Here is a 57,671-nt window from a genome sequence, read left to right as displayed (position 1 = left end):
TGAAAACTCACTAATAAGAAGGCATTTATTTGCTTTCTTATTTTCATTTTTAGGTTTGACCTTATGGGAATATATTCAATTTTTTCTATGGGATTACCCTATAGATTATTTTGATAATATCATGACTGCTGTTGGTAATATATTTACCATATTCATCATCTTTTTATTGCGGTTAAAATAACAAGACAACCTCACCGAAATCACTCTTTAAAGTTCCAGCTCTAATTTACTAGTAGCTTTTTTATCAGAGAGTTAGAATATAAAAACTCTTTGTTTTCGATACAAATTGTACGCCTTAGAGTCGTAAAATTCACTCAACCTGACAGAGTTTTAGCATTATGAAATTCCGCTACCGCTATCTACTGTTTTATCCGGCGAAATAAATGCCAACTTACCGTCGGTATTTTCTGCCATTAAAATCATACCTTGTGAAAGGATACCTCGAATTTTTCTTGGTGCTAAGTTCGTCAATAAGGTTACTTGCGTACCAATTACTTTCTCAGGCTCATAATCTTTAGCGATGCCCGAAACCACCGTACGCTCTTCACTGCCTATGTCAATAGTCATCTTCAATAACTTATCTGTTTTCGGTACTCGCTCCGCTGTTTTAATAGTCCCTACACGCATATCAAGCTTCGTAAAGGTCTCAAAGTCAATCTCTTCTTTTATAGGAGCAAAAGATTGAGTTTGTTCTTCTTCATTATCCTGTTTTGTCTTTAAAAGCTTGTCAACTTGCTGTTGAACTGCCTCATTTTCTATTTTCTCAAATAATAAAGAGGGTTTACCTATCTGATGTCCTGCTTCTAGTTTGAACTCCTTAATATCTTGCCATTTGATGATATCAACCTGTAGCATTTTTCTTAGTTTCTTTGCAGAAAAAGGAATAAAAGGTTCTGTAATCATACTTAAAGCCCCTACTATCTGTAAAGAAAGATTCAGGATAGTCGCAACACGCTCAGGCTCAGTTTTCCACAATTTCCATGGCTCTGTTTCTGCTAAGTATTTGTTTCCTAACCGACCGATGCTCATCATCGCTTTCAAACCATCTCTAAAATGAAAGTTTTCTAACTTATTCGTCGTCTCATCAATTAGAACAGGTAATTCCGCTAACACTTCCTTGTCACGCTCTGTAAGTTCACCAAGCTCAGGTACTTTTCCATCAAAATACTTCTGCGTCAACACCAATGCTCTATTTACAAAGTTACCGAGAACAGCAACCAGTTCATTATTATTTCTCGCCTGAAAATCCTTCCACGTAAAATCATTATCTTTTGTTTCAGGAGCATTCGCCGTTAGTACATAGCGTAAAGTATCCTGTTGGTTTGGAAATTCCTTCAAATATTCGTGCAACCAAACTGCCCAATTTCGTGAAGTGGAAATTTTATCGCCTTCTAAATTTAAAAATTCATTGGACGGAACATTATCAGGCAAAATATAAGAGCCCTCAGCTTTCAGCATCGCAGGAAAGACGATACAATGAAATACAATATTATCTTTTCCAATAAAATGTATCAAGCGGGTATCTTCTTGCTTCCAATATTTCTCCCAATCAGGAGTCAGTTCTTTAGTTGCAGAAATGTAACCTATCGGTGCATCGAACCAGACGTAAAGCACTTTGCCCTCTCCTCCTTTTACTGGAACGGGTACTCCCCAGTCAAGGTCACGAGTCACCGCACGTGGATGCAAACCAGAATCTAACCAAGACTTACATTGTCCATAAACGTTGGCACGCCATTCTTTGTGTTCTTCTAAAATCCAATTTCTCAAATAATCTTCATATTTATCTAAAGGCAAATACCAATGTTTTGTTTCTTTCATCACTGGAGTATTTCCTGTAAGGGCAGACTTTGGATTCTTCAATTCCGTTGCATTCAGTGAAGAACCGCATTTTTCACATTGGTCGCCATAAGCTCCTTCACTATTACAAACAGGGCAAGTACCAACTACGTAGCGATCAGCCAAAAATTGGTCTGCCTCAGCATCATAAAGTTGTTGTCGAGTTTCCTCTTGGAATATTCCTTTATCATATAAAGTTTGAAAAAATTCTGAAGCTAGTTCATGATGAGTCTCGCTACTCGTGCGTGAATAAATATCAAAAGAGATTCCAAATTCCTCGAAAGAGTCTTTAATCAGATTATGATATCTATCTACTATATCTTGTGGTGTCACTCCCTCTTTTTGTGCACGAATCGTAATTGGCACTCCATGTTCATCAGACCCACCGATATGCAACACATCCTCACCACGCATTCGTAAGTAGCGCACATAAATATCAGCAGGTATGTAAACACCTGCTAAATGACCAATATGTACAGGTCCATTTGCATAGGGTAAAGCGGTTGTTACCAATGTTCTGTTGAATTGCTTCATAATTCTCTGTTTTTTTTTATAATTTTAATAAGTTAGACAAAGATAGTTATTTTTCAAAAGTTCTTTATCTATGTAGTCTTAGCATTAGCTGTATTTTTTAATGACGCAATGTAAGTTACTAGTATTCTTAAAAAAATAATCACAATCTAACTAATTGTGATTTTTCTGCTTTTTATTATCTTTATTCGCATTATCTTACGAATTAATATGCAAGCATTATATTACAGCATCGTTTTTATTTTAGTACTGGTGAGTTTACTCCCTTTCTTACACAGCAAACATTGGACTGTACGTATCTGTGATTTTTTAAAAGTGCACTTATTTTTCTGGTTACCGGCTTTTGCTGTTATTGGATTTTTTATCGTAAAAGAACAGCATACTCTTTTTTGGATAGTCATTTGGTTGCTTGTTATTCTTACTGTTTACCATGGAATTACGCTTTTGCGTTATACACCTCTTTTTAAATTAATAAGAAAGGACAAACGAGAAATTCCTAAAAACTCAAAGGAAATTAAATTATTATCTTTTAATGTTTACCAATACAGTAAAAAATACGATAAGTTATTAAAGCTAATTGACGAAATAAAACCTGATATTATTTTGACTATTGAAAGTAATTCTGAATGGCAAAATGCACTTAGACCAATAGAGAAAACCTATTTATTTAACGTGAAAGTACCCTTGGAAAATACTTATGGTATGCATCTGTATTCTAGATTGCCAATAGGCTCTTACAAAGTTCATTATCACGTTTCTGATGACCTGCCAAGTATAGAGGCAAAAATGCAATCTCCTGATGGACAAACTTTTACCTTTTATGGAGTGCATCCACCTCCTCCAAGTCCCACAGAAGAAGAAACATCTAAAGAACGTGATGGGGAATTGATGGCTATTGCTAACTCTCTAAAAAATAGAACTAAAGAATCCTTTTTAGTAGTTGGTGATTTTAACAATGTAGCTTGGGCACGTAGTTCTCGACTATTTCGTAAGGCTACAGGTTTAATAGACCCTCGTGAAGGTAGAGGATTGATTGCTTCGTTTCATGCAAAATATAGAATGATCCGTGTACCTATCGATTTACTATTTCATTCTAACACGATTTTCATCAAAACGCTAAAACGACTTCGAGAGATTGGCTCCGACCATTTCCCTATTTATTGTGAATTTTATGTGGAGAATGGAACTGCTAACAATGACAGGTATAAGCTTTCAAAATCAGAAAAACAAGAAATGAAAGAAGATATCATAGAGGGCAAACAAGAAGAAGGCAATCGGTAAAAAGTTATAGAACATCTTTACAAAAAGACAAATTACTATTATGAAACCTTTAAATATTATATCAATTATTCTATTAATTAGTCTATCAATTTCTTGTGGAACTTCAAGATTGACTCCTCAGGATAAGTCAAATATATTTTATGCAGATAAGGCAACAGTTACTGGTGCTATAGTTTCTGTACTTCATGCTCAGAATTATACAATAGACATGGTAGACAACTTGAGTGGTATAATCAATGCTTCAAAAAGTGAAAAGGTATCTGTAGGCAGTCAAATACTTAGTGGACTTGCAAATACTGAATCTGTAACTAATGAGGACATTCATAAAGTATATTTTATTGTAGAACCAGTAAACAAGACACAAACTGAAGTAAAATTGACAGTAAAATCTGGCTACGTTGATGAAGATTGGTCTAATGAAGGTTCTAGTCAGAAGAAATATAGAGAAAGTGTAAGCGAAAACAATGCATCTTACCAAAAATGGTTTTCACAAATAGCTCTTGAAGTTCAAAAGCGTTTGGAAAAACAATCTGAAATGGTCAATGAGTAAGTAAACCTCCTCGACTACTTTTCCTCGTCGAAGTAAATTTTGTAGAATTTGCCTTTGTAGTCTTCGCCGTGTTCTATTTTGGAACGGTCGCCGTGTACGTAGATATGAAAGTTCTTATCTAATTTTATCACACTTTTATAGACACGTTGTTGCTTTTTCACCGCACCTTCAGAGATATTAAAATCATCCGATAACATTAGATCGTGTTCGTTTTGATATTCAGTTCTGTAAGCATCAAAGCTATCAATCACTTCTGGTTGCTGGAGAATTTCTTGCGTAAAATCTTGCATCGTAAATTCTTCCTTGTTTTTGAAAAAATCCATCGTGCGGTTGAGCAAATCGGCTTGATCTACTCGGTTCATTTCAAACTCCTCAGGCAATTGCTTGGTTACATAGTCTTTGTACATTTCCAAAGTGTTAGCGGTCTGATAGTAGTTATCTTCTCGCACTTTGAGTTGCAAGAAATCATCAACCCAATACTGTGCCTCCATATTACGATTCGTATTATCTACTACGGCAACTCTGTATCCATTTTCACTTTCTGTATTGAAGATAAGGCAACCTTTATCCAACTTGTTGATATTGATTCCCTGTTGAGATTCTACTTCAAAATTATCACCTTGTGGATATATTTTCAAAAAGGTCTCTTTATTCTCAGATTTGAATAAACCAACAGCATCTACGCCTTTTTTGTCTATCACGCAATCTTTGAAATAAACTACATAAAACTCCCCTCCTTTTATCTTCGGATGGGTACATTGTTCGTAAAGAAAGGTTGCTAAGTGTTGCGACTGCTCTACTAAACTTTCCGGATTATCAAAAATCTCCGTCACATAGGTATATACTTCATTTAGCTCTAAATCAGAAGAATGCGTAAACTGAAATAACTCTTCCGATTTGAATTTTGACAGAAAGTAGGTTTTAAGCAATTCGCCCGTTTCCTCATCTAATTTCAATGGGAACTTACTATGACGCAGTGCATCTCCATTTTGTTTATTACCCACGTGATGCAAAACCACGCTATGAAAAGTTGCATTATTTAAAAAGTACATCGTTTGCTATTTTCACACAAAGATAGCAAGACAACTTTAGTATCAAATATAAGATGATTTTAAAACCTAACTTCGATAGTTTCTTTATAATTATCTTCCGGATAATTCAATTTCTTCTCATAAACCTGTGTATTATCATTATAAATATGCAATATGTAAGTCATTTTTCTGCTACCCCACTCTTCCTGCATATCCTTAAATCCATTTTCACTCTTAATCCAATAAGGGAAAAATTTAATGATACAGTTAAAATTTTTCTCTTCTGCTACTATCTTATCTAGTGATAAAATAATAGAATTACCTTCTAATTCATAAACTTCTTTCCCTATATCTATACTTAAAAAAGGCTCTATACTTTTATCTTCCTGACATTCAACAGTAACTTTAACAGCATCTTTTGTATTTAGTCTCTCAAAGGAACATCTAAAGTGTTGTAATACGAGTGGGATACTGTCCTCTTTACCATCACACCCAAACAAAAAAGAGGTTAATATTAATAATATTTTTTTATAATTTTATATTAATTTATGAAAACTGTAAAATATAACTCTCTTTATAGATAGACGGCAAAACATTCAAAAGGTTGCGTAAAAAATAGAAAGATTTTATTGTCCTTTCCATTTCTCCAAAAATTCTTCTTTATATTTTCGCCCGATAGGCAAAGCTGTTGCATTACAGTAGGCTTGGTTACCACTTATAAAAGTTATCTTCTCCAGATTTACGACATACGATTTATGAATTTGTAGAAAAGATATTCCGGGAAGTCTTTCGAGCACGCATTTCAAAGTTTCATTCGTGAGTAAAACCGTTTCATCGTAATAGATTTTCACATAATCGCCCAATGCCTCGATGTAAACAATAGAGGCAAAAGGAATTTTGTGTAATGATTTGTCGGACTTTACCCACAAAGCTTCTTGTTTTGTCTCCGTTTGGCGTTCTTTTATTTTATTCACGGCAGTTAAAAATCGCTCAAAAGCAATTGGCTTTAGCAAATAATCTACGGCATTGACCTCAAAGCCCTCTACGGCAAACTCCGGATGTGCCGTCGTGAAAATAACATCAGGTGGATTAGGCAAAGTTTTGTAAAAATCCAAGCCGGAAAGTTGGGGCATGTTAATATCCAAAAACAGTAAATCAACAGGCAATGTTTGAAGTATATCCATCGCCTCCATAGCATTTTTGCAAACTCCTTTTAATTCTAAAATTGGAACCTCCGCCACAAAGCGTTGCAAAATTTTCTGTGCCATAGGCTCATCATCTATGATAAGGCAACTTACTTTAGCCATTGAGATTGATGTTTAGTTTCACTTCAAAAATAACGCCTGTATCTTCCACCACCAAATGATGCTTTTCAGGATAGACAAGATGTAATGTTTCTTCGAGCATTTTCAGTCCTAAACCACCTCCCGATTTCTCTTTTTTTTCATACGAATTTCGGATAATGAAATTCAAAATACCCTCACGACCCCTTAAGTTGATGTGAATAAAATCGCTTTGGCTTTTTGCTCCGTATTTAAAGGCATTCTCTAGTAAAGGCAACAAAAGCATCGGACAAATTTGTTCCTCTTCATTATCTACTTTAATGTTAAAATCTACATCCTCTACAAAAGTTCGTTTTTGCTGAAAGGCAAGGTAATTTTCTAACAACAGAATTTCTTTCTGCAATGAAACTTTCGCTGTATTAGCATCATAAACCACATAACGTAAAATATCCGACAACTGTACGATAGCCTCGGTCGCTTTCTGATTATTTTCTAATGATAGACCATACACCAAATTGAGTGCATTGAATAAAAAGTGAGGATTTAATTGTGAACGTACCAAGGCTAATTCCATCTGTGCCTTCTCTTTCTCCATTTCCAATATTTGGTTTTCTCTTTTCTGCAAATAAAATCCCTCTTCAGCCAATTTCAACAAAGTAACAATGGAAAGAAAAACAGCAAATATAACCAAAAGATCAATCTCTGAATGGTAACTGATGAAAAAATAATTAGGCAATATCTTATCAATAAGAGATGAGAAAAACCATTCATTACATTTGGCAAAAACAACAATATTCAAAAGAAAAGCCAAGACAAACCACACGTATTTTCCCCGCTTCAACAACAAGGGCATTAGCACATATAGATTCAGCAACACAGGCGGAACAAGTGTCAACACAAAGAAAAGCGTATAAATATAATCAATGTCTCCAATGCTTTCAGCATCCTTCGTAAAAGCAAATAACAATACAACGAAAGACAGACACCATACAATGCCGTTAAATAACCAAGGTTGATGTCTGTCGGTTTTCATTATTTTATACGTTTTAAAGCTCGTTTTACTGAAGTTGTCCATTTTTCAGCATCAGGAGAGTCCATATATTTGGCAATAAATTTCTGCAAATCCTCCGAAGAGGCTGTCAATAAAATTTCATCATTTTCTATTCCTATCTTTTCGTGAGCAATACGAATTTTCTTTTGTTCAAATAATTCCTGAATTTTACTTTCAGACAACCAAGCTATTTCTAAATCATCTCCTTTTTTATCTAATTTTGCCAAAGTGTGTATGCCAACATAGTGCATTCCTGCAAAATCACTAAGACCATTTACGCCTTCAATATTAAAGGGGGTAAAATCTAAAAATAATTGACCTTTTATTTTAAACGGAACTGCTAAATAAAACTCTTTATCATTTTTGCCTTTAGTCATAAAGATATAGGCATTTTTATAAATTTCATTTTCTTCTTTACCATTTGAAGTATCTTTCCCTTTAGAAATTGTAACTTTACCATCAACAATAAGCACAGAATCAATTGAGTTACTGAAACCATTCTCAGATTTTTCATTATCACCAAAAATGGCAACTTTTTTACTTTTTACTATCATCTCGCCATTCTTATTGTTCTCTATTTTCTTTAATTTATTTTGGAACTCATCTACTTTTAGTTTTTCATCTGCCACGTCAAACTCCTGTGTTAACAAATTTAAACCTAAAGCTTTTTCCATTGACACAATCTCCCACTCTTGATTTTTATCATCTTTCCACCTTCCAATTAAAGAAGCATCATAGGCTAAAGTATCTTCAGTGTAAAATGGCTTTAAAGACTTCACCACACAACCTGTTAAAAGCACGCCAACAACTACTATCAATAAAAAATTCTTTCGTTTCATGATTTTCTTTTTTTAATGTTTACATAGCAAAAGAAAGCGACAGCTTAAAATTACACAAAACTATTCGATGAACGACATCCTATTCTCGGCAAACGACAGAGAAGACTTTCTATTCTATATTAGACAAAAAGAGCCACCTCTAAAAGAGGTAGCTCTCTAAAATTTACAACGTTTAAAATTATTACAATTGCTCTAAACCTTGTTTTAGGTCTGCAATAATATCATCAGCATCTTCCAATCCTACAGAAATTCTTACTAAGTCTTCAGCAATTCCAGATGCAACACGTTCTTCAGGAGTGTAAGGCGAATGCGTCATACTAGCTGGGTGTTGCACTAAGGTTTCAGTATCTCCAAGACTTACAGCTATGCTACAAAGGCGTAATGAATTTAAAAATTTCTTTCCTCCTTCAAGACCTCCCTTTACTAAGAATGAAATCATTGCTCCGGGTTGGCTCATTTGTTTATTTGCCAGTTCATATTGAGGGAAAGACTTTAAGCCTGGATACAATACCTCACTTACTGCAGAATGACTTTCTAAAAACTCCGCCACTTTTTGTGCATTTTTACAATGCTCATCCATACGGATTTTTAGGGTTTTCATTCCACGACTGATCAAGAAAGCATCAAAAGGACTCATGCTTGCACCCGTCATATCTTTAACACCGACTAAGCGAGCTTGATCAATAAATTCTTTACTACCCACTACAAATCCCGCAATCACGTCTCCGTGACCATTTAAGTATTTTGTTGCAGAATGAATAATCACATCTGCACCTAACTCTAACGGACGTTGTAAATAGGGTGTACTAAAAGTATTGTCAACGAAAACCAAACATTCTGGATTGTTTTTATGTGCCATGTCAGATAGCAACTGAATATCAGACACATACATATTAGGATTTGCTGGGGTTTCAAGATATAGCACTTTGGTGTTTGGACGAAGTGCTTTCTCCACCTCCTCTGGGTAACGAGTGTCTACAAAAGTAACCTCTACACCAAACCTAGTAATACCATGTGATAGGTAAGCAAATGTACATCCATAAAGGGTTTTGGCTGCAACAATATGATCACCAGCATTTACACTTACCCACATAGCAGAAGTAACGGCACCAATACCTGATGATGTTGCTACAGCTACCTCAGCACCTTCAAGCAGTGCTAATTTCTCTTCTACTTGGGTAACACTTGGATTACCTAAACGCGTATAAATATAACCTTCTTCTTCCAAAGCAAAGCGTTTTCCTCCTTGTTCAGCATTATCAAACACAAAGGTTGAGGTCTGGTAAATAGGAGTAGCTAAGGCACCATATTGGTTGCGTATATGTCCGCCATGGATGCTCTGCGAGGCAAACTTCATTTTCTCTAATTGTTCTCTGTTCATGTATAACTTGGGTTTTGGTTTTTGAATTTTTAAATTTGTTCCACACAAAATTAGAAAAGAAATTAATCTCATACGTAAATAATATCAATGCTTTAGAGCATGAAAAAAAATAGTTATCCAAAGCTAAAAGTATTTGTGTAATTTTGCATAAGTATTTAGCAGGATTTTTGTTAAAAAATCTTCTATCAATTCATCAAAAAAATGGTTAAAAAGTCAACTAAAACAAATAAGAAAGAAAAAAAGGGGCATGGCAAGTGGATACGTCGTTTTTGGATTGCATTCACAGTAATTATCCTTTTCGTTGTTGGACTCCTTATCGTTATCGACATGGGCTTATTAGGCTATATGCCCTCAGTTAAAGATCTTTCTGGAAATCAAAACGAATTTGCCTCTGAAGTATATACTGCCGATGGAAAAGCAATTGGTAGGTATGCGTATAAAAGAAATCGAGTCTATTCTGAATATAAAGATATTCCACAGCACTTAGTGGATGCACTCGTAGCCACAGAAGATGAGCGTTTTTACGAACATTCCGGTATTGACGGAAAAGGGGTACTTCGTGCAATAATAAAAATGGGTAAAGATGGTGGCGGAAGTACCATCACTCAACAATTGGCTAAAAACCTATTCCCCAGAGAAAAAAAATTTAGCAAACCCGAATTGGTTCTTCGAAAGCTTAGAGAATGGGTGATGGCGGTAAAATTAGAACGTAACTATACCAAAGAAGAAATTATCACAATGTATCTTAACACCTACGACTTTCTTTACCAAGCTGTAGGAATTAGAATGGCTGCAAAGGTTTACTTTAACAAATCACCAGAAGACCTCAATCTTAATGAGGTTGCTGTTTTAGTAGGAATGTGTAAAAATCCTGCTCTGTACAATCCAAGACTATACATGGATAATGCACTGAATCGAAGAAATGTAGTATTGAATCAAATGCTACGGAATGGGTACATTAATCGTGCTGTATATGACTTGACAAAAACACAACCAATTGTATTGAATTATCAAAAGGAAGATCATAAAAGTGGTACTGGGACTTACCTTAGAGAATATCTGCGAGGTGTCTTAACTGCAAAGAAGCCTGAAAAAGAAAATTACAGAGGTTGGCAACAACAACAATTCTATGAAGATTCTATCCAATGGGAGAATAATCCTCTTTACGGATGGTGTATTAAAAATACGAAACCTGATGGCTCTACTTACAATATCTACGAAGATGGTCTTAAAATCTACACCACTGTAGACTCTCGTATGCAACGCTATGCAGAGGAAGCTATGAGAGAACATATTGGGAAAAATCTACAGCCATTGTTCGATAAACTATCTAGGAATAACAAAACGAAACCCTTCACCGGTATTACACAAAAGGAAATAGATAAGATAATGGAGCGAGGCGTGAAGAATAGTGACCGCTACTATAATCTCCAAGCAGACGGCAAAACGAAAAAAGAAATATTGGACAGTTTTAATAAGGAACAATCCATGTCTATTTTTACATGGGAGGAGCTGAAAGACACTGTCCTTACTCCTTACGACTCTATCCGATACTACAAAGGCTTGCTTCGTGGCGGATTTATGGCAATGGAGCCTGGAACAGGGAAAGTAAAAGCGTATGTAGGCGGTGCAGATTACAGCCACTTTATGTACGATATGGTTACTAAAGGGAAGCGCCAAGTTGGATCAACGTTCAAACCTCTCCTTTATACTGTAGCATTACAAGAAGGCATGAGCCCTTGTGTAAAAACATTAAATGTCCCACAAACTTTTATTTTGCCTGATGGAAATACATGGACTCCTAAAAACTCAGGAAAAGCAAGAGAAGGTGAAATGGTAACACTCAAATGGGGTTTAACGAATTCTGTAAATAACATCACAGCTTGGGTACTAAAACAATTTACTCCTGAGGCAATTGTAAAAGTTGCTAGAAATATGGGAATTGTAAGTCCTTTAGATCCTGTTCCTGCACTTTCCTTAGGAATACCTGATGTTACTGTGAAAGAAATGGTAGGTGCCTACGGTACTTTTGCCAACAAGGGTGTCTATGCAGAGCCTATTTTTGTATCTAGAATTGAAAATAAAAACGGAGACGTTATTGCAGAATTTACAACCAATACACGGGAAGTGATGTCTGAAGAAACAGCCTATACGATGACCGAACTTTTACGTAACGTCGTTCAACAAGGAACAGGACAACGCTTAAGACACCGTTATAAGATTGATGCTCCTTGGGGCGGAAAAACAGGAACTACAGATAACCATTCTGACGGATGGTTTATGAGTCTAAATCCTTATTTGGTTACAGGAACTTGGGTAGGGGGCGAAGATCGCTCTGTTCATTTTCAACAAATAGCCTACGGACAAGGAGCAAACATGGCATTACCAATATTTGGATTATTTATTCAGAAAGTCTATGCTGACGAAACCATAAATATGCCCAGAGACTATTTTACTCCTCCTGTTAGATATAATGTAGATTTGAACTGCGATGATAATCCTGATGAAGAAAATCCAGAGACCATTGAAGAGGAAGAAGTTATTGATTTCGAAATTTAAGAATAGATGGTCACTCCAAAAAAGAAACTCGGACAACATTTTTTAACAGATGAGAATATTGCACAAAAAATCGTAAATGCTTTAGATTTTTCATCTGCTGAAGCGGTGCTAGAAATTGGTCCTGGCACTGGAGTTCTCACACAATGGTTAAAAGATAAAGAAGTTCCATTCTATCTTATCGAAGTAGATACTGAATCTATCGAATACCTAAATGCAACCTATCCCACACTCACCCAAAATCTATTAGAGCAGGATTTTTTGAAGCTTGATTTTGATACTCTTCCCATGAAGAGTTTTTCTATTATTGGAAATTTACCTTACAATATTTCATCGCAAATATTCTTCAAAATACTTGATGCTGTTGAGCGCATACCTCAAATAGTATGCATGATACAATATGAAGTGGCACAGCGTATTAGCTCCCCTCCCAATAACAAACAATATGGAATTTTGAGCGTACTGTTACAAGCATATTACGACATTGAGTTTTTGTTTAAGGTACCGCCTCAAGTTTTCAATCCACCTCCTAAAGTAGATTCTGGGGTCATACGTCTCACCCGGCGTAGTGATTATGAAACAAGCATTAATTGTGATAAACAATTATTTAAAAATGTGGTAAAAACTGGATTTAATCAACGCAGAAAGATGTTGAGTAATTCATTAAAACCTATTTTGGGAGATAAAAAAATTGATAATCACATTATGAACAAGCGTCCAGAGCAATTAGGTGTAGAAGATTTTGTATCTTTGACACGCCTAATCGAAAGTGTTTAACATAAAAACTCTGAACCTATGCAGTTTGTAAAAACCAAAGAATATATAGATCAACTTCAAGCTGCTATTTCTAATGATGATAAAACCGTCATCTTAGGACTTATCAATGATTTACACCCTGCTGATATTGCCGAGATCTTTGATGATTTAACGATTGAAGAGGCAAAGTATATTTTCCTGTTATTAGGTGACGATTTAGCTGCTGACACTCTTACAGAGATAGAGGAAGATAATTTATTACGTTTTATTGAAGTTTTGCCTCCGAAAGCTATTGCGAGTAAATTCATTAAAAGAATGGACTCCGATGATGCGGCTGACGTTCTCGGTCAAATGTCTAATGAGCAGAGAGAAGCGGTACTGGCACAGATTGATGACAGAGAACTCTTGGCAGATATTGTTGATCTTCTTAATTACGAAGAAGACACTGCGGGTGGATTGATGGCAAAGGAGATGGTCATCGTACGAGAGGATGATACTGTAATAGAATGTCTAAAAGAACTGACCAGACAAGCAGAAAATATTGATGAAATCTATTACATCTACGTAGTTAATAATTTTGGCATGTTGAAAGGTGTGCTTACCTTGAAAGATTTAATTCTAAATCGCACCTCCAAAAGTGTTAAAGATATTTACGACCCAAATGTTATTTATGTAAATACAAGTACTCATGAAAATGATGTTGCCAGCATGATGAGTAAGTATGATATGGTAGTACTCCCAGTTGTTGATACTTTAGGCAGACTGGTCGGTCGTATCACCGTTGATGATGTTATTGACATTGCTCGTGAGGAGGCTGATCGCGACTACCAAATGATGTCTGGTTTTGCAGAAGATGTAGAACCCTCAGATAAGCTTGGACGCCAAGTAAGAGCAAGATTACCCTGGCTAGTAATTGGTTTAATTGGTGGAATTTTAAGTTCCGTAATTATTAGCACCTACGAAGGACAGTTGGCTATCCATCCCTCTATGGCATTTTTCTTAACACTGATTGCCGCTATGGGAGGTAATGTGGGAGTACAGTCTTCTGCAATTATTGTTCAAGGGCTTGCTAACAATACTTTAGGAGTAAAAAGTACATTCTCAAGATTATTTAGAGAATTATTGAGTTCCCTAATCATGGGAGCTATATGTGCTTTAGCATTATTTGTTTTCAATTATTTCTTTGGGAGCTCCCAAGCTCTAACTTATGCCGCCTCAGTCGCCTTATTAGTAGTCATGGTATTTGCCTCTATTTTTGGGACGATAGTACCCTTAGCACTCAATAAAGTAAAGATAGACCCAGCCTTGGCAACAGGTCCATTTATTACTACTATAAATGATATCGTTGGATTATTTTGTTACCTTTCCATTGGTAAATTCTTTTTTGATTATTTCGCATTATAATCATTTTATATTGCCAAGTGCATTTATTACCTTTGCAAAACAATTATTTCTCTCTATTTTCTTCCAGAAACAGAGTGTGTATTTTAAAACTCTATAAAGTAAAAAGTTAATAAATGAAAGCTCTCATTAGTGTAAGCGATAAAACAGGAATTGTAGATTTTGCAAAATCTTTAATAAAACTAGGATATGAAATTATTTCCTCAGGAGGAACATGTAAACTCCTGAGAGAAAATGAAATTCCAGCAATAGAAGTTTCGGACTATACAAATTTCCCCGAATGCTTTGAAGGACGAATAAAAACATTACATCCTCGTATTGAAGGTGGTATCTTATTTAAAAGAAATGATAAAGCGCACCAAGAAAGTGCAAAAGATCTTGAAATTGAAGGAATTGATATTGTAGTCTGCAATTTGTATCCATTTAGAGAGACACTCAACGCGGGAGCTTCTCACGAAGATATTATCGAAAATATCGATATTGGGGGACCAACTATGCTACGAGCTGCTGCAAAAAATTATGAAGATGTTGCAGTTGTCATACATCCAGAGGATTATAATACGATTCTTGAAGAATTACAAACCTATAATTCCGTATCGCTAGAAACAAAGGAAAGGCTAGCAGCTAAAGTGTTTAATCATACTGCACATTACGATGCAATGATTGCCTCTTATTTTAATCAGAAACACAATATAAAGGCTCCAGAACAGCTCACACTTACTTTTGATAAAGTTCAAGACTTACGCTATGGAGAAAATCCACACCAATCTGCAGCATATTACAAGCAAATAAAATTAGAAAAGGGATTATTAACCAATGCTAAAAAATTGCACGGGAAAGAACTTTCCTACAATAACATTAGTGATACTAACGGAGGCTTAGAAACATTGAAAGAATTTTCTGAACCTACCATAGTAGCGGTTAAGCATGGAACGGCATGTGGTATTGGTTCTGCGGACACCATCGCAGAGGCATTCTGTAAAGCTTATGAAGCAGACCCAATTTCTATTTTTGGAGGTATTGTTCTTGCTAATAGAGAAATCGATGTCACAACAGCTGAACAAATGAGTAAAATTTTCCTAGAAGTTATTATTGCTCCCAATTACACTGATGATGCACTAAACATTCTTACAAAGAAGAAAAATGTCCGAATTCTTCAACTAGAAAATATAGAGAAAACAATACCAAACTCTACAGTAGCCAAAACAGTATTAGGAGGTTTACTTTTGCAAGATGCTGACCTTGAACTTTACAATGAAGGTTCTTTAGAGGTAGTTACAGAGAAACACCCTACAGATGAAGAAAAGAAAGATTTGCTTTTTGCGTGGAAGATGGTAAAACATACTAAATCAAATGGAATAGCTCTCGCTAAGAACAAACGATCTGTAGGAATCGGTTCGGGTCAAGTAAGCCGAATCGGTGCATTAGAAATAGCAGTAAGACAAGCGGGAGACAAATCAAAAGGAGCTGTTCTTGCTTCTGATGCCTTCTTCCCTTTCCCAGATTGTGTTGAATTGGCTGCTAAAGCTGGCATTACAGCTATCATTCAACCAGGCGGTTCTGTAAAGGATCAGGACTCTATAGATGCTGCAAATAAATTAGGGATAGCGATGATGTTTACTCACCAACGCCATTTTAAACATTAAAAAATGTAAAAAAAGCCTAGTTATATGTTCAATTTTTGTATTTTAGGCAATTCGAAATAAGATAAGATATGTTTTCATTTTTAACAGAAGAGGTTGCTATTGACTTAGGCACCGCAAATATAATAATCATCCTTAATGATAAAATTGTCATTAATGAACCTTCTATTGTTACTGTTGACCGTTCTACAAAGAAACTTGTAGCACTTGGCACAGAGGCACAAATGATGCTTGGACGTACTCACGATGATTTGGTAACTATCCGTCCACTACGTGATGGGGTTATTGCTGACTACAATGCTGCAGAGAAAATGCTTACGGGCTTCTTAAAGAAGATTACGAAGCGTTCAAGCATATTTCCACGTTCACTAAAGATGGTTGTTTGCGTTCCTTCTGGAGGTACTGAAGTAGAAATGCGTGCGGTGCGTGACTCTGCGCAGAATGCACAAGGTCGCGATGTTTATATGATTTATGAACCTGTTGCAGCGGCTATTGGTATGGGCATTGATGTTTCAGCGCCAGAAGGCAATATGATTGTGGATATAGGTGGAGGTACTACAGAAATTGCAGTGATTGCCCTAGGTGGTATTGTAACTAATAAATCCATACGAGTTGCGGGTGATGAATTTACTCAAGATATTACGGAATATATGCGTCATCAGCATAATATTAAAATTGGTGAACGAACTGCCGAGCAAATAAAAATACATGTCGGTGCAGCAACCTCAGAGCTTGAGGACCCACCAGGAGAATACAGCGTTTCTGGTCCAAATCAAATTACATCTTTACCTGTAAACGTACCTGTTGTTTATCAAGAGGTAGCTCATGCTATTGAGAAATCGATTAATAAAATAGAGTTTGCCATTTTGGACGCTTTAGAACAAACACCACCAGAACTTTACGCAGATATCGTAAGAAATGGCATTTATCTTGCGGGTGGCGGTGCATTATTACGTGGACTTGACAAAAGGCTTGAAAAGAAAATAGGTATTCCTTTCCATATTGCAGAAGATCCTTTGAAGGCTGTTGCTCGTGGTACTGGCATTGCTTTGAAACATAGCAAAAAATACCAAGCTGTTCTTTTTAGATAAAATAGAAAATAGTGAGAACCAATAACTATGGGAATTCTCTCCATTATTTGGAAGCGATTTAAAACTTTAATTGTTTTTATTTTTCTAGAGGCTATTGCCCTTTGGCTATTACTTTCATTAAATGTTTATCAAAATTCTTTTTTATTTCAAACGACTACAGCTATTCGCACCAACTTTCTTAATACATTTACTGTATGGGATAACTATCTTAATTTAGCTTCTGAAAATAGGAGCCTTATTAGCGAAAATGCTCGGTTAGCAGAAGAACTAAAAAACAAAAGTGTTTTGGTGAGCTCTCCTCCAAGAGAAATTGCTGGACAATATCATTATATACCTGCAAAAGTAGCTTACAATTCTATAGGAGCTCCTGACAACATTATTGTTGTAAATAAAGGATACAAAGATGGTATACGTTCTGATATGGCGGTAGTATCTTCCACAGGATTAGTGGGTGTAGTCTATGCTGTTACAGAAGATTATGCCTCCGTCATGCCCATGATTAACACCTCTTTTAGCTGTTTAGTATCTGTTGACGGCAACACTCTAAGTGCCAATACTTCATGGGACGGGACTGACTTTAGGTATATTGATGTAAAAGGAGTGCCTCTTCACCTTACCATCCAGCAGAATGATTCCGTTTTCACAAATAACAATTCTACAATTTATCCAAGTGGAGAATTAATAGGTTTAGTAGAATCTGTGGAGAAAGCAGATTTAGGGAAGTCGTTGTCATTACGAGTAAAGGTTTCTACCAATTTTTCAAAGCTTCAAAATGTTTACATTGTTGAAAATATTGACAAACCACAATTAGACAGTCTGGTAAATAATGAGTAATTTTATAAAAAATATAATTTGGTGGACAGGAGTATTGTTATTGCAAATGGCATTACTTCTTTACTTTAGACCTACCATGGTCTATACACCCTATATTTTTCTAATACTTCTATTTCGCATACTCTATACCATTCCCCGTACAATAGTGTTGCTTATTGCTTTTCTCACTGGATTGTTTATAGATGCTATGGTAAATTCCTGGGGAGTTCATGCATTTTCTGCTGTGTTTATTGTTTTTATTCAACCAGCAATAGTGAATGTTTTTTCACAACAAGCTTTAGGAGAAGAATCAAGCTTTTCATTTCAAACAATGGGGAAGCTTCGCTACACTCTAGCAATGTTTATTCTTCTTTTTATCTACCATGCATTGGCATTCATATTATGGAATTTTAATTTCAACTATTTTTTCTTCTTCCTTTACAAAGCTTTCGTTTCATCTGCTATAGCTACTTTCATTATCTTACTACTTTTTAGTATTTTCAAATCTAGAAAAGAGCTTAGCAATGAGTAGCTATTACAATCGCCAATTTATCATCAGAGCAGTCATCATTGTTGTTGGAGTCATTTTCATAAGTCAACTTGCTTATTTGCAATTGTTTGAAGATGAATATAGCAACAAGGGGTTAAGCATTTCGCATATTGAAGAAATAAAAACAGCCCCAAGAGGTTTAGTATATGACCGAAAAGGCACACTTTTAGTAAATAATACAAATAGCTTTGCCTTAAGTGTTATTCCACGTATTGCTAAAGAGAAAGGACTTGACACGACATTGCTTGCAACGCTATTAGAGATTCCAAGAGAAGACTTAATCGAAAGACTTGATAAAGCGTCAAAAGAAAGCAGGTACTATTTTAAATATGCAAAAGTATTCAATAACCTGACGCCAGTACTTCACGCTAGAATGAAAGAATACTTGTACAAGTTTCCGGGCTTTACCCTTGAAAAGTCCGAAGGACGCTCCTACAACTATCTTTCCCTTGCTCACACTATGGGCTATGTAAAAGAAGTGAATGATAAAGAGTTGGCAAAAGACGAATATTATAGATTGGGTGATTATATCGGCAAGGCAGGGATTGAAAAAACCTATGAGAAAGAGTTGCGTGGAGAAAAAGGAGCAGCTTTTTTTCTCCAAGACAATAAGCAAAGAATTGTTGGTCCCTTAGAAGAAGGTGCTAGAGATATCGAAACCATACCTGGGAATAATCTAACTTTATGCATCGACATTGATCTGCAAGAATATGCAATGAAGCTTATGAACAATAAGCGGGGAGCTGTCATAGCCATCAAACCATCCTCAGGTGAGGTGCTCGTGAAACTATCTTCTCCTACGTTTAACCTAGACAGTCTTTATGGTATCAACGGGGGTAAATATTATCAAAGCCTGAACATGGATAATGAAAATAAACCGTTGTTTGATCGTACTATCTTAGCGCAATATCCTCCAGGCTCAATCTTTAAACTCATAAATGCTGGAATTGGGATGCAAGAAGGAATTATTACTTCCTCCTACAGAAAATCTTGTCATGGCGGTGCTAGCATCGGAAACTTTTTTATGAATTGCCATGAACATTCTTCTCCTGTCGGTGTATTATCATCCATACAAAACTCTTGCAACCCCTTTTATTGTCATTTTTTTGTAGACCTATTACATAATTCTAAATTTAGAAGTGTACAGGATGGTTATAAGCATTGGAGAGATTATGTCATATCATTTGGTCTAGGTCAAAAACTAGGCAGTGACTTTCCCACTCAACGGACTGGAAATATTCCAACGATAGAATATTATAACAAGAAACTAAAGAGAAAAAACTGGGTTGCTTTAAACATTGTTTCTGTTTCGATAGGACAAGGAGAATTAATGATAACACCTCTACAAATGGCTAATATGGTAACTACAATAGCCAATAAAGGTTATTTTTATACGCCACACGTAGTAAAATCAATTGGAGATAAAGGTAAACGAGATGAATATACGGAGAAACATACAACAGCTATTGACGCTGACTATTTTGACATCATCCATCAGGGAATGGAGAATGTCGTCAATTCGGGAACAGGTACGTTAGCCAGAGTACCTAATATAAGAGTTGCTGGTAAAACGGGTACGGTGCAACATACCGGCAAGGGTGAAGCTCATTCTGTATTTGTAGCTTTTGCACCAGTTGAAAACCCGCAAATTGCACTGTTGGTATATGTAGAGAATGGAGTTTGGGGAGGTAGATACGCAGCGCCAATTGCAGGTTTATTAATAGAAAAATATTTAACAGATTCGATATCTCCATCAAAAAAATGGATTGAGAAACGCATGATGGAAACAAGTCTTATAACACCAAAAGAAAAGGAAGTAAAAAATGACAGTATCCAATAAATCAAAGGTTGACCTACCAATGATTATCTACTATATTTTGCTCGTAGCATCAGGATGGATTGCTATATATATAGCTGATTTCCATGTAGATGCTGTCGGATTTCGTCATAGCAACCAACAGCTTTGGATAGTGATTTCCAGCATTGTTGCTATTATCATTCTGTTGCTAAATAAACGATTTTTTATTGACTTCGCCTATCATTATTATGTAATATTAATGCTGGTATTAGTCGCTGTATTGCTGTTTGGTCAAGAGATAAATGGTGCAAAGGCATGGTTCCAATTTGGGAGTTTTAAGATACAACCTGCGGAATTTGCTAAAATAGCGACTTGTTTGGCTTTAGCAAAATACCTAGAAGCTATTGATAAACCGCTTCATAATCATAAAGATATCATTGTTGCTCTCAGCATCATAGCGATACCTTTATTATTCGTTATTTTGCAGAATGATATGGGATCTGCTCTAGTTTATTGTTCCTTTTTCATTCCGCTATATAGACAGGGATTTTCTCCTACACTATTTTTTATTGCAATATCGGCAGTACTTATTACAATCTTCACTTTAAAATGGGGAACTCCTATTATGTTTCTTGCTATTGCATTGATTGGTCTCTACCAATTAGTACAATTGCTAAATAAACGAAAAAAACGACTGCTTTGGTTATTGCTTATTCCGTTGGTTTTATATATTTATCTGCACTATTATCAATTTCCAAGTGTTCCTAATGCACTACTGTATTCATTTATAATTTATACATTATTGTTATTTATAATTGTTTTCAACCCTAATAAACGGATGATTACAAAAAAATCTATACAAAAAATGATGACTTTTGGCGCAATTATTAGTGCTATCGGTTTATCTTTTTCTTTAACTTATCTATTTGAAACTTTACTGCAACCTCATCAAAAAGAACGAATATTGCAGGTTATCGGTGAAGCGAATGAGAGCTACAATATCATGCACTCAAAGATTGCTATCTCTCTTGGAGGATTCAGCGGTCAGGGATTCCTTGAAGGTACCCATACAAAGTTGGCTTACGTGCCTGAGCAAGAAACAGATTTTATATTCACAACCATAGGTGAAACTTATGGATTTCTTGGTAGTTCTTTTATTATCATTTTGTTTGTTCTCTTTATGATGAGAATTATTACACTAGCAGAACGCCAAAATGCAGTTTTTAGTAGAGTTTATGCCTATGGTGTGGTGGCTATTTTCTTTTTCCACTTCCTGATAAACATAGGAATGGTAATCGGGCTCTTACCTGTTATTGGTATTCCGTTACCTTTTTTCAGCTATGGAGGCTCTTCCCTGCTTGCTTTTACGATTTTACTGTTTATCTTAATAAAATTAGATACTAGGAGGGAAGATAGGGTAATTTAATCCTAAAGTCTTTTTTTATTTCTGCAATGATTTCCTTAAAAAAATCATTAAACTCTCCATTAAAATCATTGTAGTAATCATACAATACTTCCATTGCAAAATCTGTTTTATCAGGCAATGAGGTATGAATGCTCATAATTTTTAATGTACGTTCTATTCCTTCAAAGGATTCATTAGCAACCAATCGTTTACTCTGAATTAAGAACGGCAGTAGTTGCTGTGCCTTGTGTGGCATATCAAAGTAATATCGAGATAAAACTTTGTGCATCTTCTCTGCAAACTTATTCAAGGAAATATGATGATATTCTTCCCAATTGATAGCAAGAAAGTGATCATAAAAAATATCAACAATAACTCCAGAATACTTACGATATCCGGGGCGCAATCGTTCTGATCCTTTTCTTATAAAGGGATGTGCGTCAGTAAAAGAATCAATAAATCGGTGTAGAAAAACACCTTTCTGAACTGTCTTATTGTATTTCAAATATTCTCGCCCTTTCAGAGAATCTCCTAAGAAATTCCCTAAAATAATATCAGAGTTATTACCCGAAAGGTATAAATGGGCAAGGTAGTTCATAGAATTTTATCAAACGCTACTTAATACTTGATTTAAATTTTCAAAACGGCCTTTATAATCATTTATCGATAATCTTATCACCTCAAAAGCTTCTTCACTCCCATATACATGAGTAATCTCAGCATCGGCATCTAGACCGGGCATATCCTTATAGGTCAAAAAATAATGTTTTAATCTTTGGATAATAATATCTGGACAATCAGAAACGTCTTTATAATCACCATAAGTAGCATCACCTATAAGTACTGCAATTATTTTGTCATCCGCTTCATTACCATCTAACATACGGAAGCCACCAATCGGGCGTACGGTAGCCAACAAGTCCCCATGAGAAATTCCTTTTTCCGTAAGAATACAAATGTCTAATGGGTCGCCATCTCCCTTGATGTTTTCCTTTCCTGATTTTTCCGCTGAATAATCACCTACCCCTTGACCGCAAAAGGTTTGAGGTAAAAAACCATACAGCGCAGGAACTACATTTGAATATTTTTGTGGTCTGTCTATTTTTAGATAACCGGAAGTTTTATCAATTTCATACTTCACAGTATCAGTTGGAACCATTTCAACAAAAGCTGTGCATACATTTGGAGCATCTTCTCCAATATCAATCCCATGCCAAGGATGAGATTTATAACGCAATCCCATCAAACGAGCTATAGGATCATTTATTTTATTACGCATTTATTTTTTATAATTTTGGTTGATTATAAAAACAAAGGTAGCAAATGTTTGCTAAGTAATAATGTTATTAGAAATTTTTAATTGAGAGACTGTATCTATGATATTATTTCGACCTTTGCATTTCACGAACCGTGGTTATAATACCATCTTTGTCATAACCGCACTCATGATACAATTCTGCTTGAGTTCCTTGTTCTATGAATTTATCTGGAATACCAAGCAGCCTAATTTCTCCTTTGTAACCTTTCTCCATTGCATAATCAATAACTGCAGATCCAAACCCACCAATAACGGTGCCGTCTTCTACGGTAATAATTCGTTCGTATTTAGAGAAAATAGTATCTAATAACTCTTTATCTAAAGGCTTCACGAATCTCATATCATAATGCCCTATTGAAACCTCATTTTCAAGATCTGTCACAGCTTTAGCTACTTCAACCCCAATGGCTCCTATGCTCAAGATAGCAATATCTGCTCCTACAACTAATTCTCGACCTTTTCCTATTTCCATTTTAGTAAAAGGTTGTTTCCAATCGACTAAAATACCTCGACCCCTTGGATATCTAATTGAAAATGGACCGTAACCTCCTAATTGGGCGGTGTACATCATATTTCTAAGCTCAACCTCATTTAGTGGCGCAGCCACAATCATATTAGGGATGCAACGGAAGTACGCTAAATCAAATGCTCCATGATGTGTTGCTCCATCAGCACCAACCAAACCTCCCCTGTCTAAACAGAAAACAACATCTAGATTTTGCAAAGCTACATCATGAATCACATTATCATAAGCTCTCTGCATAAAAGTTGAATAGATATTACAAAAAGGCATATAGCCTTTCGTTGCTAAACCTGCTGAGAAAGTAACTGCATGTCCTTCGGCAATTCCCACATCAAAACTACGGTCAGGGAATGCTTTCATCATTATATTCATGGAAGAACCTGAAGGCATTGCCGGAGTTATTCCTACAATTTTCTCATTCTTTTCAGCTAATTCCACTAAAGTATGACCAAAAACATCTTGAAATTTTGGAGGTTTATGCTTGTCTTCCGGATTTTTAGCAATAACGCCTGTTTCTTTGTCAAATACCCCTGGGGCATGCCAAATTGTTTGTTCCTTTTCGGCATACTCATATCCTTTTCCTTTCTGTGTCACCACATGCAACAACCGAGGTCCGGGTAAGTCTTTTATATCATCAATAACATTAATCAGTCGCTTTACATCATGACCATCTACCGGCCCAAAATAACGTATGTCTAGTGATTCGAATATATTCCCTTCTTTCAGTATAAATGATTTTATACTATTCTCCATGTTTTGGATAACACTGCGTGGACTCGGTTTTACTCCATCTAAAACACCCAGAGCTTTCCAAATATCTTGCTTCATCCTATTATAAGTCTTAGAAGATGTAATATCTACCAAATATTTATTGAGTCCTCCTGTTACGGGATCAATAGCCATATTGTTATCATTTAAAATGATAAGGATATTTGCTTTATTCATTGCTGCATTGTTCAGACCTTCGAAAGCCAGACCACCAGTTAGTGAGCCATCACCAATCACGGCAACCGTTTGCTTTTCACTATTGGATAACTTTGCCGCCACAGCCATACCCAGTGCAGCTGAAATAGAGGTAGATGCATGACCCACTCCGAAGCAATCATAAGGACTTTCCGCTCTTTTGGGAAAACCGCTGAGTCCTTTGTATTTTCTGTTGGTGTGGAATTTGTCTCGACGTCCTGTCAATAATTTATGAGCATAGGCTTGATGCCCCACATCCCAAACTAAGTTATCTTCGGGAGTGTTAAATATATAATGTAATGCAACAGTAAGTTCTACCACGCCTAGACTAGCTCCAAAATGTCCAGGATTGCATGAAACGATATCTATGATAAATTCCCGTAATTCTACACAGACTTGTTCTAGTTGCGTTTTCTTCAGCTTTTTCAGGTCATCAGGAGAATTTATCTGGCTAAGCAATGGATAATAGGTCTCTGTCTTCATAAACGTCAAAAATACTATTTTTTAGCAGATTTTCATAGAAGTTGCTTTTGTGAAGCCTCGTAAACGCTGTCAACTTTTAGATTTGAATTGTGGGAGGCAGCTACAGCCAACTCGTCACAGCGTTCATTTTCAGGGAGTTCATTATGCCCTTTTACCCAAACAAATTTCACACTATGTTTCGGGTATATTTTTAAAAAGCGTTGCCACAGATCAGGGTTTTTCTTGCCTTTGAACTGCTTTCGTTGCCAGTTAAATACCCAGCCTTTCTCCACGGCATCAACGACATATTTCGAGTCCGAATATATAGTGACTTTACTGCCTTCTATTCGCAGTGCTTCTAGCGCCACAATAACGGCTAAAAGTTCCATTCGGTTGTTAGTAGTACAACGATAGCCCTCAGCCAACTCTCTGCGATACTTACCCGAAAGCAACACCACACCATAACCACCTGGTCCGGGATTGCCTCGGGCCGCACCGTCAGTATAAATAATTATCTCACTCACAAACTATTCCTCTGTTTGTACAGGCTCATCGCCTAAACCTAATTCATCGATAATATGTGATGATTTTCCTAATTTCTCAGTGATATATAGAACATAACGTACATCAACAATAATACTTCTCACCAATCCTTCATCAAACTGATAATCTCCAGAAAGTCCTTCTGAATTTCCATCGAAGAGTAAGCCAACCAAACGACCTTTTGCATCAAAAACGGGAGATCCAGAGTTTCCTCCAGTAGTATGCGTTGTTGCAATAAAACAAACGGGCACAGTACCATTAGAGGCATAACGTCCAAAATCTTTATTTTCGTATAGTTTTACAAAATCATCAGGCAATTCATAAAATTCTTTATCTGAATTATATTTTTTCATTACTCCCTCTAATGTAGTGAAATAAGGATAAGTAGTTTCTTCATCAATTACCAAGTCTTTTACATGACCATAAGTCAAACGAATTGTACTATTAGCATCAGGTGCTAATATTTCTGTAGCACTCTCTGCAATCCCTTTTTTATACAATTCTTGATTTTCACTAAACTTGCTAGTAGGTTCTTTAATTTCCTTTCTCAACTCACTATAAGAGTTAGCTACAGAATTGGCAAATTGGTATAAGTCATCATTTTCTAGAGTTGCTTTGTCTTTCATATCAACCACTACCTTCTTGTACCCTTCATAGGTTTTAAACACAGAACTTTGAACAAGTGATTGTGCATACAGTTCGTAGTTGCCATTAAATTTATCTTGAATTGTTTCTTTTACATCATTAAAATAATCTTCATTCGTAGTTTCAAAATACTCTTTTAGGAGAGCTGCCATAATCTTGGTCTCCGTTTCAATATCCATATTTTTGTAAAAACGTTTCGCTCTTTCTACAATTTCATCATCATTCTTTGCATTGAAAAAGTACTTGTTGTCAAGTCTACTCAAAAAACCGACTAATTCCATTCCGTAAAGTGCTTCTCTTTGTAAGATAAGCTCACGAACGTTATCTTTTCTTGCATCTAATGCTTCTTGAATATTCTTAAATACATCTTTATATTCTGCTTGTCTTTCAGGAGATTCATTCACCCACTCGATAAATGTTGCTTCTGCTTTACGTTTTTGTCCCATTATATCAATCTTATCAAAAGCGATATTCTGAGAATTAGCATGTTTCCAATAGTTTGAAACTCCAGCTTGTTTAGAGCTATATTTTATACGAATAGTATCATTCTTCTTCATTTGCTCTTCCATTACACGCAGTTTTTCAGTACGAACAGCATAACGGATTTTATTGGTAATATTTTGACGCTCTTCTACTTCAAAAGATGTAGAGTACATATCGGTACCGCCTGGGTAACCCAAAATAAACACAAAATCATCTGCCGAAACTCCTTCGGTTGAAACTTCAATATGATAAGGTGTATTCAAAGGTTCGTTGGTTTCGCTATAGTCTGCAGGCTTACCGTCTTTATCCCCGTAGATACGCAGGTACGTAAAATCTGCAGTATGACGTGGCCACATCCAATTGTCTCTGTCTCCTCCAAATTTACCCAAAGACATAGGCGGAGCACCAACTAAACGAACATCTCTAAAAATTCTGCTTACGAAAAGAACATACTTCGTTCCGCCTAACATTTCTCTTACAGATGCAGCAACATCATCAGCTTTAGATTTCTCGAATTGGATCATTTGGCTAACGATCTGATTCAGCTTATTCTCTTTTTCTTCTCCTGATAAACTGCCAAGCTTAGCTAAAACTTCTGTAGTAACATCAACTACTTTTACAGGTACACGTACTGAGAGTCCTTCGACTGGTAACTCCTCCTCAAAACGAGTTGCCCAGAATCCATTTTTCAAATAATCATGCTCAACAGATGATACACTTTGAATACTTCCGTGTGCACAGTGATAATTAGTTAATAAAAGACCGTTAGCTGAGATGATTTCACTTGAACATCCACGTCCGAAGTGAGGTACTTGATTGGCTAAACTTGTACCATCAGCAGAATAAATTTGCTGTCCTGAACATGCACAACCAGCTTCGATCAGTTGTGGCATCATCTCTGGAATATCAGACAATAAATACATTCCATCCTTTGCTTGAACTGGTATCAACGTAACTATGCCAAGACATAGTAGCATCAATAATTGTTTAAATAGTTTCATGATATTGGTTTTTATAATTATTAAAAATTTAATTCATATTGTTTGTCTAACAAAGAAAATGATTTTCTGTGAAAGGGTGTTATCCCAAACTTGAGAATTGCCTCTTTATGAGTCGCAGTTGGATAACCTTTGTTACAATTCCAATGATAATTTGGGTATTTTTCATGCAACTCACACATGTAATCATCTCTATGTGTCTTAGCTAAAATGGACGCGGCAGCTATGGATTCGTACTTGCCATCACCTTTCACAATGCAGGAATGGGGTGTATTTGCATAGGGATAAAAACGATTCCCATCTATTGCTAAATACTCTGGCTCTGTAGTTAATTGAGCAATGGCTCGATGCATTGCAGTAATAGAAGCTCTTAAAATATTTAGTTCGTCAATTTCTTCAGCACTTGCTGAGGCAACCGACCATATAGAATATTTTTCAATAACGTCTCTAAGTGTATTACGATTCTTTTCACTGAGTTTTTTGGAATCGTTTAATGCTGTTTTTGGAAAATCAGGAGGCAGAATGACGGCTGCCGCATAAACAGGTCCTGCCAAGCATCCTCTACCTGCTTCATCGCTACCAGCTTCCACACAGTTTGCTTTGAAAAATCTTTCCATATAAGCAAAGATAAGAATTTCTATGAAACAGTATATTTAGATGTTGTTATAAAAGAGAGGAGTTTTTATTCACTCCTTTTTGTAAAATTTTCAAGGAAACTAGTGGTTTTCTTTATTTTTTTATTTTTGCTAAAAACATGAGCATATAACCATGTTATCGTAAAAGAGGGAATAAAATCTGTCCCGGGTAACGCTTCTTCTACAAAAGTGAAAAGCCCTGCAGCAGCACCAGCTTCTTCTTTAAACATCTGGTAGTTTAGCCACCCTGCTACAGGTGCCCAAACGATATCTATAGTTTCTCCGATGCCTAATACAGCATAGCTTAAATAACCAAAAGCATCAAGGAGAACACAAACAATCAGTTTAATCCACTTATTCTTCATACTGATATCTATACAGTTTTCGTACCAAAACTTAATAATGGGAAAGTTGTCATATTAATAAAAAGATGTATCAAAAAATTTATTCTTCAGGGAAAAGCCCTTCTTCATACATTACCTTTATATGTCTTTTTAACTGATAGAAGCGTATGATACCTATGAAAAATAGTAATCCACTGAAAAAGAAACATAGGTAAGCTAAATATGGAATATGTTCAAACTCCTTCACATTTAAGAATGCTATCCCTGCAATAATTAAATATATTGATGATCTAATATAAGTTAACAATGTTCGCTCATTAGCCAATTTTGTGCGTTCAAGTGCCAGGTGATCACGTAAAATAATCTTTTCCTTTACTTCAAAATTATTGGTAAACCTTAATAATCTACTTTTTTTTCTCATTAATATTTCCTTTTAAAACTAAAAATAGTTAATATTTTCCTATTGTACGTGGTGATTTTAAAATTTACTCTAACTTTAAAATAATAATCTAGAATTAGGCATTCAATTTGTTGCGCTTATTACGGATCAAAACTTTTAAATTTTAAAATATCAAGTAAAGTCATGAGAAAAAAATTACAATTAATTGTTTTTATTATGTTGTTTTTTGTCATGGGCTGTAATAACAAACAACATAATAATAACACGAGTGAGAGTGAAGAAGTAACATCAGATGATAGCACCCCATGGGGCTATAGAAATGTGATGAAAGCTTCAGATTACGATTTTATAGTTTCCGCAATCAATGGTGAAAATACCACCATAAAAATCAGAACAGTGGGATTGAAAGAGGAATACAAGGAATCATTTCCTATTGAAGGACAGGTAAAAGATAGCTTTATGGCTGATTTAAACAATGACAGCTTAGAAGAATTTTATTTAGTTATATCACCAACCGATGATAGTGGCAACCTTCAATTACTGGGTTTTGCTATAAATGACTCAGAAAACATATCAATGATTGCAATTGATGTCTTGAAAGAAAATCGAGACATGAACACTGATAGTATTGAATTGAAAAACAATAAACTTTTTCGTCATTACCAAGTAAATGGAATAACAAAGAACTATCAGTATGAGTTATTCTCTAGAAAGACCGGTTATTTACTAAAACCTATAGAACAGTAACCATATATATTCTTCGATGCAATAAATTAAAAAGAGAATGCAACGGTTGCATCCTCTTTTTGGGATCTTAGCTAAATGCTACATTATTTACCTATTGTTTTCAGTAGGGTTCCAGCTTCAACTCTATCAGTTAAATTCATATTATTGAGAATAGCCAGATTTGCTAAATCTTTATTCGGTACTCCAAAAGAGCGTAATGCCTGTTCAACAGTAGTAGAACGAGAAACTGTTTTCACACGAATTCTATCTGGTTTACGATTCATTTTTGAATAATCTGTCAGACGAGCAAATTGATTCATCGTATTCTCAAAAGTATTGTAGTAAGAGTTAAATGACTTTGGAATAGCAACCCCATGAAACGCATAAACCGTCTCTCCGTATTTTATAAATGAAGAAAGTACTCTGACCTGCTCAACATTTCTACCTTGCTGATCTTTACCCATCTGAGAAGATACTGTAATCAATGCTGGGAAATCATTAATAGTCGTTTCTTTATTTTCTCTAACTTGCAGTTTTAGTTGCTGCAATGAGGTTTGTGCTGAATTCTTCAAGTCTCCTTTTCCTGCCAATGTAAACATCATCATCGCTTTGCCATCTTTCGGTGCCATCTGAACCTGTTGTGGGGTGTTTTGCAATTGCCAACCTCGTGGAACTGGGAATTCAAACTTAAGTTCAGGATGATAAAATACACCATTTTCGACGTATCCTTGTCGGGGATCTTCTCCGAAAATAATACCATCAATCATGCGAAGATATCTATCTCTTCCAACTTTTAGATTATCAGATGTATTCAATGAATTTTGCCATTTTTCCGCTTGTTGCTTAACGGCGATGTTTCTGTTTGCAGGATTAGGGTGAGTTGAAAGATAGGTTGGTATCCCCTGAGGATTATCTCGCAATTGAAGTCGTTCTAAAACTTGAAAAAAATCAGCCATTTCTTTCGCATTGTACCCTACCTTTGTAGAATATTCTACACCCAATCTATCTGATTGTGTTTCGTCATCTCTACTGTGTTTTAAAAAAAGTAATTGTAGACCTTGTGTTGCAAGATTCCCAAATTGTTGGAGTTCAGGAAAAGCTACCATTCCTCCAACTAGCAAACCACTATACAAAGTTTGTTTTGACTGTTGTGCTGCAGAGTGTCTTGCCGTAATATGTCCAAGTTCGTGACCTAAAACACCCATAAATTCAGCCTCACTATTGAAATGCGCCATAATACCTCTGGTAAAATAGACATAACCTCCAGGAACTGCAAAAGCATTTACTACTGGAGAATCAACAATTTGAAATTTATAAGGCAAGTTAGGACGATGCGAAATTTTCGCCATTTCATTACCCTTTCTATCAATAAATTCTTGCAATTGTTTGTCTTCATATAAGCCCATCGTTGCGACTACCTGGGGGTTATATTGTTTTCCCATAGCGAGCTCCTGTTCTTCCGATATAAACATCAATTCATTTTTCCCAGTTACAGGATTTACAGCACACGAATGAAGTAAAAAAGCAATAAAAATTAGTGCTATTGCCTTTAGTAGTAAAGAAGTGTTTTTCATATTTCGTTGTTTTTCAGTTTTTTAATTCAAATGAATATAAAAATAACATAAATTGTGCCTAAATTTTTGAGCACTTTGATGTCAACATATTCCGGGTATAATTAGTACTTTTGTTAATTATGTTCTGCTATAAAAATATCATTATTGAAGGGAATATCGGAGTTGGTAAAACTACGCTGTGTAAACGGTTAGCAAAAAAACACAATGCTATTTTACTCCTAGAAAGCTTTGCTGATAATCCTTTCTTACCTCAATTTTACAAGGAACCTGATAAATATGCATTCACAGTAGAGATGGCTTTCCTTGCAGACCGATATACCCAACTTAAAAGAAAAATACAAGAGCAGGATTTGTTTAGCGACTTTATTATTTCAGATTATTACTATATGAAATCCTTGATTTTTGCCAAACAAACACTTAATGACACAGAATTTCAGCTCTACAGGCAGTTCTTTAACATTATTTACAACGCTATGCCTAAGCCAGATTTATATGTCTATTTGCATGCAGATGTAGCACGATTAATGCAAAATATCAAAAGTAGAGGACGTAAATATGAGCAACACATAACTGAAAAATATCTTCTAGATATCCAACACAGCTACTTTGAATTTTTTAAAGAACATAGAGATTCTTTCCCCATTCTTATTCTAGATATTACTTCTCTAGATTTTGTAACAAATGAAGCTGACTTTGCTCATTTGGAGGATGCTATTTTGTTTTCAAAATACAGCGAGCCTATCACTCGATTATTTTTCTGATTGTAGCTTTTTGGTGGACAGCATACCACAAGCCGCCTCAATATCCATCCCTCTTGACGTACGCACTGTTGCCATAAGTCCTTTATTGATTAAAGCTTCTTTAAAATGATAAACCACCTGATCATTAGGGCTTTTAAGAGGACTATTAGGAATGGGATGAAAGCGCATCAGATTAATTCTGCATCGAATGCCTTGTAAGATTTTCACTAATTCTTTTACATGTTTATCAGAATCATTAATTCCTTCAAACAATATGTATTCAAACGACACACGCCTATGATTATCAAAATCAAACTCTCTCAAAGTATCTAAAACATCTCTTATTGGATAAATCTTCTGTACGGGCATCAACTTTTTACGCTCTTCATCAAATGGAGAGTGAATACTGATGGCTAAATGACAACCTGTTTCCTCCAGAAAACGTCGCATTGCTGGAATAATACCAATAGTAGAAACCGTAATGCGCTTTTTACTCATATTTAAACCATATTCTGATGTAAGAATTTCCAATGTATTCATTACCGAATCTGGGTTATCAAAGGGCTCACCCATTCCCATAAAAACGATGTTTGTCAATTCATCTATTTCTGGTAAATTAGCGACTTGGTTTACAATCTCACCTGGCGTAAGATGTCCTTGCCAGCCTTGCCTACCCGTCATACAGAAAGCACATGCATAGCGACAACCCACTTGTGATGAAATACAAAGTGTGTTTCTCTTTTCATCAGGGATGTAAACGGCCTCAATGAATTTTTCCTTCCCAATAACCGGGTAAAGATATTTTTTTGTACCGTCAACAGATTCACTCACTTGGATATAACTTGGGCAAGTAATGCTTGCATTTTCTTCTAAAAAAACTCTATGCTTTTTTGAGATATTGGTCATTTCTGCAAAATCGTACACCTTATGCTGATAGAGCCATTCTGCTATTTGCTTACCCATATACTGAGGCATGCCCCACTTCTTAACGATTTCAGTTAATTCACCTAAAGTTTTCCCGTAAAGCTCTACTTTATCTACCATTTTGTTTTCTTCTTACTACATCTTTTCTCCATGCAAAATAACCAATAACTGCTGGAATTAAAAATATAAAATATTGGAAAGCAGTGATCCCATAGCCCCGGAACAAATACATCGGTATGGCTACAAGGTCTCCTACAATCCAAAAAATCCAATTCTCTAACTTTTTACGTGCCATCAACCACATACCGACAAAAAAAAGTGCTGTGGTAAATGTATCTACATACTGAATCTTAATGTCAAAAGAGATATTATCTTCCCTCAGCCAATAAAAAGGTTCTGGCAATTGGCTTAATACTTCTGTATTGAATCCACTTTGGATATAGGGTTTAAAGTGGTAAATGAACAAAACCAAGACAATAGCTCCTAAAAAGATGAAACTAGCATAAAACTTCTCTTTGTGTGTCATTGTAGTCACAGGTATCGTCATGCTATTTTCGTCAACCTTACTCCACATGTACCAACCATAAATGCTCATTGTGAAATAGTAAGCATTGATGAGTGTGTCGCCATAGAGTCCCCAACCAAACAGCAAATAAACGTAAATAGCTGTACTGATGATTCCCGTTGGATAAACTAAGATATTCTTTCGTGCAGAAAATATAACACTCGCAATACCCAACAAGGCAGCTATAAGCTCTAAAACAATTTGAAGATTACTATAACCTTCATATGGCTCTATCAAAAAATCAATAATTTTCTCCAAAATGACATAGTTTGGCACAAAAATAGCTATTTATTCAGTCTTATTGATGTGAAATGAAAAAAGGATATTATTTTAATTCTTACTAGGTACATTTCTCACAAAGTAATTTTTGAATAATATTAAAATAGCGAAATTATGAAACGTGTTTTTTCAATTCTTATGTTAGCAGTCCTATGTTTAGGATTTACAGCATGCAGTGATGACGATGATGACAAGAAAGTGACTTGGCCAGAGGAAATTTCCGATACCCACTCTTATACAAAGAAGCTTTTGGTTGCTGAAGGTGCAGGATTTGACATTCCACTGGAAATTAAATTAGAAGATTTTTCTAATGTAAAGGATTTTCAAGATAAAATAAGAACTGCAGAAGCTAAAGCAGAGTCTTTTATCAAAATAACAGGAGTAACTGAAGGTGAACACAACTTCGAAACTCTAACTTTAAGAGTAAAAGGAACGAACATCCAGCTAGTTCTTACCAATGTAGATAAAGACATGACCTATAATGGCGTTAAAACTGATCTACCTTTTTTAGATAAAGTTGTAGAAAGACTTGCAAAACAAAAAGAGATTACTCTTCAAATAAAAGGCACTTCGGATAAAAAGATTAATGAAGACGTAGTTCTTCAGCTTAATTTAAGTGCGTTATTTAAAATGAGAAAATAGTATATCATTCTATATATCAAAAAAGCCTTCTCATCATTTGAGAAGGCTTTTTTAATGCACAATATTTAACTTCTATTCTTTTATAATAAAAACACTAGGCATTGGATTATGTGGGCTTATCATCCATTGGTCAGTAAAGTAGTTAGGTTCAAAAATACCAACAAGAACACCTACAACACCTACAACCACTCCTACGCTCACAGCTAAAACTAAAGTTATAACAATGTTTCTGCCAGTATCAGCCAAATCTTCTTCTACTGTATTGGTATAGTTATTGGCATCATAAAAGTCAGATTCATCATCAGCATCTAAATCAGCATCAGCAAGCCATACTCCGGTAACAGCACTGGCATTTCCAACATCTCTGAACATAATGCGTTTTCTCTTAGCGCTTTTTATACTCTTAATTGGCACACGTTGCCCTGTACTCAGATAAGCAAAATCTTTATCTACGGCTATTAGTTTAGCTCTGTAGATTGTATTATCGCTACCGGCACGTAATTTCACTTTTTTACCTAAACGAATAAGTTTTGTTTTGTTTCCTTTGGTTAAAAGCAAACCGCTATGCTCTTCTTGTGCTACTGCCGTTAAAGCGATAACACAACCAAAGAATAGCATAGCGGTTTTGATAAATAGCTCTTTCAACAGAAAAAGAATGAAATCAATTGATTAGTTCATCTTTTCTCCTGTGCTTTGCTCCATTAATTTAATAAATTCATCAAGCTTTGGCAGAATAATAATTTCAGTACGACGGTTTAGACTACGTCCCTCTGGTGTAGCATTAGATGCTTTTGGCACATATTCTGAGCGAGCACCAGCTGTAATTCTTGATGGATCAATCTCTAAATCATCATGCATATAGCGAGCAATAGTTGTAGCACGCATCGCACTTAAGTCCCAATTATCTTTTAAGCAAGCTGTAGAGATAGGCTTTGAATCAGTATGTCCTTCAATGAGCACATCATAAGATTGATAATCATTAACAATCTTTCCAATCTTAGCTAATACCACTTTCGCATTGCTATTCAGCTCATATCTTCCTGATTTGAAGAGCATTTTGTCTGAAAGTGAAATAAACACCACACCTTTTTTCACTGAGATTTCAATATCTTCATCAGACACATCGCTTAGTGAGCGTTTCAAATTGTTGCTCAAAGCTCTGTTCAGTGAATCCTTTCTGTTGTTTGTTGCAATAAGTTCTCTGATATATTTGTTTGAAGTACCGATTTCCTCAACTAATTTTTCAATATTAGTACCTCCTTTATTGATACAGTTATTCAAAGCATCTTGTAAGGATTTATTGCTACGTTCTAATGTCGCTATCTGTGTTTCCAATTGTGTTTTATCAGCTCTTAACCCAGCAACTTCATTAGCGCTTCGGAACATTTCACTGTTACATTCCTCTAGTTCTTGCTCTTTTTGCATTTTGTAAGCTTCAAAATCCTTCTTGCTTACCCCGCATGAGGCAACTAATCCTCCTAGTAATAGAATTAAAAAAAATCTTTTCATTTTGCTATAACTTTTAATAAATTTAATATAATAAAATTTCTTATCAGTAGGCTAAGATAGCGATTTAATAATAATCTTCCGATGTTTTTAACAGTATTTTAGAAAAACTTTCCAGGACAACATTTTGTTTCTTCTATACGATCTCGTACAAAGAGATAAATGAGAACGCCTACTATCGCTATAATTGTAAATACTGCAGTAAAATTATAGGTGGCGATGTATTCTATGATGTTGGCATAAACATTTCTGAGCACTCCTATCATATTTGACATGGTCAACCATTCGCGAATATTATAAAACAGCCAACTCTCAGCTACAACAATCGCTATCATTATATAAAATGCCTGTGTTTCCCAGAAATATCGAAATGTAGTATTAGTCGCTTCAGGATATTTTTCCTCAATTCTCCCCATAATTAATTGTGTCATTCCGTCAGGGGCTTTTTCTTGAGGCAACTCCTTAAACAATCCTTTTAAATATATATCATTTTTATTCATGCCTTTAAATTTTTAATATAAAGTATCAACATCCTCCTGCAACTCCAAAACTAACAAATCATAGAGTTTTTTCCGAGCACGATACAACTTTACTTTTACATTAGAAATACTTTCATCCACAATTGCTACAATCTCATCTATCTTCATTTCATCCAGATAAAAAAGCTCTACTATTAAGCTATCTTCTGGTTTTAACTGTTGCAAAGCCTTTGCCAAAAAATACTTTTGTTCTTCTCGCTTTAGCGGTTCAAGCACACCCACCAAATCTTTCGTCTCCACTACATCATAGCTCTCTAAAGCAACTTCTTGCTTGTGTTTGCCGACTGATCGTAATTTTGACACCGACGTGTTGTATGCAATACGATATATCCAGGTAGAAAATTTAGACGTACCTTGAAACATTGCTAAACTCTCAAACACTTTTAAAAATACGTCTTGCACAATCTCTTCAGCATCTTCCCTGTTACCAGACAACCTCAATGCTAAAGCAAAAACTCTGTCTTTATACTTATCGATAAGCATAGCATAAGCCGAAGTTTTTCCTTTTAAGATTTGAGTTATCAGTGTTGTTTCTTCCATCTTCTACCCCTTAAGACGCATGTAACACTATTTTAGTTACACATTTCTATAATAAATAGTTTTTTACAAGGATAGCATTAGCTTTTTTTAACAACTTATATTCTTCTTACTTACATTCAAAAATAGTATCTTTGACCAAAAGATATTATTAAACAATGAACATGAAAGCTTATCCTACTTTATTTATTCTACTTACTATTAGCTTATTTGCATGTGCTAATAATTCCAAAGATAACGAAAACAGAAAACAAGTCCGTTTAGAAACAAGTAAAGGTGATATTCTCATTGAACTTTACAATGAAACCCCGCAACATAGAGATAATTTTATCAAACTTACGGAAAAACATTTTTTTGATGGAACATTATTTCATCGTGTCATCAACAATTTTATGGTACAGGGTGGTGACCCCGACTCTAAGAATGCCAAACCTGGTGAAGCGTTGGGTAATGGAGGACCTGGATATGATATTCCTGCAGAAATAAAAGAAGGATTATTTCATAAAAAAGGAGTAATAGCAGCAGCGCGTCTAGGTGATAATATAAACCCTGAAAGGAAGTCCTCCGGTTCACAGTTCTATTTAGTCGAAGGTAATGTATTTACAACAAAGCAATTAGAGAATATGGAAAAATCGAAAAATACTCCTATGCGCAAAAAGCTCATTGAAACGATGAAAAAGGAACATGAAGCAAAGTTAGATTCTTTGATTGCATTACAAAAAGAGACCGGCGATACGCTATCTCTCAACAATTTTGTAGATGAATTAAATGCCAAGATTGATAAGAGAATTGAAGAGGATGGATTTCATTTTACTGATGAGCAAAAAAATGCTTATACCACAGTAGGGGGCGTTCCTCACCTAGACAATGCCTATACTGTATTCGGAGAGATCGTGGAGGGCATTGAAGTGGTTGAAAAAATCTCTGACGTAAAAACTGATAAGCGAGATCGTCCTTTAGAAAATGTGATAATCCTAAGTGCAACAGTAGTAAACTAAATTTCAGACAGTAATGATAAACAACAATCACTTTTGTGTAATAATGGCAGGAGGTGTAGGAACACGATTTTGGCCTTTGAGTACTCATAAAGTTCCCAAACAATTTATTGATGTTCTTGGTGTGGGACGTACATTTATACAAATGACCTACGACAGATTTAGAAGAATTTGTCTTCCTGAAAACTTTATTGTAGTAACTGGAGCTCCATATAAAGATTTAGTGCTTGAACAACTTCCCGAACTGCAAGACCATCAAGTACTTTTGGAACCACATCGTAAAAACACTGCCCCTTGTATTGCTTATGCAAACCATCATATAGCAGCAAAAAATGAGAATGCAACCATAGTAGTGACACCTGCCGATCATCTTATTATGAAAGAAGATGAATTTGAGCGTGTTATCAAACATGGATTTGAGTTTGTTGAAGAGTATGATGCACTGCTAACTATAGGTTTGGAACCTACACGACCAGAAACAGGATACGGATACATACAAAAAGGCGTTCAAGTGACTGATGAGATAAATGAAGTAAAAACATTTACCGAGAAACCAAACAAGGAATTAGCTAAGGTATTCTGTGATTCGCATGAGTTTCTGTGGAATTCTGGAATGTTTCTGTGGTCTTTAAAAACGATTAACAGATCTTTTGAATTGCATTTACCACATCTCAACAATTTATTTGCAAAAGGGAAGGACATTTTCATGTCTACTAAAGAGCAAGATTTTATCAATAGTATTTATGCCGATTGCCAAAACATTTCCATAGATTATGGTATTATGGAAAAAGCGCATAATGTTTATGTTCATACCGCAGACTTCGGATGGTCAGACCTTGGCACTTGGGGTTCATTGTATGCAAATAGCTGTCAGGATAACAAAAATAATAGCATCGTTGGGAAAAATGTGAAACTTTATGAATCCTCTGGCTGTATTGTTCACATTCCCGATGACCATATTGCCGTAGTACAAGGTTTGAAAGACTATATTGTCGTACAGAAAGAAAATAGATTATTGGTTTGCAAGAGAGATGAAGAACAGAAAATTCGCCAATTTGTGAATGATCTAATGCTCGATGATTCTGCTATTGATTTTATCTAATTCAATAAATATTGTTATTATTTTATGAAAAAGGTGTATCTTTGCGCTCGTCTTACGAGTTAAGACCTAAGAATTTATTTATATAATAATTTAAACGCATTTTCGTATGCCAACAAAAATCAGATTAGCAAGACACGGAAGAAAAGGATATCCTTTTTATTCTATAGTCATTGCAGACAGCAGAGCTCCACGAGATGGACGCTACATTGAAAAAATTGGGACTTATAATCCTAACACAAACCCTGCTACTATTGACCTAAAGTTCGAAAGAGCTCTATATTGGTTGCAGGAAGGAGCACAACCAACTGACACAGCAAGAACATTGCTTTCTACTGAAGGTGTTTTAATGAAAAAACACTTATTAGATGGAGTCAAAAAAGGTGCTTTTGATGAGGAAACTGCAGACAAGAAGTTCGATGCATGGTTTGCTGACAAACGCAGTAAATTGCAGGCACAAAAAGACAAATTGTCAAAAGAGACAGAAGCTGAAACTAAAAAACGCTTAGAAGCTGAAGCTGAAGCTAACAAAGCAAAAGCGGAAGCAATTGCAAAAAAGAAAGCGGAAGAGTTAGAGGCTGAAAAAGCTGCAAAAGCAGAAGCAGCTGCTGAGGCAGAAGCTAAAGAGGCTGAAGAATCAGCAACTGAAGACAGTGCTGAAGCAACAGAGGAAGAAGCTCCCAAAGCAGAATAAAACAAAAAAGTCTATCTAAAGTGTTTGTCAAAGAGAAATGTTTTTACTTAGGTAAAATTATACGTTCTCATGGCATACACGGACATTTAGTTTTAGCATCAAGCATACCTCTTGATACAGCAAATACAAAGGAACCATTTCTAGTCGATATTGACGGAGGATTGGTTCCTTTTTATTTGCATAAAAAAGAAGGTCTGAAAGACAGAGATCACCAATCGTACCTCATCCGTTTCGACCATGCTTCTACCAAAGATGATGCAGAAAAATATATTGGTAGTGATGTATATTTAGAACACACACCTTTTGTAGATGAGAGTTGCGAAAAGCCAAATTTAAATATTTTTAGAGGATTCGAGATTTTCTCAGAAGACAATAAACTAGTAGGTACTGTTCTGGATATTGTTGACTACTCAGGAAATACACTGGTAAATATTCATTCGAAGAATGGCGAACTGCTGCTACCTTTTACAGAGGAGCATATTGTTGATTGGGATTTAGATAATAAGAAAATCATCTTGCGAATTGCAAAAGGATTATTAGACATCTAAATACTTTTCTATCTAAATATTTTGCAATTTTAGATTTTTTACCTACTTTTGTGCCGTTCTAAAAAGAACATATTGTCCCATGGTGTAATGGTAACACACCGGTTTTTGGTGCCGTTATTCAAGGTTCGAGTCCTTGTGGGACAACAAAACACGCTAGAAGTTTATTCTTAGCGTGTTTTTTTTTGTTTAAATCATTTCTTGTTGATTATAAATTATTGCTTCAAAAGAACAATTGAATTAATCTGTCAGTACCCCTTAACAAAACTTCACCTATTCATATCAATCTGGTAACAATAAATTTACATTCGATTTTACATCTTGACATACTTTTGGGTACGACAAATTACAATTTCGATAAATCCTTAAATTATGTTTCGTAAAAAAATTTCATTGCTGATTAGTTTAATAACATTCTTGTTTATTACTAATAGTTTCTCTCAAATAGATCCATATCTGCAAGCTGTATCACCAAATTCTATACATATTAACTGGATTTATTCTGAAGAGACATCAAAAGTTATTTACGGAACATCTCCAGATAATTTAGAGAATGAGGTTATCGGTTCATATGATGATTTTTGCAACTACAATTATCACTCTATAAAACTAGAGAACTTAGCACCTAATACTAAATATTATTATAAAGTAATGTCTGGAAATCTATCTTCTGATATTTTCAGCTTTAAAACTTTGCCAAACCCGGGAGAAGCTGTTACTCAGGATGGTCATATCAGACTTTTAATACTTGGAGACAATCAGTTAAACAATGAACGATATGAAAAATTTGTTAGAGCTGCTAAAAAGAAAATTACAGAGAAATATGGACCAGGGTCTCCAGACGATGCTGTTACAAGCATATTTATGGTTGGTGATTAAGTAGATGCCGGAACTTGCTCGCAATATGCGAATATACATTTTGCCCACAACAAAGAAATCTCCCCTTATGTTCCAATACATACACTCCTTGGAAATCATGAGGTGAGTGCCATGTTTGGTGTTGCAGGTCTTGGAGGTGAAAAAGAAATAGGTTACTACAGGGATTTTTTTATTCTAGATGAGGAGGAGATTTTGTATAAACCTGAATTATATCCAGAAGCAAAATTCAGAACTGAAAACTTTTATGCTAAACAAATCGGGAATATCCTCTACTTAGGTTTTGATACTGAATTTAATAATACAGTAGATACTCAATATGAATGGATGCAACGGATTATGGAAGCTGCAAATAATGCCCCTACAGTTGACTGGATTCTCTCCGGAGGGCATAGACCGTATGGTGCTGAACAATATCCTACAGATATCAATCTTTTTATTAGAGATAGAGCCGTTCCCTATTTAGCACAATTTGATAAATATGTGATGCATATAGGCGCTCACCATCACCTATACAGCCGGGGGCAATTGAAAGATAGACCTGTTTATCACATTATTTCTGGGGGAACAGCTTGGAATCAGTATTGGGGAGATAGCAAAGAGGAAGACATGCCAGACATACAAAAGACATTAACAGAATGGGCTTATCAGATAGTTGATATAGACGTAAATAAAGGCACTTTTAATGTTGAATCCTATTCTATAGGAACTGTTAATGGATATTATGAACAAGATAAACTAATTGACACATTCCATAGATATAAAAATAAAAATAAACCTGAGCAACCAACACTAACACTCGATAATACTAAAGATCTTCCCATTGATGCCTCTGTAAATTTCATTCCTGGCAGTAATACAAATGAAACACTAAACAGTACTGAATTTGTCATCTCAAAAACCGAGGATTTTGCTCGAATAGAAAAACAAATATATCGAGATTTTGAAAATTGGTTTGGAAGAGTAGACAGAAAAGACATAACAGTTAACCAAAACGAAAATGTAGATATTAAAGAGTTAAAATTACGTTCAGAAGAGAAGACGGATGAATATACCCTCTCCAACGGAACTTATTATATCAAAGCACGTACAAGAGATAAAAATCTTGAATGGTCAGATTGGAGCGAAATAAAAACGTTTACTATAACAAATAGCACACCAGCGACTCCCGAACTTTCTACTGATAAAATTTATTATCAATTACATGATGACCAAATCATTACAAACTTTTCTAATTCATCTATAAATCCTTATGCATGGGTTGGTATTTATACTCCTTCGCAAAAACCTGGTAGTGCTGGTAGCAGTAATTATTCTTGGGCATGGGATTATACCAATGGTATTGAAAATGGTTCTATCAGTTTTAAGAATCTAGGTACTGCCTCTGGGAATATAAAATATGCTTTTACACCGGGTATTTATTATGCCTATCTATCAAAAAATGGTTCGTATAGTTACATTGCTCATTCTCCCTCATTTTATGTAGGACCTATTATTAAATTAATTACCAATAAATTAGAATACAATACCGGAGAAGAAATGATTTTACAATATAACAATGCTCCTGTATTAGAATCTGATGTAAAAGGATATATTTCTGTTTACAAAAAAGGAAAGGTTACCCCGATAAAAATAGAAAATATTGGTCAACAACAAAATAATACCATCACAATAAACGGCTTAGAAAAAGGATACTATTATGCAGAAACTTACATTGAAGTTGTGACCCCATCTGCTTGGAGTATAGAGAAAGGTATAACATCAAAAATGCAAATAGGGAATATTGTTAATTTCAAAGTAGGGCAAGGTATCATTACCGAACTATTTTTAGATAAAGGACAAGGGACAAAAGATAATCCAAGTATCTATAAACTCAATGAGACGATCACTCCTAATTGGGAGAATGCTCCCGGAATAATAAAAGATTGGATAGGTATATATAAAGAGGGTTACACTCCAGACCAAAGCACAAATCCAAATTCAGGTTATTGCTATACATACTTTAACGGTTTGTCCAAGGGAAGTATTGCAATACCTTCAAAAAATCTACCTAAAGAACCAGGTAATTATTATATGTCAATCTTTACGAATGATACTTATAAAGAAGTCTCAAACAGAGTGCATTTCACAGTTGTAGATTGTTCTCCAAAAGCCAATGTAAGTGATACAGCAACTGAAATATGTGCTGGAGAAGATGCTACATTTGAAATAATAGGAACAGCCTCTTCTGTGGTAACATATGAAATAAATGGAGATACATCTTCTACAACTTTAAATTCTGAAGGGAAAGCCACAATAACCATTAATAACGCCACTACTTCACAAGTTATTACCCTAATAAATATTAGGATCCCTTTATTAGAATGTGAAAATGCATTACCGGAGAAAACAACTATCACAATTCTTCCGAAAATTACTCCTGTTTTTGAGCAAATACCTGCTGCCTGCAAAGGAACTGATTTTAGTTTGCCGACTACTTCAACAAATGGCATTACAGGAACTTGGAGTCCTCTGCCTGATAATACCAAAACAACAGAATACACCTTTACTCCTGATGAAACGTGTGCAAAGACCGTTACTATGACAGTAATGGCCAATGAAAAAGTCACTCCTGCTTTTGAGCAAATTCCTGCCGTCTGCAAAGGAACTGATTTTAGTTTGCCGACTACTTCTAAAAATGGTATTACAGGAACTTGGAGCCCTCAATTTGACAACACCAAAACGACAGAATACATCTTTACTCCTGATGAAACGTGTGCAAAGACGGTTACCATGAGGTAACAGTTAATGACAAAGTCACTTTTAATCCAGGAATTAGTACTACGATAACCATTTGCAAAAAGGAAACACCTACGGAAGAGAACTTATTTAATGCATTACAAGGAAACCCAGATGAAGGTGGTATGTGGACAAATGAAGGAAATATCTACATTTATACTATTGGAAGCAATATGCCCTGTAGTCAAGTTGCTAGCTCAACTATAACAGTCATAAAGGATAATAATGCTCCCCTTGTGATTCTGATAATGATGGAATTACTAATGAAAATGAGAGCTTGCTTGGAACAGATCCTAATAATAAGGACACAGATCATGATAATATAGTAGATCTTGAAGAAGTTAGTAATATTTTAAACCCAATAGATACAGACAGTGATGGTGTTATTGATGCTCTTGAGAGTAATATTTTAGATAAAGATGATGATGGTTTAGTTGATCAGATAGACGTAGATGATAATGATCCTTGCGTACCAGATATTAGTTCTAAGTGTAAAATAGAGTTTACACAAATAGTTAATCCTAATGGTGACAATATTAACGACATACTTAAACTAGAGTTCTTAAAAAACTATCCTTCGAATAAAGTTTCTATTTTCAGCAAGTCAGGTAAAGTTGTATTTAGTGAGGAAAATTATGGATACAATAAAAAATACTTTAAAGGATATGGGAAATCATCGTTTTTGAACAAAAAACTACCTGCAGGTGTTTACTTTTATATTATAGAATTCCACGATAAAAACGGAAAATTGATAGAGAAATCCGGTTATTTTTATTTGATATACTAGAAGCTAAACTATAAAAACAAATTTTGCACGACTAAAAACCCAAACCAAGTTGATAGCTCGCAGAGTAGAAACAAGGCACCACAAGTGTCTCCGGTATAGCCTTGTATTTTCTTCTTTAAATACCTTATCAAAAAGAAATACAAAGTAATAGGAAAAAGTAAGGCTAAAAAGTATTCCCATCTAGGTAAAAGGAGCAAAGATAATATGACAAAAACAGATGACAATAGAAATGCTTTCCAATGCATCCTTGCATATATTACTTTACTCTTGCTTGTCTCTTTAGTGCGGGCATATGTCAAAAACAAGGTCATCGTGGAAGCTAAATATTTAGAAAATGTGTCTGCTACAATTATAAAAACAAGCAATAAGGGAATCTCAAACTGCTGTAGAATTTGGAAACCTATCATAAAATAAAGAATAAGAGCTAAAACACCATAAGTCCCTATATGAGAATCCTTCATAATCTCGAGGATTCTTTGCTTGGTAGAGCCACCGCCAAATCCATCAAAGAAATCAGCTAATCCATCTTCATGTAGGGCTCCTGTGAGCAACAACCGACTCACAAAACCAAATACAATAGCAATCGGTAAAGGCGCAATTTGAAGGAATGCCCATATTGATAAAATCATCACTCCGGAGGTTAGCCAGCCTATGACTGCCCAATAGTTTATGACATTCTCATAATATTTAGCTGGTAACTGAAAAGCTTTAATTTTCCACAAAGGAATCCGAGTAAAAAACATGATGGCTGCAAGAATATTCTTCATACCACTTAAAAATATTTTGAAACCTTCACTTCTTTAAATGTATCCATTTCGTTAATCATTCTAATTGAGGACTCTATAATAGGATACGCACAAACTGCACCTGTACCCTCTCCAAGGCGTAACCCCAAATTCAAAATGGGTTTTGCTCCTAAATAATCCAAAATCAACTTGTGCCCGAGTTCATCCCCTTGATGCCCAAAGACAGCATAAGATTGCACCTCAGGATATAACTGTTTCGCTGCCAATAGGCAGGCTGTCATTATAAATCCATCAACAATAAAAGTCATTTTCAAAGATGCGGCTTTAAGCATAGCCCCAACAGTCATAACAGTCTCGAAACCACCAAAATGTGAAATAACAGTCTCTGGAGTTGATTCGCCATTAAAATTATCTCTCGCTTGAGAAAGGACTGCTAACTTATGCTTCACGATACCTCCAGTGTAGTCACATCCTGCCCCCACACACTTCTCTAATGGAATTCCTGTAAAATAATGCATCCATAAAGCTGATGTTGATGTATTACCAATACCCATTTCTCCAAAGCTAATCACATTACAGCCTTCTCTGTGAGCCTTAATAACTTGTTCTGCTCCGCTGACTAAGGCTAATTCCATCTCATCAAGGAGCATGGCGGGTTCATTTAATAAGTTTCGCGTACCTTTTCTAATCTTTCTGCTAATTAATTCGGAATTTTCTTCGAAATCATAATCAACTCCGGCATCCACAACTTTCAACTTAAAACCATGCTGGCGACAAAGAAAATTGATTCCTGCTCCTCCTTTTAGAAAATTCAGCACCATCTCATACGTTACAGATTTAGGCGCTGTACTTACCCCTTCGTCAGCAATCCCATGATCTCCTGCGAATAAGATATGATATGGATTGTTTAGCTCAGGACTTAACCTTTGCTGAATCATCCCGATTTGCATGGCTATTTCTTCTAGTTGACCTAAAGCTCCTTTAGGTTTAGTCAAATTATCTATTTTGTCCTGTAAATATGGGATTATATCTTCGTCAGGAGCTTTTATCTCAAATTTCATTTCAGTCAATCTATTTATCATTTTATCTTTTGAGGAATACCGCAAACCATCATGAAAACCTCATCAGCTTTCGAGGCAATATATTGATTAAACCATCCTTGCAGGTCTGCAAATTTACGTTGGATATCGTTTGTGGACATTCCTCCAAGTCCAACTTCATTAGTCACAAAAATGAAAGTTGCTTCTTGGTCAGTAAAAGTATTAAATTCTTCTTTCAATAATCTCAAACTTTCTTGAACATTATTCTCTAAATCAAAGAAAAAATTTGTAGTCCATAGCGTAACACAATCTATTAGTACCACCTTATCGACAAACTTGTGTTTGCTTAAAAATTTCTCTTCCTCTATAGTAGTCCATTCCTCTCCTCGTCTTTCTTGATGTCTGCGGATGCGTAACTCGTGTTCTTTATCCCAAATACGTGAAGTTGCAATATAAAAAGGACGGTCTGCAAGCTCTAAAGCTAATTGCTCTCCATAAGTTGATTTTCCTGACCGTTGCCCTCCTGTTATTAAAATTATTTTACTCATATCATTTCTTACGAGTTTTGTATTTGAATGCTTTCCATACCTCTTCATTTTCTTCATTGACAAATAACTCATAACGAGCCATTACGAAAAATAAATCAGAGAGACGATTGAAAAAGATAAGTATGTAGTTTGGCAATTCATCTTTCTTATGCAAAGTCCACAAACGCCGTTCACATCGGCGAGCGACCGTACGTGCAAAATGCAAATTCGAAGAGACTAGATTACCTCCAGGCAGTAAAAAGTCACGACTACCACCCATTTTCTCATTCAACTCATCTATCATCTTTTCAGAATCACTAATTAAGCTCTCGTCAAAAGTGTTCGGATTCTTCTTTATATTTTCACTCGGAGTTGCAATGATAGACATCGCTACCATCATTTCTTTTTGGATTCTGTAGAGAAATGGTTGCCAATCATGCTCTGTATTCAAATGTGCTCTTACAATTCCAATAATGCTATTTAACTCATCAGCAGTGCCATTTGCTTCTATTCTGATATCGTCTTTATCAACACGCATACCACCATGAATTCCTGTTTTTCCTTTATCTCCGGTTTTCGTATATATTGCCATTTGTAGAATAATTTATTTCATAATTGAAAGCATAATACCATAGAAAATAATTAGTGCAATTACCATCAGTATTTCAGATTTCAAATTTACTTTTATAGACTTTTGCATATCTTGCATACTCAATTCTCGTTCATTTTCACCAATGTATGGCTTTTCTACAAATTTACCAAAGTAGTAATTGCCTCCACCAAACCGACAATCAAGAATACCTGCTAAGGCTGACTCCGGGTAACCGGCATTGGGACTGGTGTGCATTTTACCATATTTCAAGACAAAGGGGAATAGCGAAATTTTGCCGGAAACAATCAACATCAGAAGAGTTGTTAACCGAGCTGGAATATAATTTGCGACATCATCAATCTTCGCTGACCAACGACCAAAGTCTCTGTACTTTTCCGACTTATAACCAATCATTGAATCTAAAGTATTGGTCATTTTGTAGGCAAACATTCCCGGAACTCCTCCTAAGGCATACCAAAACAGTGGAGCAATGACTCCGTCAGATAAATTTTCTGCCAGCGTCTCCAAGGCTGCTATTTTTATTTGCTGTTCATCTAATTGTGAAGTATCACGTCCCACGATTCTTGCAATCTGTTCCCTGCCTTTTTGCAAAGAAACCTCAACAGCTTCAAAAACCATTTCCACCTCTTTTGCTAAAGTTTTCCCTGCAAGACCAAAGAAAACGAAAATGGTGTTTACGATGATTCCAAGCCAGAAACAATAAAGAAACATGATTATATTAACCGCTGAACTAAGAATAAATACAACTAGCGGGAAAAAAATTGCCACCACGCCACCTTTTACAATTTTTGAATCTCCTTGATTCCACTTCTTTTCTACCCATGATATAGCTTTCCCAAAGAATATAATAGGATGAGGTAAGTTTTCGGGGTCGCCAAAAATCCTATCAAGCAACCATCCCAATACCAATGGCACAAATAGATATAGAAATAAATTCTCCATTATGCTTTAAAACTATTCATATAATCAGTAATACCATCAATCAGTTTCATATTAGCTTCTTTTTTCTGCGTACAGATTCTAAAATAATTCGCTGTCAATCCTTCAAAATTAGAGGCATTCCTAATTAAAATCCCATGATGTTCTACCAAGTATTTCTTTAATTCCTCCGCAGTGCCTTTCTGGGTTTTACAAAGAAAGAAATGTGTGTCTGTTCCTTGCACTTCGATACCCTTTATATTGGACAATCGCTCCTGAAAATCTTTTGTTTCTCCTAATAAAGATGCTAAATCTAAATTGCAGGTCATTGATTGAAGAATATACTTACCAACCTCAATCGCTAATTGGCTAACTGCCCATGGTTGCTTGTAGTACTGAATTTTATTTTTCAACTTCTTATTGGTCACAAAATAACCCAAGCGCAAATCGGGTAAGGCAAATCGTTTAGTAAAAGAGTCTATCAAAACAACATTTTCACGTTTTACAGCATCAACATAAGATAACGTGGGTTTATTGGTAAAATAATGATAAGTCTGGTCAATAATAAACAAGGTTTCTGGATTATTGTCAATTAATTCTACAAGAATATTATAGTCAAAAGTTAAGCCTGTGGGATTGTTCGGATTGCATAGCCATACCATTTCAAAATTCTTCCGATTAACATCTTCTAATTCCTTAATAATAGTAATACGATGCCTATTAATTCTGCAAGCATCCTCATACTCTGAAAAGGTCGGTGCAAAAATAGCGGTGTTACTATGGGAAAAAGTTTGTGCTATTAGATAAATAGCATCAGTAGCCCCGTGGGTAGCACAAATTTCTTCCTCAGAAATATTATTTCTATGAGCTAATAGTTGCACTAAAGAAGTAGCATCTGGTTCTGGATAAGAATGTAAAACTGAAAGATTTTTTTCTAATAGATTATATAGCCAATTATCATCTTCATGCTCATAAACATTAGAACTAAAATTGTAAACTATCTGTTGATTTTGACTGTAAATATCGTCTCCGTGTCCGTAAATCATTAGTCTGCTTTTAGAATCTGATAGATTTTTTCAACATCAGTATGTTTTCTCACATGATGAGCCAATTTTTCATATTGTTCTTCTTTAAATGCTTGATAATCCATAGCTTCTCTTGACTTTAATCCATCAAAACGTTCTAGTAAATAATCGATAACAACCGCATTATCCAAAATCCCATGTATATATGAACCAAAACATTGTGGAGAGATAAAGCATCCGTCTTCCGTACCATCATTCAGTTTATTTAAAGACGTAATGTCTCTATCATTAGTAAATTGGGTTGTGCCCATATGTATCTCGTAGCCTTGGCAATCTTCCTCTTTGTTTAAAAACTTAAACTCTACCTGTCTGGTTAATTTCTCTTCAGTCAAAGTAGTCTCCATAGGCAACATACCTAAGCCCGGCAAACTCTTTATAGTTCCTTCAACTCCTACCGGGTCTTTTACACTCTGCCCCATCATCTGGTAACCTCCACAAATACCTAAGATTGTTTTTCCATCTCTATAAGATTGACTAATGGCTTTTGCTAGACCATTTTTGCGAAGTTCATAGAGGTCAGCTATTGTGTTTTTACTCCCGGGAATAATAATTATATCTGCATCTTTTATTTCCTGAGCTTTATTAGAATAAAACAAATTGACTCTGTCATCTCTTTCTAGTCGTTGAAAGTCAGTAAAATTTGAAAGATGCTTTAGCAAAACGACCACCACGTTTACTTTATCACTTTGCAATATTTTAAATTTATTCTCCAAAGCAACTGAGTCTTCATCTTCTATGTAAATATTTGTAAAATAAGGAATGATACCTAAGACAGGAACTTTACACAAACTTTCAAGCAACTCCTTACCCTGCTCAAATAGACGAATATCTCCTCGAAATTTATTGATGATGATTCCCTTAACATGCTTTCTTTCTTCGTCACTCAACAGAGCTATAGACCCATATACAGAAGCAAAAACGCCCCCCCTATCAATATCAGCTACCAATATTACATCAGCTTTGGCGTACATTGCCATGGGCATATTTACAAGGTCAGTGTCACGCAGATTTAACTCTGAAATACTCCCAGCTCCTTCCATAACTATAGGATTATACCTTGCATTTAATCTATCAAATGCTTTGTGTACCGCCACTCGTAACTGCTCTCTGCCTTCTTTCTTAAAATACTGATACGCATTTTGATTTCCTGCAGGCTTACCATTAAGCACCACTTGTGACATTTTCTCGCCCGTGGGTTTTAACAAAATTGGATTCATGTCCGTATGGCAAGGCACCTTAGCAGCCTCTGCTTGTACTGCTTGTGCCCGGCCAATCTCTAATCCTTCGGGTGTGGCATAAGAGTTTAGTGACATATTTTGCGCCTTAAAGGGTGCAGGTTTATATCCATCTTGATAAAAAATCCGACAAAATGCTGCAGCGATGAGACTTTTCCCAACGTTGCTCCCAGTGCCTGCAAAAAATATTGGATGTAGTTTATGTTGATTCAATTCTTTAATCTTTATACTCTATTTTAAAAATAAATCTAAAGGTAAGTTTTTTTTCATAGAGTTCGTAAATAGCCCTTTGACATTTTCTTTGCATTCTTCTTATAGATTTATTATTTCATTGAAAGTTTAACCTTCTAAAATCTAAAAACTTTTAATCTAAAAGTTAAAAACTAAAAAGTGCCAAAATTAATCCAAATATGCTTTATAAGCATCGGAAATGTTTGTGGGCTCAACTTTTAATATCAATATTTGCTCTATAGTTAACGATTAAAATTGTTTATTATGAGCACAAATAAAATGAATTCAGAAAAGACTCGCCTGGAGCACGATTTACTTGGTGAACGTGAAGTTCCTGTGGATGCTTATTACGGAGTACAAACATTGAGAGCCATAGAAAATTTTAAAATTAGTGGGACTACACTTTGTAAATATCCCGTATTTATTGAGTCCTTAGCTATCACTAAAAAAGCGGCTGCCAAGGCGAATTTAGAATTAGGTTTACTTGATGAAAAAATAGCAAAGGCTATTGATCAAGCTTGTGATGAAATCATTGCTGGGAAATATCATGATAATTTTGGTGTAGATATGATTCAAGGAGGTGCTGGGACATCGACCAACATGGCTGCTAATGAAGTTATTGCCAACCGTGCCAATGAAATACTCGGTGGGAAAAAGGGGGAATACAAATATTGTCACCCAAACAACCATGTCAACTTATCACAATCTACTAATGACGCTTACCCAACAGGTGTAAAGATCGCTTTATTAAGAAACAATCCTTCTTTAGTAGATACATTGAAAGAATTAATTGATGCGTTTGAAAAGAAAGGAGAAGAGTTTGCTCATGTTATCAAAATGGGACGTACGCAACTACAAGATGCAGTTCCAATGACGCTTGGACAAGAATTTAAAGCCTATGCCTATACATTAAGACAAGAGATTGCTGTATTGGAGAGACAAGCAAGCATGTTTTTAGAGGTTAATATGGGAGCTACAGCAATTGGTACAGGAATTAATTCTGAACCAGAATACAGTGATAAATGTGTGAAGCATTTAGCAGACATCACAGGTATGGATATTAAAATTTCAGGAAACCTTGTAGAAGCAACACAAGACACAACTGATTTCGTAATGTATTCATCTGCTGTTAAGCGCTTAGCAGTAAAACTATCAAAAATATGCAACGACTTGCGTTTATTATCCTCAGGACCACGCACGGGATTGAATGAAATCAATCTTCCTCCTATGCAACCAGGTTCATCTATCATGCCGGGTAAAGTAAATCCAGTAATTCCGGAAGTCGTAAACCAAATCGCATTTAAGGTAATCGGAAATACACTAACAGTTACTATGGCATCAGAAGCCGGACAATTAGAGCTCAACGTAATGGAACCGCTAATGGTATATTCCATTTTTCAGAGTGTTGAAATGCTTAAAAATGGAATGGCAGTTCTTAAAGAGCGCTGTATAGATGGCATTACAGCCAATGCTGAAAGATGTAAAGAAATGGTCAATAACAGTATCGGTATTGTAACTGCTTTGAATCCTGTATTAGGTTATGAAGCCAGTTCTAAATTAGCCAAAGAAGCTTTGAAGACGGGAGCAAGCGTTTACGACCTCGTTCTTGAACAAAACTTATTGTCTAAGGAAGAATTAGATGATATTTTAAAACCGGAAAATATGACACAACCGAGAAAAATACACTAGGAAATAGAAGATATATCCAAAGAAAGTAAAGCTGGGAGTAAAAAAACTTTCAGCTTTGTTTTTACAATCAAATCTAATATTGACAAGGATATTCAAAGATTTTTTAATGAGATGGCAAGAAATTATTTGAATAAAATAATGAAAAAATTTAGTTTATAAAATAAACTACTCTATATTTGCATTATATTTATAACACTAAAAATATTCATCATGGAAAATTTAAGCACACAGGATAGTTTTAAGATTATCCAAAGCATTATTGATCAGCGAAAACAAAAGTATGAGGAAAATGGCTTCTTTTAACTTTTTTGGGGAGTACTCTTTATAATTGCGGGTACATCTCACTTCGTAATGTTACAAATGGAACAGTATAATCTAATAAAATACGTATGGATGTTTACTATGATACCAGGATCTATTATTACATTCATTGCTGGTTTTAGAGACAATCACAAGAAAGCCAAAAACAATGAAAGTATTGACTTGACTGGTTGGATATGGGGAATGCTGGTTGCTTAGCATTCTTAAAGGTTTTGTATTTGGAAATAAATTTGGCATTGGTTTTACAGCAGTTCTTTTTCTGCCATTCTGTTTTGCATCTATGGCGTCTGCTCTAAGTTTAAAAAACAGCTTGTGGATTACACTCACCATTTTTGGAACAATATTAACTTATTTTTCAATATTTATTCCTGGAATATATCATTCTTTAGTTGCAGCAGGTGTAGGGTTACTTATTTTTCTTATACCAGGCATTCAACTTTATAGCGCTCATAAAAAACGTCGTCATGTTTAAAAAACTCAATCCGCTTTTACATTCGCAACTGAGACTGGCTATCATGTCATTATTGGTTTCTGATGAAAAAGCTGAATTTACGTATATAAAAGAAGTAACTAAAGCTACTGCTGGAAATATAAGCGTACAAATTCAGAAATTGGAGGAAGCCGGGTATTTAACAGTAAAGAAAACTTTTAAAAACAATTACCCAAATACTACTGCTCACCTTACTCCAAAAGGACTAAACGCTTTTGAAGAATATGTAAATGCTTTAAAAGAATATATCAAATAATTTTGAGGTATTCATTGAATGCTTCATTTTTTAAACAATTTAGTTTATAAAATAAACTTATTTATATCAACACTTAAAAAAAATAATATCATGAAAACAATTATCAAATATATCATCGTTACTATCCTACTAATTTGTACAGGAAATAGCTATGCACAAACTCGTGACAAGAACATTCAAGAACAAGTATTACAAACATTCATTAAGGCTCAAGAAAATAAAGACTCAAAAAATTTACTTGAATTAAATGATAAATTGGAACAACAATACAACGATCATCAACAAAAGATTTTCAAATACTGGCAGGCTTACAGTGAGTACTATACGGCTATCTATTATATCTCACAAAATGATAAAAAAACTCAGAAAAACATGCTGACAAGGCAGTTAATATATTAGAAAGTATAGAAAATAAAACATCAGAAGATTATGCTTTACTTTCTCTTACTCAAGGATTTGACATTCAGTTCAAAAATATGATAAAAATAATATTTCTTTCTCGTCAAATTGAAAAAAATGGCAAGTTAGCCATCGAAAAAGATAGTACAAACTTAAGAGCTTACTATGCCCTCGCCAGTAATGACTTCTATACGCCAGAACAATATGGCGGTGGCAAACATTCTGAAGAATATCTTTTAAAAGCAATCTCATTACCAGATCAAAAGGTAAAAAACAGTATGCTTCCTTCTTGGGGAAAACAAGAGTCCTATGAATTATTGGTTAGCTGGTATATCCGTAAAAAGGATTGGGAAAAGGCCAAAAGATATCACAAGGAAGCGGTGAAGAAATATCCTGAAAATTATCTTCTGAATCAATTAATCACTGAGCTAAAAGACAAATAATTATGAAATGGAAATTAATCATATTCTTTTGCTTGATTCTAAGTCAGAGCTTTGCACAAGTTCAACTGAAAGGAAAAGTAGTAGATAAAAAAGGACAACCGATCTTTGCAGTGAATATCTATAAAAAAACACAATCCGAATTAGGTACTTCGACTAATTTTGATGGAAATTTTAACCTGCAACTAAAGGAAAGTACTGGAATCTTAGTCTTCTCATTTATTGGCTACCAAACTAAAGAAGTAAAATTGTCATCAGATTTAACTAACAAATCAATGACTATTGTCTTGAAAGAAGATAGCCAAACGCTGAGAGAGGTCATCATTAAAGCGAAAGACCCTATTTCACAAAAGTTTTCAGTGACCAAAATTAAAAAATTAGATATATACTTTAATCCCGTTGCACAAGCTGATGGTTTGAAGGCTATTACTTTAATGCCGGCATCTACTACTATTGATGAAACAGCTAATCCTTCTTTACGAGGCACTTCTCCCGACCGCACACGCGTAATACTTAATGGCGTTCCTGTTTATACTCCGGTACGAAGTAGCCAACTAAATAACCAAGGATTTTTTAGTTTGTTCAGTACGGAAGTTATTGACAAAGAATATGTCTATGCCAGCAACCCGCCTCTTACCTATGGCAATAGCAGTGCGGGACTTGTAGAGATACAAACACTAAAGCGACTTCCTGAAAATCAGTAGCAACTCTCACTTTCTATAGGTGCTATAGGCTTTTTTCTCTCACAGAAGATAAAAAATAACGAAAACAATTTTTTGCAGTTCTATGGAAATTACAATAACTCAAAAGCATTTGTTAAGATGCAGCAAAAGAACTTACCGAACCTAAAGTCTTTCCATACTAAGGATATAGGATGTAACGTTCATTATAAGTTAGGGAAAAGAGTAGAAATTAATTCCTATAATTATTTAGTATCGGAGGATTTTAAAGTCAATGTACACAGTTTGAATTATAGTGGAGAAGCGAATGCAAAAAAGAAACGTTTCTTTTCTGTAAATAACTTGAATTATTATACTCCAAAAGGAGTACTAAGTGTTAATACAGGTATATGCCACTCTAATCAGGATTTGAATTACGGAAGTATCGAATCTAAGAAGAAAGTACAACAAATCTATACTTCGGTAAACTTCAAAAGTCAACTGTCAGATAAAATAAATTTACAAACAGGTATTTCTTATGATTGTCATAAAAACCGTTTTAATGATAGTATTCCTATCTACCCTTTTGCAATGGCACCCGAAGACCCAAAAGAACTTTCTAAGGATGAGATTTCGAAACATATGGCAGATATTTATGCGTATAGTGATTATGCAATGTCTGACAAACTCTCCTTTTCTGCAGCATTACGAGCTAATATTCCTATAAACAATCAAACTCAACGTTGGAATGCACAGTTCGGAATGAAATACAATTTTGATGAAAAACAGTCTGTCATGATGAGTCTTGGAAATTATGAAAGTTAGTTATGCAACGCCAAATTATTACAATAAACAATTCACATTGTTAACAAGTAAGCAGTTGGCAATTGATTATTCAATTATTAGAAAAAAGATAGGATTTAAAAGTTCTGTATATTATAAACAAGAAAAAGGGAAACAAGCTTTTGATTATTTTACTTCAGTAGATAAGGTAAAAACATTCGGGGTAGAAACTTACTTAAAATACCTTCTTACTGATCAGTTAAAATTTACGATATCCAATTCGTTTATCAATCAAAAACAACAAGAAGGCAACAAAGAATTTAATGGGAAATACGATTTTAATTACTTAACAAAAGTAGCATTGCAATATATTACACTAAAGTGGGGTTCTATCTCTCTTAGCTACATAACGCACCCTGGAAGTTACTATACACCCATTAAAGAAATCATCACTAAACCGGGTTTTAAGTATCAAATTCCACTATTAAGTGAAATAATTAATAGCCAACAATTAGAAAATTACAATAAAATTGATTTAGGATACAGTCGATACACACCTCTCAATAACGACGGTGCTATTATTCCTTTTTTGTCCATAACCAACATTTTTAACATAAACAATCAAAGTGGAATTTATTATAACAAGGATTTCTCGAAGAAATTCTATGATTCTTATGGAAAACGCACCATTTATTTTGGTGTTATATGGGAGTTGTAACATTATTTATTTAGGAATAAGATGAATTAATATTATCATTTTTTTACATTACACCTTAAGTCCAATTAGAACATTAAATAAAAATTTACAATATTTACACTGTATTTTGAATCACTTTGATGTGATACCAACCGAGAGGGGCACTCCACGGTGGTAAAACAATACGGGAATCCAATCCAAAATAAACGCAAACATTCCCCTTATTTGTTTTTAGAAATACAATAATGATTTATTAATTTAAATATTTTTATTGTATGAAAAAAGAAAAGAACACCAATCACGAAGCTGACAATCAATCAAATTCTTCTCAGCTACCCGAAAAATCGAAAGTAGATATATTGATAGAGAGGTTAGAAAAAGAATCTATAAAATATAGGAAAAAGATGGTGCGAGACAAGACACCCGTTTCAATAGTTTACTTTCCGAAGCCCAGTAGTCCCTTAAAAAAGCCTTTACTACAAGACAATAAGAAGTAACTAGAAAAAAGAATTAGTTTTTATTTTATCCTCCAAAAACAAAGCGAGGCTAACTCCTAATTGGAATTAGCCTCGCTGAAAATAGGGCGTCGTCCTACTCTCCCACATTGCTGCAGTACCATCGGCGCT

The 57,671-nt window shown here is 35.2% G+C and carries 61 protein-coding genes, 1 tRNA gene, 1 pseudogene and 1 riboswitch (1 of these 64 running past the window's edge); of the genes and pseudogenes, 34 read left to right on the top strand and 29 right to left on the bottom strand.

Features of this window, described 5'->3' with window-relative positions:
• Nucleotides 1-181 carry the 3' portion of a hypothetical protein gene (locus tag C7377_RS05170; protein ID WP_116496286.1) on the top strand. It extends 245 nt beyond the left edge of the window, so the window shows 181 of its 426 coding nt (coding positions 246-426); the start codon falls outside the window, past its left edge; the stop codon is at nt 179-181.
• Between the two features lie 155 nt (nt 182-336).
• Here C7377_RS05170 and metG read toward each other — a convergent pair.
• A pseudogene (gene metG / locus C7377_RS05165) lies at nt 337-2,385 on the bottom strand (methionine--tRNA ligase); the annotation flags it as partial.
• A gap of 192 nt (nt 2,386-2,577) precedes the next feature.
• Here metG and C7377_RS05160 point away from each other — a divergent pair.
• Complete coding sequence (locus C7377_RS05160; protein WP_116496284.1) at nt 2,578-3,648, top strand: endonuclease/exonuclease/phosphatase family protein; 1,071 nt, start codon at nt 2,578-2,580, stop codon at nt 3,646-3,648.
• Between the two features lie 40 nt (nt 3,649-3,688).
• A complete protein-coding gene (locus tag C7377_RS05155; RefSeq protein WP_116496283.1) occupies nt 3,689-4,198 on the top strand; it encodes a hypothetical protein in 510 nt (169 codons plus the stop codon).
• Between the two features lie 14 nt (nt 4,199-4,212).
• Here C7377_RS05155 and C7377_RS05150 read toward each other — a convergent pair whose 3' ends face one another.
• From C7377_RS05150 to megL, 6 genes are all read right to left on the bottom strand, one after another.
• Complete coding sequence (locus C7377_RS05150) at nt 4,213-5,250, bottom strand: nucleoid-associated protein (protein ID WP_116496282.1); 1,038 nt, start codon at nt 5,248-5,250, stop codon at nt 4,213-4,215.
• Between the two features lie 59 nt (nt 5,251-5,309).
• Nucleotides 5,310-5,729: a hypothetical protein gene (locus tag C7377_RS05145; RefSeq protein WP_116496281.1), complete on the bottom strand. Its 420-nt coding sequence runs from the start codon at nt 5,727-5,729 to the stop codon at nt 5,310-5,312.
• A gap of 126 nt (nt 5,730-5,855) precedes the next feature.
• Nucleotides 5,856-6,536: a LytR/AlgR family response regulator transcription factor gene (locus C7377_RS05140; protein ID WP_116496280.1), complete on the bottom strand. Its 681-nt coding sequence runs from the start codon at nt 6,534-6,536 to the stop codon at nt 5,856-5,858.
• Nucleotides 6,529-7,545 carry a sensor histidine kinase gene (locus C7377_RS05135; RefSeq protein ID WP_165806856.1) on the bottom strand — a complete coding sequence of 339 codons (1,017 nt, stop codon included), beginning with the start codon at nt 7,543-7,545 and terminating at the stop codon, nt 6,529-6,531. Before C7377_RS05135 ends, C7377_RS05140 begins: the two co-directional genes overlap by 8 nt.
• On the bottom strand, nt 7,545-8,402 hold the full coding sequence (locus C7377_RS05130) for a hypothetical protein (protein ID WP_116496278.1): 858 nt from the start codon (nt 8,400-8,402) through the stop codon (nt 7,545-7,547). The genes C7377_RS05135 and C7377_RS05130 overlap by 1 nt, the downstream gene beginning before the upstream one ends.
• A gap of 181 nt (nt 8,403-8,583) precedes the next feature.
• The gene (gene megL, locus C7377_RS05125; RefSeq protein ID WP_116496634.1) at nt 8,584-9,783 is read right to left on the bottom strand and encodes a methionine gamma-lyase; all 1,200 of its coding nucleotides are present in this window, start codon (nt 9,781-9,783) and stop codon (nt 8,584-8,586) included.
• A 201-nt stretch (nt 9,784-9,984) separates the two neighbouring features.
• Between megL and C7377_RS05120 the strand changes: the two genes are divergently transcribed.
• The 9 genes from C7377_RS05120 (at nt 9,985) to rodA (ending at nt 21,817) form a co-directional block, all read left to right on the top strand.
• Complete coding sequence (locus C7377_RS05120; RefSeq protein WP_116496277.1) at nt 9,985-12,342, top strand: transglycosylase domain-containing protein; 2,358 nt, start codon at nt 9,985-9,987, stop codon at nt 12,340-12,342.
• Between the two features lie 6 nt (nt 12,343-12,348).
• A complete protein-coding gene (gene rsmA, locus C7377_RS05115) occupies nt 12,349-13,116 on the top strand; it encodes a 16S rRNA (adenine(1518)-N(6)/adenine(1519)-N(6))-dimethyltransferase RsmA (protein ID WP_116496276.1) in 768 nt (255 codons plus the stop codon).
• Nucleotides 13,117-13,134: 18 nt separating this feature from the next.
• Complete coding sequence (gene mgtE / locus C7377_RS05110) at nt 13,135-14,499, top strand: magnesium transporter (RefSeq protein WP_116496275.1); 1,365 nt, start codon at nt 13,135-13,137, stop codon at nt 14,497-14,499.
• A 113-nt stretch (nt 14,500-14,612) separates the two neighbouring features.
• Nucleotides 14,613-16,142, top strand: a complete 1,530-nt coding sequence (purH, locus tag C7377_RS05105) for a bifunctional phosphoribosylaminoimidazolecarboxamide formyltransferase/IMP cyclohydrolase (protein WP_116496274.1) — start codon at nt 14,613-14,615, stop codon at nt 16,140-16,142.
• A gap of 68 nt (nt 16,143-16,210) precedes the next feature.
• Nucleotides 16,211-17,230 (top strand): rod shape-determining protein, encoded by a 1,020-nt coding sequence (locus C7377_RS05100; protein ID WP_116496273.1) that lies wholly within the window; start codon nt 16,211-16,213, stop codon nt 17,228-17,230.
• 27 nt (nt 17,231-17,257) lie between these two features.
• A complete protein-coding gene (gene mreC, locus C7377_RS05095; protein ID WP_116496272.1) occupies nt 17,258-18,064 on the top strand; it encodes a rod shape-determining protein MreC in 807 nt (268 codons plus the stop codon).
• Nucleotides 18,057-18,575, top strand: coding sequence for a hypothetical protein (locus tag C7377_RS05090; RefSeq protein ID WP_116496271.1), 519 nt, complete (start codon nt 18,057-18,059; stop codon nt 18,573-18,575). The genes mreC and C7377_RS05090 overlap by 8 nt, the downstream gene beginning before the upstream one ends.
• The gene (gene mrdA / locus C7377_RS05085; protein WP_116496270.1) at nt 18,568-20,433 is read left to right on the top strand and encodes a penicillin-binding protein 2; all 1,866 of its coding nucleotides are present in this window, start codon (nt 18,568-18,570) and stop codon (nt 20,431-20,433) included. Before C7377_RS05090 ends, mrdA begins: the two co-directional genes overlap by 8 nt.
• Nucleotides 20,417-21,817 carry a rod shape-determining protein RodA gene (gene rodA / locus C7377_RS05080; protein ID WP_116496269.1) on the top strand — a complete coding sequence of 467 codons (1,401 nt, stop codon included), beginning with the start codon at nt 20,417-20,419 and terminating at the stop codon, nt 21,815-21,817. Before mrdA ends, rodA begins: the two co-directional genes overlap by 17 nt.
• Here the strand turns inward: rodA and C7377_RS05075 are convergent.
• The 8 genes from C7377_RS05075 to C7377_RS05040 form a co-directional block, all read right to left on the bottom strand.
• Nucleotides 21,792-22,394 carry an acyl carrier protein phosphodiesterase gene (locus C7377_RS05075; protein WP_116496268.1) on the bottom strand — a complete coding sequence of 201 codons (603 nt, stop codon included), beginning with the start codon at nt 22,392-22,394 and terminating at the stop codon, nt 21,792-21,794. The genes rodA and C7377_RS05075 overlap by 26 nt on opposite strands.
• Nucleotides 22,395-22,403: 9 nt before the next feature.
• The gene (locus C7377_RS05070) at nt 22,404-23,075 is read right to left on the bottom strand and encodes an inorganic pyrophosphatase (protein ID WP_116496267.1); all 672 of its coding nucleotides are present in this window, start codon (nt 23,073-23,075) and stop codon (nt 22,404-22,406) included.
• A 103-nt stretch (nt 23,076-23,178) separates the two neighbouring features.
• Nucleotides 23,179-25,083 carry a 1-deoxy-D-xylulose-5-phosphate synthase gene (gene dxs / locus C7377_RS05065; protein ID WP_116496266.1) on the bottom strand — a complete coding sequence of 635 codons (1,905 nt, stop codon included), beginning with the start codon at nt 25,081-25,083 and terminating at the stop codon, nt 23,179-23,181.
• A 32-nt stretch (nt 25,084-25,115) separates the two neighbouring features.
• Nucleotides 25,116-25,586: a ribonuclease HI gene (gene rnhA / locus C7377_RS05060; RefSeq protein ID WP_116496265.1), complete on the bottom strand. Its 471-nt coding sequence runs from the start codon at nt 25,584-25,586 to the stop codon at nt 25,116-25,118.
• A gap of 3 nt (nt 25,587-25,589) precedes the next feature.
• Nucleotides 25,590-27,734 (bottom strand): S46 family peptidase, encoded by a 2,145-nt coding sequence (locus C7377_RS05055; protein WP_116496264.1) that lies wholly within the window; start codon nt 27,732-27,734, stop codon nt 25,590-25,592.
• A gap of 20 nt (nt 27,735-27,754) precedes the next feature.
• On the bottom strand, nt 27,755-28,348 hold the full coding sequence (locus C7377_RS05050; RefSeq protein ID WP_116496263.1) for a ribonuclease HII: 594 nt from the start codon (nt 28,346-28,348) through the stop codon (nt 27,755-27,757).
• A gap of 65 nt (nt 28,349-28,413) precedes the next feature.
• Complete coding sequence (locus tag C7377_RS05045) at nt 28,414-28,731, bottom strand: hypothetical protein (protein ID WP_116496262.1); 318 nt, start codon at nt 28,729-28,731, stop codon at nt 28,414-28,416.
• Nucleotides 28,732-28,810: 79 nt separating this feature from the next.
• Entirely contained in the window at nt 28,811-29,131 is a 321-nt protein-coding gene (locus tag C7377_RS05040) for a DUF202 domain-containing protein (RefSeq protein ID WP_116496261.1), read from the bottom strand.
• 162 nt (nt 29,132-29,293) lie between these two features.
• On the opposite strand from C7377_RS05040, the gene C7377_RS05035 reads away from it, so the two are divergent.
• Complete coding sequence (locus tag C7377_RS05035; RefSeq protein ID WP_116496260.1) at nt 29,294-29,857, top strand: hypothetical protein; 564 nt, start codon at nt 29,294-29,296, stop codon at nt 29,855-29,857.
• An 83-nt stretch (nt 29,858-29,940) separates the two neighbouring features.
• Here the strand turns inward: C7377_RS05035 and C7377_RS05030 are convergent, their stop codons facing one another.
• Entirely contained in the window at nt 29,941-31,410 is a 1,470-nt protein-coding gene (locus tag C7377_RS05030; RefSeq protein WP_116496259.1) for a M48 family metalloprotease, read from the bottom strand.
• Nucleotides 31,411-31,529: 119 nt separating this feature from the next.
• Here C7377_RS05030 and C7377_RS05025 point away from each other — a divergent pair, with 119 nt between their 5' ends.
• The gene (locus tag C7377_RS05025) at nt 31,530-32,171 is read left to right on the top strand and encodes a deoxynucleoside kinase (RefSeq protein ID WP_116496258.1); all 642 of its coding nucleotides are present in this window, start codon (nt 31,530-31,532) and stop codon (nt 32,169-32,171) included.
• Here C7377_RS05025 and rlmN read toward each other — a convergent pair.
• Both rlmN and pnuC read right to left on the bottom strand, forming a co-directional pair.
• Entirely contained in the window at nt 32,160-33,194 is a 1,035-nt protein-coding gene (gene rlmN, locus C7377_RS05020) for a 23S rRNA (adenine(2503)-C(2))-methyltransferase RlmN (RefSeq protein ID WP_116496257.1), read from the bottom strand. The two genes, C7377_RS05025 and rlmN, sit on opposite strands and share 12 nt — an antisense overlap.
• Nucleotides 33,184-33,897, bottom strand: a complete 714-nt coding sequence (gene pnuC / locus C7377_RS05015; RefSeq protein ID WP_116496633.1) for a nicotinamide riboside transporter PnuC — start codon at nt 33,895-33,897, stop codon at nt 33,184-33,186. Before pnuC ends, rlmN begins: the two co-directional genes overlap by 11 nt.
• A 135-nt stretch (nt 33,898-34,032) precedes the next feature.
• On the opposite strand from pnuC, the gene C7377_RS05010 reads away from it, so the two are divergent.
• Entirely contained in the window at nt 34,033-34,560 is a 528-nt protein-coding gene (locus C7377_RS05010) for a hypothetical protein (protein ID WP_116496256.1), read from the top strand.
• Between the two features lie 72 nt (nt 34,561-34,632).
• Here C7377_RS05010 and C7377_RS05005 read toward each other — a convergent pair whose 3' ends face one another.
• The 4 genes from C7377_RS05005 to C7377_RS04990 form a co-directional block, all read right to left on the bottom strand.
• Complete coding sequence (locus C7377_RS05005; RefSeq protein WP_133241464.1) at nt 34,633-35,205, bottom strand: hypothetical protein; 573 nt, start codon at nt 35,203-35,205, stop codon at nt 34,633-34,635.
• A 24-nt stretch (nt 35,206-35,229) separates the two neighbouring features.
• A complete protein-coding gene (locus C7377_RS05000) occupies nt 35,230-36,069 on the bottom strand; it encodes an OmpA/MotB family protein (RefSeq protein ID WP_116496254.1) in 840 nt (279 codons plus the stop codon).
• 98 nt (nt 36,070-36,167) lie between these two features.
• Nucleotides 36,168-36,566, bottom strand: coding sequence for a hypothetical protein (locus C7377_RS04995; protein ID WP_116496253.1), 399 nt, complete (start codon nt 36,564-36,566; stop codon nt 36,168-36,170).
• Between the two features lie 12 nt (nt 36,567-36,578).
• On the bottom strand, nt 36,579-37,145 hold the full coding sequence (locus C7377_RS04990) for an RNA polymerase sigma factor (RefSeq protein WP_116496252.1): 567 nt from the start codon (nt 37,143-37,145) through the stop codon (nt 36,579-36,581).
• Nucleotides 37,146-37,300: 155 nt separating this feature from the next.
• On the opposite strand from C7377_RS04990, the gene C7377_RS04985 reads away from it, so the two are divergent.
• From C7377_RS04985 to C7377_RS04945, 9 genes are all read left to right on the top strand, one after another.
• A complete protein-coding gene (locus tag C7377_RS04985) occupies nt 37,301-38,140 on the top strand; it encodes a peptidylprolyl isomerase (RefSeq protein ID WP_243408300.1) in 840 nt (279 codons plus the stop codon).
• Between the two features lie 13 nt (nt 38,141-38,153).
• Nucleotides 38,154-39,239, top strand: a complete 1,086-nt coding sequence (locus C7377_RS04980; RefSeq protein ID WP_116496250.1) for a mannose-1-phosphate guanylyltransferase — start codon at nt 38,154-38,156, stop codon at nt 39,237-39,239.
• A 106-nt stretch (nt 39,240-39,345) separates the two neighbouring features.
• The gene (locus tag C7377_RS04975; RefSeq protein ID WP_116496249.1) at nt 39,346-39,930 is read left to right on the top strand and encodes a 30S ribosomal protein S16; all 585 of its coding nucleotides are present in this window, start codon (nt 39,346-39,348) and stop codon (nt 39,928-39,930) included.
• A 20-nt stretch (nt 39,931-39,950) separates the two neighbouring features.
• Nucleotides 39,951-40,478 carry a ribosome maturation factor RimM gene (gene rimM / locus C7377_RS04970; protein ID WP_165806855.1) on the top strand — a complete coding sequence of 176 codons (528 nt, stop codon included), beginning with the start codon at nt 39,951-39,953 and terminating at the stop codon, nt 40,476-40,478.
• Nucleotides 40,479-40,551: 73 nt separating this feature from the next.
• Nucleotides 40,552-40,622: transfer RNA gene (locus C7377_RS04965), tRNA-Gln, on the top strand.
• Between the two features lie 225 nt (nt 40,623-40,847).
• On the top strand, nt 40,848-41,354 hold the full coding sequence (locus C7377_RS04960; protein ID WP_116496247.1) for a fibronectin type III domain-containing protein: 507 nt from the start codon (nt 40,848-40,850) through the stop codon (nt 41,352-41,354).
• A gap of 33 nt (nt 41,355-41,387) precedes the next feature.
• Nucleotides 41,388-44,132, top strand: coding sequence for a metallophosphoesterase family protein (locus C7377_RS04955; RefSeq protein WP_317045666.1), 2,745 nt, complete (start codon nt 41,388-41,390; stop codon nt 44,130-44,132).
• Nucleotides 44,105-44,455, top strand: a complete 351-nt coding sequence (locus tag C7377_RS09535; protein ID WP_116496245.1) for a hypothetical protein — start codon at nt 44,105-44,107, stop codon at nt 44,453-44,455. Before C7377_RS04955 ends, C7377_RS09535 begins: the two co-directional genes overlap by 28 nt.
• Nucleotides 44,386-44,916, top strand: coding sequence for a T9SS type B sorting domain-containing protein (locus C7377_RS04945; RefSeq protein ID WP_116496244.1), 531 nt, complete (start codon nt 44,386-44,388; stop codon nt 44,914-44,916). Before C7377_RS09535 ends, C7377_RS04945 begins: the two co-directional genes overlap by 70 nt.
• Nucleotides 44,917-44,924: 8 nt before the next feature.
• On the opposite strand, the gene cobS is transcribed toward C7377_RS04945, so the two are convergent.
• Genes cobS through C7377_RS04910 form a run of 7 tightly spaced genes read right to left on the bottom strand, consistent with a single transcriptional unit; the run spans nt 44,925 to nt 51,293 of the window.
• Nucleotides 44,925-45,683, bottom strand: a complete 759-nt coding sequence (gene cobS, locus C7377_RS04940) for an adenosylcobinamide-GDP ribazoletransferase (protein ID WP_116496243.1) — start codon at nt 45,681-45,683, stop codon at nt 44,925-44,927.
• A 5-nt stretch (nt 45,684-45,688) separates the two neighbouring features.
• Nucleotides 45,689-46,723 carry a nicotinate-nucleotide--dimethylbenzimidazole phosphoribosyltransferase gene (gene cobT / locus C7377_RS04935; RefSeq protein ID WP_116496632.1) on the bottom strand — a complete coding sequence of 345 codons (1,035 nt, stop codon included), beginning with the start codon at nt 46,721-46,723 and terminating at the stop codon, nt 45,689-45,691.
• A 17-nt stretch (nt 46,724-46,740) separates the two neighbouring features.
• Nucleotides 46,741-47,250 (bottom strand): bifunctional adenosylcobinamide kinase/adenosylcobinamide-phosphate guanylyltransferase, encoded by a 510-nt coding sequence (cobU, locus tag C7377_RS04930; RefSeq protein WP_116496631.1) that lies wholly within the window; start codon nt 47,248-47,250, stop codon nt 46,741-46,743.
• A 1-nt stretch (nt 47,251) separates the two neighbouring features.
• Nucleotides 47,252-47,821: a cob(I)yrinic acid a,c-diamide adenosyltransferase gene (locus C7377_RS04925; RefSeq protein ID WP_116496242.1), complete on the bottom strand. Its 570-nt coding sequence runs from the start codon at nt 47,819-47,821 to the stop codon at nt 47,252-47,254.
• A 12-nt stretch (nt 47,822-47,833) separates the two neighbouring features.
• Nucleotides 47,834-48,784 carry an adenosylcobinamide-phosphate synthase CbiB gene (cbiB, locus tag C7377_RS04920; RefSeq protein ID WP_116496241.1) on the bottom strand — a complete coding sequence of 317 codons (951 nt, stop codon included), beginning with the start codon at nt 48,782-48,784 and terminating at the stop codon, nt 47,834-47,836.
• The gene (locus C7377_RS04915) at nt 48,784-49,806 is read right to left on the bottom strand and encodes an aminotransferase class I/II-fold pyridoxal phosphate-dependent enzyme (RefSeq protein WP_116496240.1); all 1,023 of its coding nucleotides are present in this window, start codon (nt 49,804-49,806) and stop codon (nt 48,784-48,786) included. Before C7377_RS04915 ends, cbiB begins: the two co-directional genes overlap by 1 nt.
• Nucleotides 49,806-51,293, bottom strand: coding sequence for a cobyric acid synthase (locus C7377_RS04910; protein ID WP_116496239.1), 1,488 nt, complete (start codon nt 51,291-51,293; stop codon nt 49,806-49,808). The genes C7377_RS04915 and C7377_RS04910 overlap by 1 nt, the downstream gene beginning before the upstream one ends.
• A gap of 282 nt (nt 51,294-51,575) precedes the next feature.
• Here C7377_RS04910 and aspA point away from each other — a divergent pair, with 282 nt between their 5' ends.
• From aspA to C7377_RS04865, 10 genes are all read left to right on the top strand, one after another.
• On the top strand, nt 51,576-53,000 hold the full coding sequence (aspA, locus tag C7377_RS04905; protein ID WP_116496238.1) for an aspartate ammonia-lyase: 1,425 nt from the start codon (nt 51,576-51,578) through the stop codon (nt 52,998-53,000).
• Nucleotides 53,001-53,393: 393 nt separating this feature from the next.
• Nucleotides 53,394-53,519, top strand: a complete 126-nt coding sequence (locus C7377_RS09730) for a hypothetical protein (RefSeq protein WP_262494791.1) — start codon at nt 53,394-53,396, stop codon at nt 53,517-53,519.
• The gene (locus C7377_RS09530; protein WP_207778428.1) at nt 53,512-53,793 is read left to right on the top strand and encodes a hypothetical protein; all 282 of its coding nucleotides are present in this window, start codon (nt 53,512-53,514) and stop codon (nt 53,791-53,793) included. Before C7377_RS09730 ends, C7377_RS09530 begins: the two co-directional genes overlap by 8 nt.
• On the top strand, nt 53,786-54,067 hold the full coding sequence (locus tag C7377_RS04895; protein WP_116496237.1) for a winged helix-turn-helix domain-containing protein: 282 nt from the start codon (nt 53,786-53,788) through the stop codon (nt 54,065-54,067). Before C7377_RS09530 ends, C7377_RS04895 begins: the two co-directional genes overlap by 8 nt.
• Before the next feature lie 90 nt (nt 54,068-54,157).
• Nucleotides 54,158-54,466 carry a hypothetical protein gene (locus C7377_RS04890; protein WP_133241463.1) on the top strand — a complete coding sequence of 103 codons (309 nt, stop codon included), beginning with the start codon at nt 54,158-54,160 and terminating at the stop codon, nt 54,464-54,466.
• Between the two features lie 77 nt (nt 54,467-54,543).
• Nucleotides 54,544-54,909 (top strand): tetratricopeptide repeat protein, encoded by a 366-nt coding sequence (locus C7377_RS04885; RefSeq protein WP_116496235.1) that lies wholly within the window; start codon nt 54,544-54,546, stop codon nt 54,907-54,909.
• Between the two features lie 2 nt (nt 54,910-54,911).
• Entirely contained in the window at nt 54,912-55,610 is a 699-nt protein-coding gene (locus C7377_RS04880; protein ID WP_116496234.1) for a carboxypeptidase-like regulatory domain-containing protein, read from the top strand.
• Between the two features lie 117 nt (nt 55,611-55,727).
• A complete protein-coding gene (locus tag C7377_RS04875) occupies nt 55,728-56,390 on the top strand; it encodes a TonB-dependent receptor (protein ID WP_116496233.1) in 663 nt (220 codons plus the stop codon).
• Nucleotides 56,380-57,066: a hypothetical protein gene (locus tag C7377_RS04870; RefSeq protein ID WP_133241462.1), complete on the top strand. Its 687-nt coding sequence runs from the start codon at nt 56,380-56,382 to the stop codon at nt 57,064-57,066. Before C7377_RS04875 ends, C7377_RS04870 begins: the two co-directional genes overlap by 11 nt.
• Before the next feature lie 96 nt (nt 57,067-57,162).
• Nucleotides 57,163-57,260, top strand: a riboswitch (SAM-I-IV-variant riboswitch).
• Nucleotides 57,261-57,320: 60 nt separating this feature from the next.
• Nucleotides 57,321-57,542: a hypothetical protein gene (locus tag C7377_RS04865; RefSeq protein ID WP_116496231.1), complete on the top strand. Its 222-nt coding sequence runs from the start codon at nt 57,321-57,323 to the stop codon at nt 57,540-57,542.
• The last annotated feature ends 129 nt before the right edge of the window (nt 57,543-57,671 follow it).

Source organism: Balneicella halophila (genome assembly GCF_003096835.1).
GTDB classification, from domain to species: Bacteria; Bacteroidota; Bacteroidia; order Bacteroidales; family Balneicellaceae; genus Balneicella; species Balneicella halophila.
This window is presented reverse-complemented; position numbering and strand designations above follow the sequence as displayed.

Coding starts and splice junctions, on each gene's coding strand:
- C7377_RS04875 (WP_116496233.1), top strand. CDS start 55,728: ATGCAGCAAAAGAACTTACCGAACCTAAAGTCTTTCCATACTAAGGAT.
- mreC (WP_116496272.1), top strand. CDS start 17,258: ATGGGAATTCTCTCCATTATTTGGAAGCGATTTAAAACTTTAATTGTT.
- rlmN (WP_116496257.1), bottom strand. CDS start 33,194: ATGGTAGATAAAGTAGAGCTTTACGGGAAAACTTTAGGTGAATTAACT.
- mrdA (WP_116496270.1), top strand. CDS start 18,568: ATGAGTAGCTATTACAATCGCCAATTTATCATCAGAGCAGTCATCATT.
- C7377_RS04870 (WP_133241462.1), top strand. CDS start 56,380: ATGAAAGTTAGTTATGCAACGCCAAATTATTACAATAAACAATTCACA.
- C7377_RS05035 (WP_116496260.1), top strand. CDS start 29,294: ATGAGAAAAAAATTACAATTAATTGTTTTTATTATGTTGTTTTTTGTC.
- C7377_RS05055 (WP_116496264.1), bottom strand. CDS start 27,734: ATGAAACTATTTAAACAATTATTGATGCTACTATGTCTTGGCATAGTT.
- C7377_RS04975 (WP_116496249.1), top strand. CDS start 39,346: ATGCCAACAAAAATCAGATTAGCAAGACACGGAAGAAAAGGATATCCT.
- C7377_RS05130 (WP_116496278.1), bottom strand. CDS start 8,402: ATGAAACGAAAGAATTTTTTATTGATAGTAGTTGTTGGCGTGCTTTTA.
- cobU (WP_116496631.1), bottom strand. CDS start 47,250: ATGAGTAAAATAATTTTAATAACAGGAGGGCAACGGTCAGGAAAATCA.
- C7377_RS05135 (WP_165806856.1), bottom strand. CDS start 7,545: ATGAAAACCGACAGACATCAACCTTGGTTATTTAACGGCATTGTATGG.
- C7377_RS05030 (WP_116496259.1), bottom strand. CDS start 31,410: ATGAAAAACACTTCTTTACTACTAAAGGCAATAGCACTAATTTTTATT.
- C7377_RS05090 (WP_116496271.1), top strand. CDS start 18,057: ATGAGTAATTTTATAAAAAATATAATTTGGTGGACAGGAGTATTGTTA.
- C7377_RS04885 (WP_116496235.1), top strand. CDS start 54,544: ATGATAAAAATAATATTTCTTTCTCGTCAAATTGAAAAAAATGGCAAG.
- aspA (WP_116496238.1), top strand. CDS start 51,576: ATGAGCACAAATAAAATGAATTCAGAAAAGACTCGCCTGGAGCACGAT.
- C7377_RS04880 (WP_116496234.1), top strand. CDS start 54,912: ATGAAATGGAAATTAATCATATTCTTTTGCTTGATTCTAAGTCAGAGC.
- cbiB (WP_116496241.1), bottom strand. CDS start 48,784: ATGGAGAATTTATTTCTATATCTATTTGTGCCATTGGTATTGGGATGG.
- C7377_RS05070 (WP_116496267.1), bottom strand. CDS start 23,075: ATGCGTAATAAAATAAATGATCCTATAGCTCGTTTGATGGGATTGCGT.
- C7377_RS04985 (WP_243408300.1), top strand. CDS start 37,301: ATGAACATGAAAGCTTATCCTACTTTATTTATTCTACTTACTATTAGC.
- purH (WP_116496274.1), top strand. CDS start 14,613: ATGAAAGCTCTCATTAGTGTAAGCGATAAAACAGGAATTGTAGATTTT.
- C7377_RS04960 (WP_116496247.1), top strand. CDS start 40,848: ATGTTTCGTAAAAAAATTTCATTGCTGATTAGTTTAATAACATTCTTG.
- C7377_RS04995 (WP_116496253.1), bottom strand. CDS start 36,566: ATGAATAAAAATGATATATATTTAAAAGGATTGTTTAAGGAGTTGCCT.
- mgtE (WP_116496275.1), top strand. CDS start 13,135: ATGCAGTTTGTAAAAACCAAAGAATATATAGATCAACTTCAAGCTGCT.
- C7377_RS04990 (WP_116496252.1), bottom strand. CDS start 37,145: ATGGAAGAAACAACACTGATAACTCAAATCTTAAAAGGAAAAACTTCG.
- C7377_RS05155 (WP_116496283.1), top strand. CDS start 3,689: ATGAAACCTTTAAATATTATATCAATTATTCTATTAATTAGTCTATCA.
- C7377_RS04890 (WP_133241463.1), top strand. CDS start 54,158: ATGAAAACAATTATCAAATATATCATCGTTACTATCCTACTAATTTGT.
- C7377_RS05040 (WP_116496261.1), bottom strand. CDS start 29,131: ATGAGAAAAAAAAGTAGATTATTAAGGTTTACCAATAATTTTGAAGTA.
- C7377_RS05160 (WP_116496284.1), top strand. CDS start 2,578: ATGCAAGCATTATATTACAGCATCGTTTTTATTTTAGTACTGGTGAGT.
- C7377_RS05025 (WP_116496258.1), top strand. CDS start 31,530: ATGTTCTGCTATAAAAATATCATTATTGAAGGGAATATCGGAGTTGGT.
- C7377_RS04865 (WP_116496231.1), top strand. CDS start 57,321: ATGAAAAAAGAAAAGAACACCAATCACGAAGCTGACAATCAATCAAAT.
- C7377_RS09730 (WP_262494791.1), top strand. CDS start 53,394: ATGTTTACTATGATACCAGGATCTATTATTACATTCATTGCTGGTTTT.
- C7377_RS05140 (WP_116496280.1), bottom strand. CDS start 6,536: ATGGCTAAAGTAAGTTGCCTTATCATAGATGATGAGCCTATGGCACAG.
- C7377_RS04895 (WP_116496237.1), top strand. CDS start 53,786: ATGTTTAAAAAACTCAATCCGCTTTTACATTCGCAACTGAGACTGGCT.
- C7377_RS05000 (WP_116496254.1), bottom strand. CDS start 36,069: ATGAAAAGATTTTTTTTAATTCTATTACTAGGAGGATTAGTTGCCTCA.
- C7377_RS04925 (WP_116496242.1), bottom strand. CDS start 47,821: ATGGCAATATATACGAAAACCGGAGATAAAGGAAAAACAGGAATTCAT.
- cobT (WP_116496632.1), bottom strand. CDS start 46,723: ATGAAATTTGAGATAAAAGCTCCTGACGAAGATATAATCCCATATTTA.
- megL (WP_116496634.1), bottom strand. CDS start 9,783: ATGAACAGAGAACAATTAGAGAAAATGAAGTTTGCCTCGCAGAGCATC.
- C7377_RS04915 (WP_116496240.1), bottom strand. CDS start 49,806: ATGATTTACGGACACGGAGACGATATTTACAGTCAAAATCAACAGATA.
- C7377_RS04980 (WP_116496250.1), top strand. CDS start 38,154: ATGATAAACAACAATCACTTTTGTGTAATAATGGCAGGAGGTGTAGGA.
- C7377_RS05075 (WP_116496268.1), bottom strand. CDS start 22,394: ATGAACTACCTTGCCCATTTATACCTTTCGGGTAATAACTCTGATATT.
- C7377_RS05050 (WP_116496263.1), bottom strand. CDS start 28,348: ATGGAAAGATTTTTCAAAGCAAACTGTGTGGAAGCTGGTAGCGATGAA.
- C7377_RS05010 (WP_116496256.1), top strand. CDS start 34,033: ATGAAACGTGTTTTTTCAATTCTTATGTTAGCAGTCCTATGTTTAGGA.
- C7377_RS05150 (WP_116496282.1), bottom strand. CDS start 5,250: ATGTACTTTTTAAATAATGCAACTTTTCATAGCGTGGTTTTGCATCAC.
- C7377_RS05120 (WP_116496277.1), top strand. CDS start 9,985: ATGGTTAAAAAGTCAACTAAAACAAATAAGAAAGAAAAAAAGGGGCAT.
- rsmA (WP_116496276.1), top strand. CDS start 12,349: ATGGTCACTCCAAAAAAGAAACTCGGACAACATTTTTTAACAGATGAG.
- C7377_RS05045 (WP_116496262.1), bottom strand. CDS start 28,731: ATGAAGAATAAGTGGATTAAACTGATTGTTTGTGTTCTCCTTGATGCT.
- C7377_RS05100 (WP_116496273.1), top strand. CDS start 16,211: ATGTTTTCATTTTTAACAGAAGAGGTTGCTATTGACTTAGGCACCGCA.
- dxs (WP_116496266.1), bottom strand. CDS start 25,083: ATGAAGACAGAGACCTATTATCCATTGCTTAGCCAGATAAATTCTCCT.
- cobS (WP_116496243.1), bottom strand. CDS start 45,683: ATGAAGAATATTCTTGCAGCCATCATGTTTTTTACTCGGATTCCTTTG.
- rodA (WP_116496269.1), top strand. CDS start 20,417: ATGACAGTATCCAATAAATCAAAGGTTGACCTACCAATGATTATCTAC.